Source organism: Mycobacteroides sp. H001, assembly GCF_001440005.1.
GTDB classification, from domain to species: Bacteria; Actinomycetota; Actinomycetes; order Mycobacteriales; family Mycobacteriaceae; genus Mycobacterium; species Mycobacterium gwanakae.
In genome coordinates this window covers 57,672-115,342 of record NZ_LJYH01000035.1, presented here as the reverse complement: position 1 = coordinate 115,342, position 57,671 = coordinate 57,672, and the positions used below count along the sequence as shown (strand labels likewise).

General features: G+C 63.9%; 47 protein-coding genes, 1 tRNA gene and 1 pseudogene (2 of these 49 cut by a window edge). 18 read left to right on the top strand and 31 right to left on the bottom strand.

Features of this window, described 5'->3' with window-relative positions; all coding sequences use genetic code 11:
• The 5 genes from AOT83_RS17750 to metH form a co-directional block, all read right to left on the bottom strand.
• Window positions 1-395, bottom strand: the 5' portion of a protein-coding gene (locus AOT83_RS17750) for a response regulator (RefSeq protein ID WP_057964710.1). The gene continues 1 nt to the left of window position 1, outside the view; the window shows 395 of its 396 coding nt (coding positions 1-395); the start codon lies at window positions 393-395; its stop codon straddles the left edge of the window (only 2 of its three bases are visible, at window positions 1-2).
• A 69-nt stretch (window positions 396-464) separates the two neighbouring features.
• Complete coding sequence (hisG, locus tag AOT83_RS17745) at window positions 465-1,343, bottom strand: ATP phosphoribosyltransferase (protein WP_030095571.1); 879 nt, start codon at window positions 1,341-1,343, stop codon at window positions 465-467.
• 1 nt (window position 1,344) lies between these two features.
• Window positions 1,345-1,626, bottom strand: coding sequence for a phosphoribosyl-ATP diphosphatase (locus AOT83_RS17740; protein WP_005061184.1), 282 nt, complete (start codon window positions 1,624-1,626; stop codon window positions 1,345-1,347).
• A 16-nt stretch (window positions 1,627-1,642) separates the two neighbouring features.
• Entirely contained in the window at window positions 1,643-2,326 is a 684-nt protein-coding gene (locus tag AOT83_RS17735; protein WP_057964709.1) for an HAD family phosphatase, read from the bottom strand.
• 46 nt (window positions 2,327-2,372) lie between these two features.
• Window positions 2,373-6,116, bottom strand: coding sequence for a methionine synthase (gene metH / locus AOT83_RS17730; RefSeq protein ID WP_030095569.1), 3,744 nt, complete (start codon window positions 6,114-6,116; stop codon window positions 2,373-2,375).
• A gap of 260 nt (window positions 6,117-6,376) precedes the next feature.
• On the opposite strand from metH, the gene AOT83_RS17725 reads away from it, so the two are divergent.
• From AOT83_RS17725 to AOT83_RS28215, 4 genes and pseudogenes are all read left to right on the top strand, one after another.
• Window positions 6,377-7,258 carry a PAC2 family protein gene (locus AOT83_RS17725; RefSeq protein WP_030095568.1) on the top strand — a complete coding sequence of 294 codons (882 nt, stop codon included), beginning with the start codon at window positions 6,377-6,379 and terminating at the stop codon, window positions 7,256-7,258.
• A gap of 120 nt (window positions 7,259-7,378) precedes the next feature.
• A complete protein-coding gene (locus AOT83_RS17720; RefSeq protein WP_057980035.1) occupies window positions 7,379-8,044 on the top strand; it encodes a trimeric intracellular cation channel family protein in 666 nt (221 codons plus the stop codon).
• A gap of 42 nt (window positions 8,045-8,086) precedes the next feature.
• Window positions 8,087-9,127 (top strand): annotated as a pseudogene (locus AOT83_RS28355) (amidohydrolase family protein); the annotation flags it as partial.
• Between the two features lie 28 nt (window positions 9,128-9,155).
• On the top strand, window positions 9,156-9,785 hold the full coding sequence (locus AOT83_RS28215) for an amidohydrolase family protein (RefSeq protein ID WP_234797619.1): 630 nt from the start codon (window positions 9,156-9,158) through the stop codon (window positions 9,783-9,785).
• Window positions 9,786-9,803: 18 nt separating this feature from the next.
• On the opposite strand, the gene AOT83_RS17710 is transcribed toward AOT83_RS28215, so the two are convergent.
• The 3 genes from AOT83_RS17710 to AOT83_RS17700 form a co-directional block, all read right to left on the bottom strand.
• A complete protein-coding gene (locus AOT83_RS17710; RefSeq protein ID WP_057964708.1) occupies window positions 9,804-10,355 on the bottom strand; it encodes a hypothetical protein in 552 nt (183 codons plus the stop codon).
• Window positions 10,352-10,873 carry a hypothetical protein gene (locus AOT83_RS17705; RefSeq protein WP_046255726.1) on the bottom strand — a complete coding sequence of 174 codons (522 nt, stop codon included), beginning with the start codon at window positions 10,871-10,873 and terminating at the stop codon, window positions 10,352-10,354. Before AOT83_RS17705 ends, AOT83_RS17710 begins: the two co-directional genes overlap by 4 nt.
• A 73-nt stretch (window positions 10,874-10,946) precedes the next feature.
• Complete coding sequence (locus AOT83_RS17700) at window positions 10,947-12,101, bottom strand: alpha-hydroxy-acid oxidizing protein (protein ID WP_057964706.1); 1,155 nt, start codon at window positions 12,099-12,101, stop codon at window positions 10,947-10,949.
• Window positions 12,102-12,376: 275 nt separating this feature from the next.
• On the opposite strand from AOT83_RS17700, the gene AOT83_RS17695 reads away from it, so the two are divergent.
• On the top strand, window positions 12,377-13,756 hold the full coding sequence (locus tag AOT83_RS17695) for a SagB family peptide dehydrogenase (protein ID WP_057964705.1): 1,380 nt from the start codon (window positions 12,377-12,379) through the stop codon (window positions 13,754-13,756).
• Between the two features lie 4 nt (window positions 13,757-13,760).
• On the opposite strand, the gene AOT83_RS17690 is transcribed toward AOT83_RS17695, so the two are convergent.
• The 3 genes from AOT83_RS17690 to AOT83_RS17680 are packed head-to-tail and all read right to left on the bottom strand — an operon-like array spanning window position 13,761 to window position 26,849.
• Complete coding sequence (locus AOT83_RS17690) at window positions 13,761-17,234, bottom strand: non-ribosomal peptide synthetase (RefSeq protein ID WP_057964704.1); 3,474 nt, start codon at window positions 17,232-17,234, stop codon at window positions 13,761-13,763.
• Between the two features lie 19 nt (window positions 17,235-17,253).
• Window positions 17,254-21,813 (bottom strand): non-ribosomal peptide synthetase, encoded by a 4,560-nt coding sequence (locus tag AOT83_RS17685; protein WP_057964703.1) that lies wholly within the window; start codon window positions 21,811-21,813, stop codon window positions 17,254-17,256.
• Complete coding sequence (locus AOT83_RS17680) at window positions 21,810-26,849, bottom strand: non-ribosomal peptide synthetase (RefSeq protein ID WP_057964702.1); 5,040 nt, start codon at window positions 26,847-26,849, stop codon at window positions 21,810-21,812. The genes AOT83_RS17685 and AOT83_RS17680 overlap by 4 nt, the downstream gene beginning before the upstream one ends.
• 229 nt (window positions 26,850-27,078) lie before the next feature.
• Here AOT83_RS17680 and AOT83_RS17675 point away from each other — a divergent pair, with 229 nt between their 5' ends.
• From AOT83_RS17675 to AOT83_RS26945, 5 genes are read left to right on the top strand one after another with little or no spacing between them, the layout of a single operon-like run.
• A complete protein-coding gene (locus tag AOT83_RS17675) occupies window positions 27,079-27,843 on the top strand; it encodes an alpha/beta fold hydrolase (protein WP_057964701.1) in 765 nt (254 codons plus the stop codon).
• Window positions 27,844-27,850: 7 nt separating this feature from the next.
• On the top strand, window positions 27,851-29,197 hold the full coding sequence (locus AOT83_RS17670) for a polyketide synthase (protein WP_256364559.1): 1,347 nt from the start codon (window positions 27,851-27,853) through the stop codon (window positions 29,195-29,197).
• Window positions 29,190-32,282 (top strand): nocobactin polyketide synthase NbtC, encoded by a 3,093-nt coding sequence (nbtC, locus tag AOT83_RS17665; RefSeq protein WP_157858386.1) that lies wholly within the window; start codon window positions 29,190-29,192, stop codon window positions 32,280-32,282. The genes AOT83_RS17670 and nbtC overlap by 8 nt, the downstream gene beginning before the upstream one ends.
• A 36-nt stretch (window positions 32,283-32,318) precedes the next feature.
• On the top strand, window positions 32,319-32,798 hold the full coding sequence (locus AOT83_RS17660) for an MbcA/ParS/Xre antitoxin family protein (protein ID WP_081343680.1): 480 nt from the start codon (window positions 32,319-32,321) through the stop codon (window positions 32,796-32,798).
• A complete protein-coding gene (locus AOT83_RS26945; protein WP_081343681.1) occupies window positions 32,799-33,356 on the top strand; it encodes an RES family NAD+ phosphorylase in 558 nt (185 codons plus the stop codon). It abuts the gene before it with no gap.
• A gap of 3 nt (window positions 33,357-33,359) precedes the next feature.
• Here the strand turns inward: AOT83_RS26945 and AOT83_RS17650 are convergent, their stop codons facing one another.
• The 7 genes from AOT83_RS17650 to mshC form a co-directional block, all read right to left on the bottom strand.
• A complete protein-coding gene (locus tag AOT83_RS17650; protein WP_057964755.1) occupies window positions 33,360-35,300 on the bottom strand; it encodes a heavy metal translocating P-type ATPase in 1,941 nt (646 codons plus the stop codon).
• A 220-nt stretch (window positions 35,301-35,520) separates the two neighbouring features.
• Complete coding sequence (locus tag AOT83_RS17645; RefSeq protein WP_057964699.1) at window positions 35,521-35,862, bottom strand: hypothetical protein; 342 nt, start codon at window positions 35,860-35,862, stop codon at window positions 35,521-35,523.
• Window positions 35,856-36,191: a hypothetical protein gene (locus tag AOT83_RS27885; RefSeq protein ID WP_057964698.1), complete on the bottom strand. Its 336-nt coding sequence runs from the start codon at window positions 36,189-36,191 to the stop codon at window positions 35,856-35,858. The genes AOT83_RS17645 and AOT83_RS27885 overlap by 7 nt, the downstream gene beginning before the upstream one ends.
• Before the next feature lie 8 nt (window positions 36,192-36,199).
• Window positions 36,200-36,544, bottom strand: a complete 345-nt coding sequence (locus AOT83_RS17635; protein WP_232785264.1) for a hypothetical protein — start codon at window positions 36,542-36,544, stop codon at window positions 36,200-36,202.
• A 132-nt stretch (window positions 36,545-36,676) separates the two neighbouring features.
• Entirely contained in the window at window positions 36,677-37,096 is a 420-nt protein-coding gene (locus tag AOT83_RS17630) for a hypothetical protein (RefSeq protein ID WP_057964696.1), read from the bottom strand.
• A gap of 54 nt (window positions 37,097-37,150) precedes the next feature.
• Window positions 37,151-38,032, bottom strand: a complete 882-nt coding sequence (locus tag AOT83_RS17625) for an SDR family oxidoreductase (RefSeq protein ID WP_057964695.1) — start codon at window positions 38,030-38,032, stop codon at window positions 37,151-37,153.
• Window positions 38,033-38,041: 9 nt separating this feature from the next.
• Window positions 38,042-39,292, bottom strand: a complete 1,251-nt coding sequence (mshC, locus tag AOT83_RS17620) for a cysteine--1-D-myo-inosityl 2-amino-2-deoxy-alpha-D-glucopyranoside ligase (protein ID WP_030095549.1) — start codon at window positions 39,290-39,292, stop codon at window positions 38,042-38,044.
• 144 nt (window positions 39,293-39,436) lie between these two features.
• Here mshC and AOT83_RS17615 point away from each other — a divergent pair, with 144 nt between their 5' ends.
• Together AOT83_RS17615 and AOT83_RS17610 are read left to right on the top strand one after the other, a co-directional pair.
• Window positions 39,437-41,155: an NAD(P)/FAD-dependent oxidoreductase gene (locus AOT83_RS17615; RefSeq protein ID WP_030095548.1), complete on the top strand. Its 1,719-nt coding sequence runs from the start codon at window positions 39,437-39,439 to the stop codon at window positions 41,153-41,155.
• 4 nt (window positions 41,156-41,159) lie between these two features.
• Complete coding sequence (locus tag AOT83_RS17610; protein WP_057964694.1) at window positions 41,160-41,558, top strand: DUF2834 domain-containing protein; 399 nt, start codon at window positions 41,160-41,162, stop codon at window positions 41,556-41,558.
• Here AOT83_RS17610 and AOT83_RS17605 read toward each other — a convergent pair.
• The gene (locus AOT83_RS17605) at window positions 41,555-42,319 is read right to left on the bottom strand and encodes a 3'(2'),5'-bisphosphate nucleotidase CysQ (RefSeq protein ID WP_030095546.1); all 765 of its coding nucleotides are present in this window, start codon (window positions 42,317-42,319) and stop codon (window positions 41,555-41,557) included. The two genes, AOT83_RS17610 and AOT83_RS17605, sit on opposite strands and share 4 nt — an antisense overlap.
• Window positions 42,320-42,386: 67 nt before the next feature.
• Here AOT83_RS17605 and AOT83_RS17600 point away from each other — a divergent pair, with 67 nt between their 5' ends.
• Entirely contained in the window at window positions 42,387-43,223 is an 837-nt protein-coding gene (locus AOT83_RS17600) for an LLM class flavin-dependent oxidoreductase (RefSeq protein ID WP_057964693.1), read from the top strand.
• Window positions 43,224-43,226: 3 nt separating this feature from the next.
• Here the strand turns inward: AOT83_RS17600 and AOT83_RS17595 are convergent, their stop codons facing one another.
• The 7 genes from AOT83_RS17595 to AOT83_RS17565 all read right to left on the bottom strand — a co-directional run bounded on the left by AOT83_RS17595 (window position 43,227) and on the right by AOT83_RS17565 (window position 47,962).
• Window positions 43,227-43,559: a DUF732 domain-containing protein gene (locus AOT83_RS17595; protein WP_046253444.1), complete on the bottom strand. Its 333-nt coding sequence runs from the start codon at window positions 43,557-43,559 to the stop codon at window positions 43,227-43,229.
• Window positions 43,560-43,651: 92 nt separating this feature from the next.
• Window positions 43,652-44,554, bottom strand: coding sequence for a hypothetical protein (locus AOT83_RS17590; protein ID WP_057964692.1), 903 nt, complete (start codon window positions 44,552-44,554; stop codon window positions 43,652-43,654).
• Between the two features lie 69 nt (window positions 44,555-44,623).
• Complete coding sequence (locus AOT83_RS17585; RefSeq protein WP_057964691.1) at window positions 44,624-45,454, bottom strand: SCO1664 family protein; 831 nt, start codon at window positions 45,452-45,454, stop codon at window positions 44,624-44,626.
• Window positions 45,438-46,025, bottom strand: coding sequence for a DUF3090 domain-containing protein (locus AOT83_RS17580; protein ID WP_057964690.1), 588 nt, complete (start codon window positions 46,023-46,025; stop codon window positions 45,438-45,440). Before AOT83_RS17580 ends, AOT83_RS17585 begins: the two co-directional genes overlap by 17 nt.
• Window positions 46,026-46,071: 46 nt before the next feature.
• Window positions 46,072-46,764, bottom strand: coding sequence for a histidine phosphatase family protein (locus AOT83_RS17575; protein ID WP_057964689.1), 693 nt, complete (start codon window positions 46,762-46,764; stop codon window positions 46,072-46,074).
• Window positions 46,761-47,591 (bottom strand): undecaprenyl-diphosphate phosphatase, encoded by an 831-nt coding sequence (locus tag AOT83_RS17570; protein ID WP_030095539.1) that lies wholly within the window; start codon window positions 47,589-47,591, stop codon window positions 46,761-46,763. The genes AOT83_RS17575 and AOT83_RS17570 overlap by 4 nt, the downstream gene beginning before the upstream one ends.
• A 56-nt stretch (window positions 47,592-47,647) precedes the next feature.
• Window positions 47,648-47,962 (bottom strand): hypothetical protein, encoded by a 315-nt coding sequence (locus AOT83_RS17565; RefSeq protein WP_057964688.1) that lies wholly within the window; start codon window positions 47,960-47,962, stop codon window positions 47,648-47,650.
• An 89-nt stretch (window positions 47,963-48,051) separates the two neighbouring features.
• Here AOT83_RS17565 and AOT83_RS17560 point away from each other — a divergent pair, with 89 nt between their 5' ends.
• From AOT83_RS17560 to AOT83_RS17550, 3 genes are read left to right on the top strand one after another with little or no spacing between them, the layout of a single operon-like run.
• Window positions 48,052-49,119 (top strand): hypothetical protein, encoded by a 1,068-nt coding sequence (locus tag AOT83_RS17560; RefSeq protein ID WP_057964687.1) that lies wholly within the window; start codon window positions 48,052-48,054, stop codon window positions 49,117-49,119.
• Window positions 49,116-49,376: a DUF5703 family protein gene (locus tag AOT83_RS17555; RefSeq protein ID WP_057964686.1), complete on the top strand. Its 261-nt coding sequence runs from the start codon at window positions 49,116-49,118 to the stop codon at window positions 49,374-49,376. Before AOT83_RS17560 ends, AOT83_RS17555 begins: the two co-directional genes overlap by 4 nt.
• Complete coding sequence (locus tag AOT83_RS17550) at window positions 49,376-50,437, top strand: quinone-dependent dihydroorotate dehydrogenase (RefSeq protein ID WP_057964685.1); 1,062 nt, start codon at window positions 49,376-49,378, stop codon at window positions 50,435-50,437. Before AOT83_RS17555 ends, AOT83_RS17550 begins: the two co-directional genes overlap by 1 nt.
• Before the next feature lie 18 nt (window positions 50,438-50,455).
• On the opposite strand, the gene AOT83_RS17545 is transcribed toward AOT83_RS17550, so the two are convergent.
• Window positions 50,456-50,977: a YbhB/YbcL family Raf kinase inhibitor-like protein gene (locus AOT83_RS17545; protein ID WP_057964684.1), complete on the bottom strand. Its 522-nt coding sequence runs from the start codon at window positions 50,975-50,977 to the stop codon at window positions 50,456-50,458.
• A gap of 26 nt (window positions 50,978-51,003) precedes the next feature.
• Complete coding sequence (locus AOT83_RS17540) at window positions 51,004-52,332, bottom strand: M20/M25/M40 family metallo-hydrolase (protein ID WP_196328318.1); 1,329 nt, start codon at window positions 52,330-52,332, stop codon at window positions 51,004-51,006.
• Window positions 52,333-52,510: 178 nt separating this feature from the next.
• On the opposite strand from AOT83_RS17540, the gene AOT83_RS17535 reads away from it, so the two are divergent.
• Both AOT83_RS17535 and AOT83_RS17530 read left to right on the top strand, forming a co-directional pair.
• Window positions 52,511-52,596: transfer RNA gene (locus tag AOT83_RS17535), tRNA-Leu, on the top strand.
• Between the two features lie 807 nt (window positions 52,597-53,403).
• The gene (locus AOT83_RS17530; RefSeq protein ID WP_199347705.1) at window positions 53,404-54,108 is read left to right on the top strand and encodes a glycosyltransferase family A protein; all 705 of its coding nucleotides are present in this window, start codon (window positions 53,404-53,406) and stop codon (window positions 54,106-54,108) included.
• Window positions 54,109-54,369: 261 nt separating this feature from the next.
• On the opposite strand, the gene AOT83_RS17525 is transcribed toward AOT83_RS17530, so the two are convergent.
• From AOT83_RS17525 to AOT83_RS17515, 3 genes are all read right to left on the bottom strand, one after another.
• The gene (locus tag AOT83_RS17525; RefSeq protein ID WP_057964681.1) at window positions 54,370-54,627 is read right to left on the bottom strand and encodes a hypothetical protein; all 258 of its coding nucleotides are present in this window, start codon (window positions 54,625-54,627) and stop codon (window positions 54,370-54,372) included.
• A 740-nt stretch (window positions 54,628-55,367) separates the two neighbouring features.
• Window positions 55,368-56,108 carry a glycosyltransferase gene (locus tag AOT83_RS17520; RefSeq protein ID WP_057964680.1) on the bottom strand — a complete coding sequence of 247 codons (741 nt, stop codon included), beginning with the start codon at window positions 56,106-56,108 and terminating at the stop codon, window positions 55,368-55,370.
• A 28-nt stretch (window positions 56,109-56,136) separates the two neighbouring features.
• Window positions 56,137-57,671, bottom strand: partial view of a PD40 domain-containing protein gene (locus AOT83_RS17515; RefSeq protein WP_070943077.1) — the 3' portion only. It continues 2,380 nt past the right edge of the window; only the last 1,535 of its 3,915 coding nucleotides appear in the window; the start codon falls outside the window, past its right edge — the gene reads right to left on this strand; the stop codon is at window positions 56,137-56,139.

Genomic DNA, 57,671 nt, shown 5'->3' with positions numbered 1-57,671 from the left:
CAGCGGCGGGTAGCGGCAGCCGAACCGAGCAGGTCGATCACCGTCGCCGTCAGTCGCATGGGATCGATCGGCCGCGGCACCACGCCCTCGGCTCGGGACCAGCTCGCCAGCCAGCTGTCTTGCGGACGACCGGTCAGAACGACGATCGGCGGCGGAGCGTCGACCTCATCTTTGACCTGCTTGGCCACACCCATCCCGCCGAAGGGCATCGCCTCACCATCCAGGATGGCCAAGTCGATACCGCCCGCGCCCAGGCGTTCGATGACCATGGGCCCGGTGGCCACCTCGACGAACTCCAGCGGCGGCAGGGCGGAATCGGGCCGGGTGCCGATTCCCTGAATTACCTTGCGCCGGACCGTGATGTCATCGCTATAGACGAGGACGTGCAGCGCCATGGGGCCATGCTAGGCCGAGCCGACGCCGCTTGCGATGGAATCCGGGAAAGCCCAGGAAACCCGGGAGAACTAGGCGCGGAAGAACCTGACCTCGGAGGCCAAGATGGCCTTCGCGCCGATCGAGGCGAGCGCATCCATGGTGGTGTTGACCCCCTTGCGTGGGGCCAGGGCACGGACCGCCACCCACTTCTCGTCGGCCAGCGGGGCCAGCGTCGGTGATTCCAGACCGGGCGTTACCTTGAGCGCCTCATCCAGAACATCGCGCGGGCAGTCGTAGTCGAGCATCAAGTACTGCTGGCCGAACACCACACCCTGGATGCGAGTGCTCAGCTGGGTGCGAGCGGTTTGCGTTGCCGGATCGGCGTTCTCCCGCTCGATCAGTACCGCTTCCGAATCGCACAGCGACTCCCCGAAGGGCGCCAGACCATGCTGACGCAAGGTGCGGCCGGTGCCGACGATGTCGGCGATCACATCGGCCACACCCAGCTGGATGGATATCTCGACAGCACCATCCAGGCGAATGACTTCGGCCTCGATCCCCTTGGCGGCCAGATCCTTTCGGACCAGGTTGGGATAGGCAGTGGCGATCCGCTTGCCTGCGATGTCGTAAATCGTCCAGTCTCTGTCGGCGGGCGCGGCGTAGCGGAAGGTCGAACCACCGAATCCCAGCGCCAGCCGCTCGAGCACCGGGGCATCGGAGTCCATCATCAGATCGCGACCGGTGATACCAAGATCAAGCTCGCCCGAGCCGACATAGATCGCTATGTCCTTGGGCCTCAAGAAGAAGAACTCGACGTCGTTCTGCGGGTCGAGCACGGTCAGATCCTTGGCGTCGCCACGCCGCCGATAGCCCGCCTCCGACAGGATCTCCGATGCCGCCTCGCTGAGCGCCCCCTTGTTGGGGACGGCGACGCGCAGAGCCCTGGGGACGCTGTTCGTACTGGTCATGTCAGAGCTTCCGGTAGACGTCGTCAAGAGTCAGACCGCGGGCGATGAGCAGCACCTGTGCCCAATAGAGCAGCTGGCTCACCTCTTCGGCAAGCGACTCGTCGCTCTCGTGTTCGGCGGCCAGCCACACTTCACCCGCCTCTTCGAGCAGTTTCTTGCCCAGGGTGTGCACCCCCGCATCGAGGGCGGCAACGGTGCCACTCCCCTCGGGCCGGGTCTTGGCGCGATCACTGAGCTCAGCGAACAGCTCGTCGAAGGTCTTCACGGGTGGCGATTCTGTCACGACCCCGCCTGGTGAGTCATATGGGTTTGCATGCGGTGGCGGTCAGCACATCCGCGTGGGCACGCCGCAGGTCGGCCGCGGACAGACCCGACAACGTGGCGGCGTGCCTGCGCCGGTCGCCGGCGGGCACCTCGACATGGTTGGGCACCACCAGCACCACACAACCCGCCGCCTCGGCCGCGGCGGCACCGGTCGCCGAGTCCTCGATGGCCAGGCAATCGGCCGGATCTATGTCCAGCAGCGCGGCAGCCCGCAAGTACGGGTCGGGGGCCGGTTTGGTGCGCGCCACCTCGTCGCCGCATACGGTTCCGGAAAACCACTGTGTGCCAATGGTCTTGAGCGCCTGGTTGGTGAGTGATCTGATGGTGTTGGTCACCAGTGCCATGGGTACCTGCTCGGCGGCGAGCTGCGCGAGCATGTCCTGGGCGCCATCGCACCAGGTGAGATTGGTTTCGAAGAGCTCGCCGGTGTACTCGTGCAGCCAGTCGTTCTCGCGGGCCATCAGCTCGGGGTCCGGCTCAAGCCCGAACGCTGCGAACATCATCTTCATGGTGGCCTCGGCGGATCCGCCAAGCAGCGCGGTACGCAGCTCGGGGGTCATCTCGCCGCCCAGCCTGCGGCACGTTTCGGCCATCGAGATATCCCAGAGCTTCTCCGAGTCGATGAGCGTGCCGTCCATGTCCCACAGCACCGCGCGCATGCGACCAATTCTGTCAGAGGTCGCCTGCTGCCCATGACGCCGGTGCTCAGTCCTCAGGGTTGTAGCCGAGGTTCGGGCCGAGCCAGCGCTCCGCTTCCTGCAGCGTCCAGCCCTTGCGCTTGGCATAGTCGGCGACCTGGTCCTGGGCCAACCGGCCGACCACGAAGTACTGCGACTGCGGGTGCGAGAAGTACCAGCCGCTGACCGCGGCGCCGGGCCACATCGCCATCGATTCGGTCAGCTCGATGCCGGTCCGCTTCGTGACGTCCATCAGGTCGAACAGCGTCGTCTTCTCGGTGTGTTCCGGGCAGGCCGGGTAACCGGGTGCCGGGCGGATTCCCCGGTACTTCTCGCCGATGAGTGCCTCGTTGTCCAGCTGCTCATCAGGCTGGAAGCCCCAGAACTCCTTGCGGACCCGCTGGTGCATCCGCTCGGCGAAAGCCTCGGCCAGCCGGTCGGCGACCGACTCCAGCAGGATCGCACTGTAGTCGTCCAGATCCGCCTTGAACTCCATGATCTTGTCCTGGCTGCCAAGCCCCGAGGTGACCGCGAAGGCGCCGACGTAGTCGGCCAGCCCGGTGTCCTTGGGCGCGATGTAGTCGCCCAGCGACCGGTTCGGGATGCCGTCGCGGTGCTCGCCCTGCTGGCGCAGGTTATGCAGCGTGGTCAGCACCTCAGTGCGAGTGTCGTCGGTGTAGACCTCGATGTCGTCACCCACCGCATTCGCGGGGAAGAAACCGATCACCCCATTGGCGGTCAGCCACTTCTCCTTGATCAGGGTGTCGAGCATCTGCTGGGCGTCGTCGTACAGCTTGCGCGCGGCCTCGCCCGTGGCCGGGTTGTTAAGGATGTCGGGGAACCGGCCCTTCATCTCCCAGGCGTTGAAGAACGGCTGCCAGTCGATGTACTCGCGCAGCTCGGCGATGTCGTAGTCCAGAAACTCCCGAACCCCAATCCCTATGACGGGCACGGGCGGCGTGTATCCCTCCCACTCGATCGGCGTCCGGTTGGCGCGGGCCTTCTCCAGTGTCAGCGTCGGCCGCTCGTTCTTCTGTGCATGCCGTTCGCGAAGCGACGCATAGTCCTTCTCGGTGGCCTCCAGCAGTCCTGGCCGCTGCTTGTCATCGAGGAGCGCGGCGGCAACCGGCACCGACCGGGACGCGTCCTTGACCCAGACCACCGGGCCCTTGCGACGCGGTGAAATCTTTACCGCGGTGTGGGCGCGCGAGGTGGTCGCGCCACCGATCAACAGCGGGATCTCCAGCCCTTCGCGTTCCATCTCGACGGCGAAGTTGGCCATTTCATCCAGCGACGGGGTGATCAGGCCGGACAACCCGATGATGTCGGCGTCGTGCTCCTTCGCTGCGTCCAGGATCTTCTGGGCGGGCACCATCACACCGAGGTCGATCACTTCGAAGTTGTTGCACTGCAAAACGACTCCGACGATATTCTTACCGATGTCGTGGACGTCGCCCTTCACGGTCGCCATGATGATGGTGCCGTTGGTGTCCTTGGATGCGGCGGCGCCGGACTCTTCTTTTTCCTTTTCGATGAACGGCAGCAGGTACGCAACGGCCTTCTTCATCACCCGGGCCGACTTCACCACCTGTGGCAGGAACATCTTTCCCGCACCGAAGAGGTCGCCGACGACGTTCATGCCATCCATCAGTGGACCCTCGATCACCTCGATCGGGCGCCCGCCCGCGGCGGCGATCTCAGCGCGCAACTCCTCGGTGTCGTCATCGACATGGGCGTCGATTCCCTTGACCAAAGCGTGCGTAATCCGTTCGCGCACCGGAAGACTGCGCCACTCTTGAACTGCTCGATCGTCTCCTCCGCCCGAGTTCTCCGTGCTGTTGAACCGTTCGGCGATCTCCAGGAGCCGTTCTGCCGCGTCCGCGCGACGGTTCAGGACGACGTCCTCGATGCGCTCCCGCAGCTCGGAGTCGATCGAGTCGTAGGGCACCAGTGCGCCGGCGTTGACGATGCCCATGTCCAGACCGGCCTTGATGGCGTGGAACAAAAACACCGCGTGGATAGCCTCGCGGACGGGATTGTTGCCGCGGAATGAGAACGACACGTTCGAGATACCGCCGGAGATGTGCACACCGGGCAGGTTCTCCTTGATCCAGGCACAGGCCTCGATGAAGTCGATCCCGTACGTCGCGTGTTCCTCGATCCCCGTCGCCAGCGCGAAGCAGTTCGGATCGAAGATGATGTCCTCAGCCGGGAAACCGACCTCTTCGGTCAGGATCCGGTAGGCGCGCCCGCAGATCTCCTTACGACGCTCCAGGTTGTCGGCCTGACCTGTTTCATCGAAGGCCATCACCACGACGGCGGCGCCGTACTTGCGGCACAGCTGCGCTTCGCGGACGAACTTCTCCTCGCCCTCCTTCATGGAGATCGAGTTGACGATCGGCTTGCCCTGCACGTTTTTCAGACCCGCCTCGATGACCTCCCACTTGGAGGAGTCGATCATCACCGGGACGCGGCTGATATCGGGCTCGGCCGCGATCAGCTTGGTGAACCGATCCATCGCGGCAACGCCGTCGATCATGCCCTCGTCCATGTTGATGTCGATGACCTGCGCACCGACCTCGACCTGCTGCAGGGCGACCGACAGCGCCGTGTCGTAGTCCTCGGCCTTGATCAGATTGCGGAACCGGGCGGAGCCGGTGATGTTGGTGCGCTCACCGATGTTCACGAACAGGGAGTCATCGGTGATGTTGAGCGGCTCCAGACCCGATAGCCGGGTAGCCACCGGCACGTGCGGCAGCTGCCTCGGCGTCATGCCCTCGACAACCTTGGCGATCTCAGCGATATGCGCAGGCGCCGTCCCGCAGCACCCACCGACCAGGTTGACCAGGCCGTCCTCGGCGAACTCGGCAAGATACCCGGCCTGGCGCTCGGGGGACTCGTCGTACTCGCCGAAGGCGTTGGGCAGACCCGCGTTCGGATAGCAGGAGACGAAGGTGTCGGCGATGCGCGACATCTCGGCGATATAGGGCCGCATCTCCGGGGCGCCCAGGGCGCAGTTGAGGCCCACCGCGATGGGCCTGGCGTGCCGGATCGCGTTCCAGAATGCCTCGGTGACCTGGCCGGACAACGTTCGCCCGGACGCGTCGGTGATGGTGCCCGAGATGATGATCGGCCAGCGACGCCCGCGCTGCTCAAACAGCGTCTCCACGGCGAACACCGCTGCCTTGGCGTTCAGCGAGTCGAAGATGGTCTCCACGAGGATGATGTCGGCACCGCCGTCGACCAGGCCGTTGGCTGCTTCAAGATAGGCGGCGACCAGCTGGTCGTAGGAGACGTTGCGGGCTCCGGGATCGTTGACGTCCGGCGAAATCGACGCGGTCCGGGTGGTCGGCCCCAGCGCCCCGGCGACGTAGCGCGGCTTCGCGGGGGTGCTGTAGTCGTCGGCGGCCGTCCGTGCCAGCGCGGCACCCGCATAGTTCAGCTCGTAGCTCAGCTCTTCCATGCCGTAATCGGACAGCGACACCGCGTTCGCGTTGAAGGTATTGGTCTCGAGGATGTCCGCACCCGCCTCGAGATACTCGCGGTGAATTCCCTCGATGATGTGCGGTTGCGTCAGAGTGAGCAGATCGTTATTGCCGATGAGGTCGCTCGGCCAGTCGGCGAACCGTACGCCGCGGTATCCGGCCTCGTCGGGCCTGTCGCGCTGGATCGCCGTACCCATCGCGCCGTCGATCACCAAGATCCGCTGTTCAAGAGCAGTGGTCAGCGCGTCCGTGCAGTCGGGTCGGACATTCGGCTGCAGATTGGTCACGTGCATTCCTTCCAGAGCGGAAGGCGTCCTTAACTCTGCCGAGCGTGGCGGTCACGGGCTGTGATCCGGAACCGTTGCAACGCCTCTCGACCGGATCGAGTCTACGTCGTCACTCGACGGTCGTGCGAACGCCTAGTTTGTCTGCGTGGTGTCGTGCGGGTTTTATTAGCGGCGGTCATATCAACAATGTGATCCGGCTATCCAATCCATTCTCCGCCAGCCGCAGCTCGTCCCCGTCACGCAGGGCTTACGCTGGCACCGTGACCGAGTCGGAGACCGCCCAGAACGGCCTACCCGTGCTGCGCGACCCGGTGGTGGTTGCCGCATTCGAGGGCTGGAACGACGCCGGAGATGCCGCCAGCGCTGCGTTGGAGCACCTGGACACCACCTGGCAAGCCACTCCGTTGATGACCATCGACGACGAGGATTACTACGACTACCAGGTCAATCGTCCCGTCGTACGGCTGGTCAAGGGTGTCACCCGCGAGTTGGAGTGGCCGGGCATGCACATCTCCTACTGTTCGCCACCCGGCTCGCAGCGCGACGTGGTTCTGATGCACGGTGCCGAACCGAACATGCGCTGGCGCACCTTCTGTAACCGCCTACTGGCCATCGCTGACCGTCTTAACGTCTCGACCGTGGTGATCCTGGGTGCACTATTGGCCGACACTCCACACACCCGGCCGGTGCCCGTGAGCGGTACCGCCTACTCTCCCGACGCCGCCAAATTCTTCGGCCTGGAGGAGACCCGATATGAGGGACCCACCGGTATCGCCGGGGTGTTCCAGGACGCGTGTGTGAACGCCGGCATACCGGCCGTAGCCTTCTGGGCCGCAGTACCGCACTACGTATCGCAACCCCCCAATCCAAAGGCGACGGTCGCGCTGCTGCAGCGCGTCGAAGACGTGCTGGATGTCGAGGTGCCGCTCGGAGATCTGCCCGAACAGGCCGAGGAGTGGGAGCAGGCCGTCTCCGAAATGACGACCGAGGACGAAGAGATTGCCGAGTACGTCCAGTCACTCGAGGAACGTGGCGACGCCGAGGTCGATACCACCGAGATTCTCAGCAAGATCGACGGCGACGCCCTGGCAGCCGAGTTCGAGCGATACCTGCGACGGCGAGGACCACGGTTCGGGGGCTAATTCCCAGCCGAGTTGACTTGTTAGTCATGGCATCTTGACCCGTTCTTTCGCACACGCACCGGAACGCCCCCGCACCGAATAGGATCTTGATCCGACTTCGCCTGGTGGAAGGAATCCGAGTTGACGACCGTGGCGCTGATGACGAACTCGGTCGAACTGCATTCGTTGGTGTCGATCAGCCATGTGGTCCTTGATTACCTGGGCACCTTGGCCTTTGCGATGTCGGCGGCTCTGGTCGCCGTCGAGAAGAAGTTTGACATCGTCGGGCTCGCGGTGCTTGCCATGGTGACGGCGATCGGCGGTGGGGGAATCCGTGACCTGATCATCGGACAACACCCGCCGGCGGCATTCACGAGTTTTTCCCATATCGGGATCGCGCTTGCCGCAGCGGGATTGGTTTTCCTGTGGCAGCCTCCGGCGAGGCTGACCGGCTGGCCCCTGCAAATCACCGACGCCCTGGGACTAGCGGTCTTCTGCGTGACAGGCACCGCCATCGCGGCCCATAGCGGGCTTTCCGCGCCCTCGGCCGCGCTCCTGGGTGCGCTAACCGCGATCGGAGGCGGAGTCATCCGCGACCTGCTCTCCGGCGAGACACCGATCCTGCTACGGCCGGACAGCGAGCTCTATGCCATCCCCGCCATGCTCGGCTCCAGCATCACCGCATTCCTGATCCATTTCGGTATTTACTCCGATCTCACCGGAATGGCTGCGGCGTTAGGTGCATTCGGGCTGCGCATGCTTGCCATCCGATTCCATTGGCACGCGCCACAGGCCCGGAGGCGATAATCCGTGCCGGACAACGAAGACCGCAAGGAACGAGGGAGTAACATGTCTGACATCATCCTGACGGCCGCCACCGTGATCACGATGGACGATGAGCGGCCCCGCGCCGAGGCCATCGCGGTATCGGGAAACCGCATCGTCGCGGTGGGATCGCTCGCGGAATGCACCTCGGCGCTCCCCGGCGCCCGTGTGATCAGCACCGGGGCAGGCGCCCTTTTACCTGGTTTCGTTGAGCCACACGGACATCCGTTCATGAGCGGTGTCATCACCGAAGCTCCCGTGCGCTCCATCGCCCCTTGGAAGGCCCAGAGCTGGGATGACGTCGTCGCCGCATTTCACGCGGCGCTCGCCGAGACCGATCCATCAGAACCATTGATTTTCAGCGGATTCGACGCACTCCTACACGAACACCCCGCGCCCGGTGCCCGTGAGCTGGACCAGATCTTCGGTGATCGCGTCGCCGCAATCACCGATAACTCCGGACATGGAATCTATTTCGGCACAGCACTCATGAAGCTGCACGGCTGGGACGGAGCCCCGCCTGCAGACCCGGTGGGCGGGCATTACCAGCGCAACACCGACGGCAGTCTCAACGGACGTGGATTCGAGGTTCCCGTACTCACCGAGGTACTGGCACCGCTGATCGCCGGAATGGGCAATCCGCTGCGTTCGGCCGCGCTGTTCTTCTCGGCGATGGCCCGCGCGGGATACACATCAGCCTCGGACATGTCCTACGACCGGCAGCTCAAGCCCGCCTACGAGGCACTCGCCGCAGCTCCTTCATGTCCACTTCGGGTCAGTCTGTGGGAGATGTCTACCACCGAAACTTATACCGAGTCAGAGGAATTCACGGTCGACGAGGATATGCTCCGTAAGACCGGCGTCAAGCTGTGGACCGACGGCGCGGTGTGGGTCGGGACGGGCGCGACGTCGTTCCCCTACGTCGACTCGGATGCGACCCGAAGGGCAGCCATCGACCCGACTACCGCAGGCGGAACACGTTCGTTGAACTACTCCCGCCAGCAGCTCGATGTCATCCTGGACAAGGCCGCGCCCCTGGGTTGGCAGATGGCATTCCATTCCAACGGTGACCTTGCCGTGGAGCTGGCACTCGATGCCTATGCAGCGACACGGCTTGCTCGGCACCGATCACCGGTGGCGGCTCGAACACGTCGGGGGCGCCACCCGCGCCCAGCTGGACCGTGCCGCCCGGCTGGGTGTACACGTCTCCATGTCGCCCTTCCAGTACTACTTCTGGGGAGATCTGTTGGACGGCCACATCTTCGACCACGAGCACGGCAGCCAGTGGCAGCCCTTCGCCGATGCGGTCGCCTCAGGGGCGTGCGTGTCGCTGCACAACGACGGATCCGTCTCACCGCCCTCTCCGTTGACAAACATCCAGACGGTGACGGCCCGGCGCACACGTGCAGGCAATGTCCATGGCGCCGAACAGGCCATCACCCTCGACGAGGCGCTGCGTGCGCAGACCATCAACGCGGCTCGCACACTGCAACGAGACCGCCTCATCGGTTCCATCGCTGTCGGCAAGCTCGCCGATTTCGTCGAACTGTCACACGATCCGTACGGAATTGATCCCGCACGACTCACCGAGGAAATCAGCATCAAGGGCACCTGGGTCGGTGGCCGACGGGTCGACCTCGATACGTTTCTCGGTGCATTCCTCGATGCCACCGACACTGACCACAGCTCCGCCCCGGTGGCCCCGATCAAGCACTGTTGCTAACTCGCTATTCGTTGGCAGCTAAACGTATTCGAGTCTGCTCGCGAGCCAGCGACCGTCAACCAGCTCCATGGTCACTTTCATTCGGGACTTGTCGATGCGTGGATCGGGAAGTTGGCTGTTGGTGATCGCCTGATCCACCATCAACAAAACGACCACCTTCTTCTCGGGCGTGTCGAGGGTGTCGGATTGCACCGCGGACGCGATCACCGTGCCGGTCGCGGTGGCGTGATTGTCAATCAGCAGCTGACGCAACTGCACGGAGCCCTTCGCGAACTGGTCCCTGAGCTCACCCGTGCTGAGTTCAAGGATTTTCGCGAAGCTCTCGTCCACGTTGCCCGAATCGATCGACGTCACCGTCACGGTCACCAGCTCGGCTGCCGTCCGGCCCTGCTCACGCAGCTCGTGAACACGGTGCTGGGTTGCCACAATGGGTCCGTCGTGGAACAACTTCCAGCCCAATAGGCCACACGCACACAACGCGACCACCGCCACGCCAACCATCACACTGGCGAATACGATCCGTAGCTGGCCACCGGGCGGCACGGCATAGGGCGCCGGATATTCGTTCACAGCAGGTCGATCTTGCTTGTCAACCAGCGACCGTCCACCTTCTCCATCGTCATCCGCACCCGGCTCCGGTCCAGACGAGGCTCCGACAATGCGACGTTGGTCACCGACTGGTCGATAAACAGCAACACGGTGACCTGTGTGGCGGATCCGGACTGGATCGCCGATTCGACCACCAAGCCGGTGGCCTTCGCCTTGTTCTGAACCATCGTTTGACGCAGATCGGCACTGGATTTGGCGTAGGCGTTCTTGAAGTCTCCGGTGGAATTCTCGAGTACCTGGGCTGTGCTTCGATCCAGTTCCCGGTAGTCGACGTTCGTCAACAACGTCGCAAACGCCCGAGCCGCCTCGAGTGCTTGGCTACCGGCGGTATGCACTTCCGCCGATTCGGAAGGCATTTCCCGTCGATCGCCCGCCAGCTTCCATCCCAGGAATCCGCACCCGCCCAGGGCAAGCAACGCGATCACGCCAGCCACGATGATCGTGACTGTCGCCCACCGACTCGGCGTGGGCGCAGGCACGGGATATCCCGGATACGGGATGGGCCCCTGAGGCCACTCCTGAATCACTAACCCCCCACTCAGCTACCGTGCATCAAGGAAGACGCTGCACCGCCAACTCGTTGAGCGAAAGATAGCAGTTCACCGCCATAGTGAGGTCGGCTTCTGCCAGTAGCGACTGGATCACGTGTTTGACGCCGTTGGTTCCATCCAGCGCCAGCCCGTACACGTACGGCCGGGCCACGCCCACCAGGCTGGCGCCGAGGGCGACAGCGCGCAAGACATCGATACCGTCACGGACGCCGGAGTCGAAGGTCACCGGAACCGGGCCGGCCGCTTCGACGGCCGCGGCCAGACCATCGATGGCCGGCACTCCCCCATTCGCCTGCCTCCCACCATGATTGGAGTAGGCAATGGCATCGATGCCGCGATCTACCGCCTGCCGAACGTCGTCGACGTCGCAGATGCCCTTCAGGATGATCGGCAGTTTGGTCAGTTCTCGATAGTGATCGATATCCGCCCAGGTGAGCCCGGGATGGCTGAACAGCGACGCCCACACCAGACCCGCGTGCATCGGCGTCAGTTCCCCTGCGGAACGCACGCCCGCGATCTCGAGAAATCGGGGATCGGAGGTGTAGTTGGCCAGGCAATGTCCGTGCAGCATCGGCAGATAACCGTGTTTGAGATCACGGGGACGCCATCCCAGCGTGCCGGTATCCAGGGTCACCGCCAGAGCGTCGTACCCCGCCGCCTCGGCACGCCGGACGAAGTTGTCGGTCAGCTCAGCATCCGATGACGGGTACAGCTGGAAGATTCCGTATGAATCGCCGCGCTCGGCCGCGACCTCTTCCAGGGTGGCCGACGAAAGCGTCGAGTACATGGCGGGCACATCGAGGTCCCGGGCCGCGGCCGCCGTGAGCAGATCTCCACGCTCGCGGACCGCACCCAGCACACCTACCGGGCAGATGAACAGTGGACTGGCGAGTGCGCGCCCCAGAAACGAGGTCGACATGTCTCTGGCCGTGCGATCTCGCAGCATCCGGGGCAACAGCCCGTACCGGCGGAACGCGGTGGCATTGGCGTCTTGGGTGTGCTCATCACCGGCGCCACCACGCACGTAGCCGAAGATTCCCTCGCCTAACGTCTGCTCCGCGCGGCTCTCCAGTTCGGCAAAGGTGAAGGGAAGGGTTGACACCTTTCCGAGCGCACCCGCGGCATAGAACTGGAGCTGGAAATCGCCGAAATTCATCGAGCACTCCTCATCGTTCGGACATTCGCTGGATACTCAGCGTACTGGGCACTTTCGGCTTCATCTAGAACCATCGGCCGGATGGCTGAGCATGCTTGTCCGTCAGGTCGCACATAAAGTCCGCGATGCAAGTAACTCACGCATCCAAGCCCCCGTCAGCTATCCGCCCACCCAGCAAAGGGAGCCCGAGTTAGGGATACCTTACCGGGGTTCCTTATGATCGTCGTGAAACGCATACGCATTCGGCGTCGGCATACGTTCCCGGAAGGCTTCCGTTGTCCGCTTTCACCTACCCCGCTGGGACCCGGTTCGCCTTACGTGACGGCGCAACGTGCCTCGTCACAGCTGCGGGCGGGATACTCCTGAACCCGCCGCGCAACGAAAAACTCACCGGGCTGTCGCAGCAACAGCGGCGCGTGCTGAAGACCCTCAACAGCGGGCAGGCGACGCTATCGGAACTGGTAACCGATTCCGATAGCGACGCTATCGAGGCACTCATCGGGCGGCTACTCGAAGGTGGATGGCTTTCGCTGACGGTCCGTGACGACACGCACGACCTCTATGCGATCCAGTGTTTCGGGGTCCCGGGCCCGCAACCCGAAGATGCCACACCGTCGGGCGTTCATCTGTCGAAATTCTCCGTGCTGCATCGTGATTCACGCGGATACGTACTCGAAAACCCGCGCGGTTGGTGCGATATCCGCATCCATGATCTGCGTCTGCTTCCCTTGCTCGACGGCCCCGCGGGTGCTCCCGCCGGCCTGGGCGAGGACCTCATCGCGCGGTTCCTGGCGGATTTGCGCTGGGGCGGATTCCTCGTCTCCAACCGTGACGAGGAGAACCACGAGTTCACCTCGATCAGTTGGAGCGCAGCGGACCTGTGGTTCCACCGACGCAGCACCCTGGGAGAACGCACCATCACCTGGGACCACTTCGGTCCCACGAAATGGGCGAAGGGCAAGTTCCCGCAGCCTGCAGCGCGCAAACCCAACTATCCGGGAACCCCGGTCGCGCTGCCCGCCCCGGATCTAGCGACCCTACGCACCCAAGACCCCACCCTCACCGCCGTCATCGAAGACCGGATCTCGGTGCGGGCCTTCGATGACGCCAACCCCATTACCCTCGAACAGCTTTCCGAGCTCCTGTATCGCACGGCCCGTACCCGTGGCGCCCGCTCGGAAAGCGAGGGCGAAGAACTGCTGTCGCGCCCCTATCCCTCGGGGGGCAGCGTGTACGAGCTGGAGCTGTACCCGGTGGTACGCAACGTCGCCGGACTGGCACCCGGCATGTACCACTACGACTCCTTCGAGCACGTTCTGCGGCCAGTGGCCGACGCCGGCTCCACCGCGGTCAAGCAGCTGCTGAAATCGACCTCCGCGACCCTTGAGGGCGGCGCCGAACCACAGGTGCTGCTGGTGATGGGCGCGCGTGCCGGCCGAGTGATGTGGACCTACGAACAGGTCGCCTACTCGGCCATCCTCAAGCACGTCGGTGTTCTCATGCAGACCATCTATCTGGCCGCCACGGCCATGGGCCTGGGTGCATGCGCCCAGGGCTTCGGCGATACCGCAGCATTCACCGCTGCCGCAGCCGTTCCGGAGCTGCAGGAGTGCAGTGTGGGCAGCATGGTGCTCGGTACCCCTGCGGCCTCCTGACCGGTCAGGTGGTGCCGGCCAGGATCTCCTCATCGGTCATCGCCGCGATCTCCAGGTAGTGCCCGGCGACTACGGCCAGGCGGTCAGGGGTGCCCAGTTCGATCTCGCGCTGCTTGAGCCTGTCGGCGAGTCCGGCGACGGTGCGGGTGGCAAAGAGGTCTCCGACGAGCGCATGCTCGACCGACAGCCAGTCACGCACGCGCGCAATGACTGTCGTGGCGAGCACCGAGTCGCCGCCCTGAGCGAAGAAGTCGTCGTACACCCCAATGGATTCCAGGCCAAGTACACCTGCCATCAGGTCGGCGAGGGCTGTATCGAGATCATCCCGGGGAGCCGAGTCGGTGGCGGTCGTGGCCGCTTCGTCGAGCAGAGCGGTCACCGCTCCCCGATCGATCTTCCCGTTCGGCGTCAACGGCATCTGATCGAGGAGCTCGACACGGGCCGGAACCATGTAGCTGGGGACCAGGTCAGCGAGCAGCGTCGCGTAATCCGCCGACCGGTCCGGGGTACCCGACACCGCGGCAACAAGGATCGGCGCATCGCCGCCGACGATGGCCGCAACGGCATGACGGACGCCGGGGACCATGCGCAAGGCGCTCTCCACCTCGCCCAGCTCCACGCGATATCCGCGGATCTGCACCTGATGGTCCGCACGGCCCAGAAACTCGATGGTTCCGTCCGGCCAGTACCTGGCCATGTCGCCCGTCCGATACCAGCGCAGTCCGTCGTACTCGACGAATCGCTCCGCGGTGCGTTCGGGGTCCTTGCGGTATCCGGCCGCGACATTGGCGCCGCCCACCCAGAACTCGCCGGGGACCCAGTCCGGGCAATCACGACCCGCGGGTGAGACCACCCGGCACCGGACGTTACGCAGCGGCACACCGAAAGGCACTGTCGCCCAGTGCGCGGGCGGGTCTCCCACCACTTCGCAGATGGTGTTGTGGATGGACGTCTCGGTGGCCCCGCCCAAGCCGGAGAACCTGCAGCCCGGCACCTGTTGAGCCAGACGCGTCGCCAGGTCAGCGCCCACCCAGTCACCGCCCAATGTGACAGCCCGCAGCGAGTCACCCAGGCCGTTACCGCCGATCTCCAAGATCATGTCCAGCATGCTCGGCACACAGTTGAGAATCGAAACCTTGTGGCGCCGCAACAGATCCACCCACGTGGTGGCCTCGGCACGCTGTGCGACGTCGACCGCCACCAATGATCCGCCGACCGAGAACATGCCGAAGATGTCGTACACGGAAGCATCGAACTCCAGCGCCGAGAGGGCCAGCACCCTGTCGGTGGGGCCGACATCGAACCACTCGTTGACGGCATCGATGGTGTTCATCGCCCCGCGGTGCGGTACGTCCACCCCCTTGGGAGTGCCGGTCGAGCCCGAGGTGAAGATGACATATGCGATCGCATCAGTCGCGGGAATGACCGGGGCGGCCAGCGGCTCACCGTGATTCCGGGCCTCATCGATGGACAGCGACGGCACCGGAATATCAGCGCCCGGAACGGTTATCGCCATCGCGACACCACCGGTCTCGAGGATGCTGGCCCGCCGGCGGGCCGGCTGGTCGAACCCGATTGGGATGTACGTCGCCCCGGCGGCAAGTACACCGAGCACGGCGAGAATCTGATCGCGCCCCTTGGGCAACTGCACCGCAACCGCGTCGCCGGGCCGAACGCCATGAGCCTGCAGCGCACCGGCCACTGCCAGGGCCTGCGCGGCCAGGTCGCCGTAGGTCCAGACCCCGTCCTCGTCGCCGAAGCCCCACACCACCGCGGATGCGCCGGGTTGGGTCTTCGCGAAATCGAAGAATCCTTCGTGCAGGCATCGGCCGCTCACCGGGCCGTCGGTCGCATTGACGGCGCGTCTGACCTCGGCCTGCGAGGCCGGAAGCCGCACGGCCGCATCGGCATTCCAGCCGTCATCACCGGTGCAGAGCGCGGCCACCGCATCGGTGTAACGCGCAAACATGGTGTCGACCATGCCCGCCGGGAAGGCCGACTCACGCACATCCCAGTTGAGCAGCAGTCCGCCGCGTACCTCGGTGACCTGCGCATCCAGCAGCACCTGCGGTCCTTGGGAAATAATCCAGACCGGTTCACCAAAGGTGTCCATGACCGGCTTGGCGAACAGCTCTCCCAAATTCAGCGCGCTGGTGTACACCACGGGTGCCAACACCGGCTCACCGCGATGCCTGCCCAGGTCCCGGAGCACATTGAGCCCCGGGTACGCCGAATGCGCTCCGCTCTCGTACATATTGCGCTGCAACGCGCGAGCGCGGTCGGCCACCGACATCTGGTCGGTGAGATCGACGTCGAGCATGATCGAGGAGGTGAAATCGCCGATCACCCTGTCGATATCGGGGTGTACCGATTCGCGATGGAACAGCGGCACATTCAGCAGGAACCGGCTTTGGGCCGACCACCCTCCGACGGTTTCGGCGAACACCGCGGCCATCGCCATCGCGGGGGTGATGCCGCGCTGATGTGCGGCCGCCAGCAGCTGCTGCTTGGCGTGCGGTTCAAGCCAGTAGTCGTAGCGCACGGTGCGGTGCGGTTCGGCCCGTTCACTCACCGGCACGGTGGGCAGCTCCGGCGCACCCGGCAGGTCGTCCAGCCGCTCGCTCCACCATTGACGGTCACGCTCGCGCGCCGACTCGTCGCCGCGCTGCTCGGTGCGATACCGCCGATAGGTGTACCCCAACTCCGGTTGTGCCGCACCGTGATACAGCGCCGCCAGATCGGACACCAGCACCCGGTAGCTCATCGCATCACCGGCCAGCATGTCCACATCCAGGTGTAGCCGGCTGTTCTCCTCGTCGCGCAGGGTCAGGGTGACATCGAGCACCTGGCCGTCCTCGATCGCCAAACGCTGATGCGTCTTGCGTTCACGGAGCTCGGTCAATGCCGCCTCGATCGCATCATCCGCGCGTCCACGCAGGTCCACCACGCTGAAGACATCACGCTCGGGGGCGGTCAGCGTCTGCTGGGTGCCGTCGGGCAAAAACCTGGTGCGCAACATCGGATGTGCCGCGACGAGCTGCTCAACTGCCCGTCGAAGCCGCTCGGGATCGATTGCTCCACCGTCGAATTCGACGTACAGGTGCGCGGCCACACCACCGAGCTCCTGATCCTCCGAACGGCCAATCCAGTAGGCGTGCTGCATGGTGGCCAACGGGAAGGGCTCATCCTCCACCGCGTCCTCCGGGGTGTCGGTGGACGTGACGCCGTCGCCAACCTCTGCGACCGGTGCCACACCCTCTCCCAACAGCGCATGCCAGGACTGGACCGACGGCTCGGCGGCGAGCTGCGCAAAGGTGATGCGGCTGCCGCGCTTACGCCATCCACCGGCCAGAGTCATCATGCGAATCGAGTCCAGCCCGAGCGTGATGAGGTCATCAACGTCCGAGATCTCCTGGGGGGCAATCCCGATGAGGTCCGCGACGGTCGCCTTGATCTCGTCCCTGCTGATTGATTCCATCCGTGCTGTCTTCCTGTCGCTATCCGTCGAGTGCCTGAGCCAGCGCGGCAACGCTTCGTTGCCACAGCCGCGCCAGCTGGTCGGCATCTTCCGAGGTGAAAAGGTTTGAACTCCACTGCCAGTTGGTGACCAACTGAGGCCCCTCGGCGGTCGTCATCACCGCAGCGCCGATGTTGATGCCGAATCGCAGGGGTAGATCCGGTTCGGAGTCCGGAGGCACAGCGAGGCTTCGCACATCCGTGATGAGGGACCACGGCTGGTCATCGATCCCGCTGATATCCATCCGGCCCACGTAATTGAACTGGATCTGCGGATCCCGTGCCGCGACCAGCTCAGCATTGCGCTCCGCATAGCGGAGCAAGCCATAGTCCAGTCCCTGATTCGGGATCTCGCCGAGACACGCGGCGACCGCCGCCAAGAGCCGCCCGGCCGCGTCGCGGTCGTTCTCCGCCCGGTCGATGTCTATCGCCGACTCGCCCGCGCCGACACGAACCGGGTAGATGGTAGTGAACCAGCCCACGGTGCCGCTGGTGTCGGTGTCCAACTCGGAGTCGGCCCTGCCGTGTCCCTCCAACGAGACCAAAGTGCCTGCGGCCGAGTCTTGTCCACGCTGTGCTCGCCAACTTGCCACCGTGACCGCCAGCGCCGCCAAGAGAAATCCATAAACACCTTCGGGCTTGTTCAGCGAGGCTAACAGGCGCGCGGTGGTATCCACAGGTGTCGGTACTGAAGTGGTTTGCAGGGTCCCCCAGGTGTCGCGCTCTGGATCTGCATGCCGTGATCCGAGTTCCGGATCCGGACCGGATATTTGTGTGATCCAGTAGTCACGTTGACGTGAGACGTCCTCGCTGGACGCCCGCTGCTGCATCAGCTGACTCCACCGGCGATACGAGGTGAATTCCATGGGAGCCTTGGGCACACCACCGGATGCCACCGCATGCCACGCGTCGGCGAGGTAACCCAACACAATGTGCCAGGACACGACGTCCATCGCCAGATGATGGACGGTCAACAGCAAGGCGTCACCCGATTCTGCATCCGCGAGCCAGGTTGCCCGAACCATGGCACCCGACCGCGGATCCAGGGCATCGAAAGCGTCCCGCGCGGCCGCGGTGATCGCGGCGTGAGCAGCTTCGCCTACAGGCAGTTCCACGCGGCTGAGCACGCTCTCGGCACGCACCGTCCCGGCTTCGCGGGTGACCACGCGCGGGCCGTCGGGGGTGTCCACCAGGGTCGACCGCAACATGGCAAATCCATCAAGAAGCAGTTGGAGCATCTGCTCTATCCGCCGACTGTCGATGCCCTCGGGCAGCCGGACAAGCACCGACAGCGAGAGCCGACGGTATGTTTCACTCTCGTACATCCAGGACACCACCGGCAACGGCGGAACTTCGCCATAATCGGGTTCTCCCGCAAGCGAATCAATGCCTTCAGAACGGTTGGACCGATCGGCTCGTTCGTCGATGAGGGCCGCAAGCTGTCGAATTGTTGGCGCGGCCAACACCATCCGCGGGGTAATCATCAGGTCGCGCTTACGCGCCTTGTTGACCAACGAGATCGCGACGATGCTGTCAACCCCGAGCGAGAAGAAGTCTTCATCGATACCCGGCGCCGTTCCGTCAAACAGTTCGGCACAGCAGTCACACAGCGCGCATTCGGTGGTGGTAGCGGGTTGTGCCCCGTCGCCCCCGGAGCCGCCTCCCGACAGTGCATCCAGCGCAAGCCGCTCAAGCACGTCACCGTCCAACTTGCCATTCACCGTGACGGGCAGCCGCTCAAGCACGACCAAACGCGATGGCATCATGTACGACGGCAGTCGATCGGCGAGCCTCATCGCAGTCCGAGTGGTATCGAACTGGGCCAGTTCCTGTTGGGGCACAATGAAACCCACAAGGCTCGCGCCGCCGGCGCGGCGCACCACGGCCACTGCGGCGGTCTGCACACCCGGCTGCAGACGCAGCGCCGATTCAATCTCGCCGACCTCGACCCGGTAACCGCGGATCTTCACCTGGGAATCGGCCCGGCCCAGATATGCGAAGCCGCCATGAGGTAAGCGGCGCACCAGATCACCCGTCCGGTACATGCGTTGCCCAGGCCGCTGGGGGTCGGCAACAAAGGCACTAGCCGTCACCGCCGGTTTTCCCGCATAGCCGCGCGCCAGCTGGGCCCCGGCAAGGTACAGCTCGCCCACGGCTCCATCCGGCACCGGCCTCAGCCGTGAATCCAGCACATAGCCGGCCATCCCCTGATTCGGCGTGCCGATGGTGGGCGCCGGATAGTCCTTCACCCCTGCGACAACCGCTTCGACTGTGGTTTCCGTTGGGCCATAGCAGTTGTAGACAGCGGTCTCGGTCAACGCGCTCAGACGGTCCCACAAGGCGGCCTCAATGGCCTCGCCACCCAGCGCCAGCACGGGAAGCTCCCGATCCAGCAGCCCGGCGGCGGACAACTGCGCCAGCATCGACGGCGTGGTATCGATCATGTCGATGCCGTGCTCGACCATGCCCTGCACCAGTCGGTGCGCGTCCCGCATGGCCTCGGCGTCGAACAGGTGCACGGAGTGCCCATCCAATAGACCGATCAACGGCTGCCATGAGGCATCGAAGCTCAGTGACCAGGCGTGGGCGATCCGAAGCTTGCGCCCCAATCGGGCGGTGGCCGGACGATAGACTCGATCACGATGGTCGGCAGCGTAATTCATCAGCGCACCGTGTGTGCCGATGACGCCCTTGGGCTCACCCGTGGATCCGGAGGTAAAGATGAGATAGGCGCTCTGGTCAGGGTGCCTGGAGATCGCAGGAGCCTCCGCAGGCTGATGTGAGATCCGCTCCGCGGTCACAGGATCGCCAAGCACTACCGCCGGGTGCTGCGCCCCCGCGAGGTCGCCATGCTCGGTAATGGTGATGACAAGTTTCGGATCAGATTGGCGCAGAATCGATTCGATACGTGCCGCAGGTAGCCCCATGTCGATGGGAACGTATGCCGCACCGGCGGCCAGTACCCCAAGGATGGCAATAATCGACTCGACGGAGCGCGGAAGTGCCAGCGCCACCGTCATTTCAGACCCCACGCCATGTTCGACGAGTTCATTCGCCAACCTGCACGCGGCGGCATGCAACTGTGCGTAGGTGTAGCTTTCTTTGGCCCCCGTCGTCAGGGCGACGGCATCGGGCTGACTCATCACTTGCCGCTCGAAGAGCTTCCACACCGAATCCACTGACGCATCTGCCGCGGATGCCGTGACGGCAATCTCCACCCGCTCGCCCGAGGTCAGGACATCAATGGCTCCTGGGGTCGCATCGCCGATATCCGGCAATTGACGTAACACAGAAACCAGCCGCTCGCCGACACTCGCTCCCGAAAAGTACTGCAGCGCTTCGGGAATCGCCTCGATCATCACCAACAGCGATTCGCCAAGCATATGCGAAACCACCGTTAGCGGATAGTGCGCCAAACTTTCCATCTCCACCGGGCGGAAGCGGGCACCGTCGGCCATCTCGACCTCTTGCACCGCGTCGCCGATCGGGGCGTTCTCGAAGACGAACAGGGTGTCGAACAACGCTGCACTACCCTCGGCCCGTTGCAGCGCAGAAAGGCTCAGATATCCGATATCACGCATCGCCGCCGCTTCGCGCTGCAACTGCGCACACTGTTCGATGACCGACATCGAGTAGTCGATGTGGTGCACCATCGGCACCGAGTTGATGAAAAGCCCGACCATCCGTTCGACATCGGGAAGTTCCTTGGGCCGCCCAGACACGATGGTGCCGAACACCACATCGGTGCGATCCGTCAGCCTGCCGAGCACCAGGGCCCAGGCGAAGGCCGTCACGGTGTTCAGGGTGAGCCCGTTAGCGGCCGACCACTGACGAAGACGCGCGGTTTCCGCTGGGGTCAAAAGGAATTGCGATTTCTCAGGCACACTCTCATGTGCGGCGACAACACCATCGGCCAGCATGAGTGGTCCGGACACGGTTCCGAGATAGCGCGTCCACCGCTCGGTCGCAGCGGTGGTGTCCTGCGCGTTGAGCCACGCGATGTAATCACGGTACGGGCGAACCTTCGGCAATCCGTCGACAGATCCGGCCGCCTGATACGCAGCGAGCAGCTCGGAGAAGAAGATGGCGATCGCCCAACCATCCATGAGTATGTGATGGGTGGTGACGATCATCCGGCGATGTACGCCACCGGGCACCGTGAGAAGCAGGATGCGTATCGCCGGACCCTTGCCCAGATCAAACGGGCGGCGGCGTTCCGCCAACGCGATGTCGTCGAAATCCGTCGTCCGTGCCTCACGCTCCTCCCACGGGATGTCCGCGTGGGAAGGCACGATCTGCACAGGCTTGGGCAACCCGCGATCCCAGAATGCGGCGCGCAGATTGGGATGCCGTGTCAGGAGCGCCTGCGCGCTGCGGTGCAGCAGATCGACGTCGAGCTCTCCCTCGATATCTGCAACGAACTGCATGCTGTACAGGTCGACGCTCTCATCGGCCAGCTGGGAAAGCGCAAAAAAGCCCTCCTGCAAGGGACTTAGCGCCAGCACGTCCTCGATCTGCGCTTGCTGGTCGGTACCGGTCACGACTGCGCCTGCCAGGATGCGGTGAGCTCAGCGAGCGCTTCGGCGCTCAGACCGGAAGCACTCATCGGAGCACTGTGCTCCATTTCGGCTTCGGAATTCGAATTCGTTTCTGCCGCAACATTGTCAGCAGCGTCGACGGCACCCGCGAGTTGAGAGATGGTCGCACATTCGAACACCATTTGCGGAGTCATCGCCAACCCACGTTCAGCGGCACGCGTCGACCATTGGATGGAGATGACACTGTCTCCACCAAGGGCGAAGAAGTTGTCCTCCGGGTCGATATCACTAATCTCCAGCAGCTCTTCCAGGATGCCGATAAGCGCGAGTTTGGTCTCCTCGGACCCCTCACTCACCGGTGCCGCGGCACGTTCGTGCGCGGCGGCAGGCGCCGCCAGCAGTCGTTCCAGCACATCGGCGGGCAGCAGCACAACCTCAGAAAGACGTACGTCCTGATCCGTGGCGAACGCATCGAACGCCGCGTCCAGCGCCCGCGCGATCAGTCCCGTCGTCTCGGGGTCGTATAGATCTGCGTTGGCCACCACCGAAACGTCGAGGCCGCCCGACGGGGTGACGTTCAGCGCGAAGTTCAGATCCAGATAGGAGACGTCCACCTCCATGGGCAGTGGTACCAATGAGGTCTCGCCAGAACCTGTCAGATCTCGCGCCTCCGTACCCCAATCCGCACCACGGAAATTCACCATGGTCTGGAACAACGGATTCCAAGACAGGGAACGCGGTGGATTGATGGCCTCTACGAGTTTCTCGATGGGCAGTTCCTGGTGTGCATGCGCGTTGAGGGTGGCATCACGGCTTCGCTGCAATACCTCGCCCAGTGTCGGGTCCTCGGACAAATCGTTTCGCAGCGCCACCATATTGGCGAACAAGCCCACAAGATTCGCGACATCGGGGTGCACCCGGGCCGCAACCGGGCTACCGATCACGATGTCCGTACCACCACCGAGGCGATGCAGGGTGGCGGCCAATGCCGCCTGGTAGACCATGAACTCGGTGACACCATGCAGCTCGGCCATCCGAGTCAGTGCCTGCCTACGCTCGGGCGCGACGGTGAACTTTTCAACCTCACCACGTTTTCCGAGAATCTGCGGCCGCGCACGATCATGTGCCACCGCGATCTCGACGGGTATCCCAGCCAGCAGCTCGCGCCAGTAAGTGACCTCGGCCTGACCGAACTCGCTCTCGGCACCGAACGCATCGCGCTGCCACAGGACATAGTCCGCGTACTGCACCGGTTGCGGATCCCACTGTGGTGCCTGGCCCGTCGCTCGGGCACGGTACGCGGCCACAAGATCATCGACGATCACGGTGAATGAGACATGGTCCACCACCAGGTGATGCACAGCCAGGGCAAGCACGTGCTGCTCGGCACTCAGCTCCACAATCGAAGGACGAAACAGCGGCTCGGATTCCAGCCCGAAAATATGGTGTCGCAGCTCGTCCAGGGTGTCCGTAAGGTTGTCCGGATCCGTCCGGAGGATCGGAACCGACAGCTCTCGCGACGGATGCACGATCTGATACGGCCCACCCTCATGAATCGCAAAATTGGTGCGTAGCATCTCGTGCCGGGCAACCACGTCGTTGAGGGCGGCGATCAGGGCCGGTGTCTGCAAGGGACCGTCGAAGCGCAATGCCAGCCACATGTTGCCGATATCGGTAACACCCTCCATCTGACACTCGAACCACATCGACAGCTGGGACGAGGACAGCGGGAGACGTTCCGGGCGGACAGCTTGGACGAGATCCGGACGACCGTCCTGGGGAGCGACCTCCATCTCTTCGGAGTCATCGAGATCCAGCTCGTCGAGCTCGATCTCGAACTCCTCGCGGAAGTACGTAACGAGCTCGGCAGCGAGCCCCGCCGGAGTAGGGCTGTCGAAGACCGTGCGCACGGTCAGGTCGATGCCGAACTGAGCACGGATCTGCGCGACGAGGCGCGCAGCCAACAGCGAGTGACCGCCCAGCTCGAAGAACGAGTCATCGGCGCTGATCTGCTCCCGCCCGAACAGATGCGAGAAGATCGCACACATCCGGCGTTCAGTAGGCGTGGCAGGAGCCAGAAACACCCTCTCCGCCATCGTTTCTGGGGCGGGTAGCGCCCGCTTATCAAGCTTGCCGCTGGTGGTCAGGGGAATCTCGGGAATGACCGCGAATGCGCTCGGCACCATGTAAGCCGGCAACGTTTCCTGAGCCCGGGCGCGCAATTCCTCCAGGTCAATTTCCCCGGCGGGACCATCGGACGCGGGCACGACATAGGCGGCCAGCATCGGCCCCACCTGCGCATCCTCCACCACCGTCACCACACAGCGACCGACCCGCGGATCAGCGCCGATGACACCCTCCACCTCGCCGAGCTCAATGCGGAATCCCCGCACCTTGACTTGCTCGTCAGCGCGGCCCACGAACTCAAGCTCACCAGATACGTTGCGCCGCACCAGGTCACCGGTGCGGTACAGCCGACCCCCGGAACTGAACGGGTCGGCCACGAACCTTTCCGCAGTGAGCACGGGCCTGCCACGATAACCCCGTGCCAGCTGCACACCTCCGAGATACAACTCACCGACAACGCCTGCGGGCACCAGCTGGAGCGCCTCATCCAAAACGTAGGCGTACACATTGCGATTGGGATGGCCTATCGGCACGATCGAATTGCCTTGGGGACCATCAACAGGCATGTATGTCGAACACACCACTGCCTCGGTAGGCCCGTAATGATTCCTCAGCTCAGCGTCGAACATGACGGCGAACTTGTCCGCCACCTCACCCGGAAGCGCTTCACCACCAACCGGAATGTGCCTCAGCCCGCGCAGCTCACGAGCCTCCGGCAACAACATCACCGAATTGAGCAGGGACGGCACCATGTGTAGCACCGTCACGCCTCGACGACGGACCAGGTCGATCACATACCCGATGTCGGAGAATGGATTCGGTTTGGGAAGGACAAGCTGCGCTCCCAAGGACAAGGGGCACAGGATGTCGGCCAACGAGGCATCGAAACTGACCGAGGTCGACTGCAGCATCCGATCCTCAGCAGTCATACTCCAGTCGACCATGAAGGACACCACATGCTCGGCAATCGCCTCATGCGCGACGGCAACCCCCTTGGGCCGTCCGGTGGACCCGGACGTGTAGATCACATAGGCCAGGCTCTCGGGCAGCAACGGGCGCAGCCGGTCCGTGTCGGCGACTTCGGTGTCGGAGAGATTGGCGGCCCTTTCCTCTGCGACCTGAAACTCGCTTGTACCCCACACAATCCGGGGATTCGCATCGGCGGTCAGGTACTCGATTCGATCCTCGGGAAGCGCGGGATCGATGGGCATGTACGCCGCGCCCGACTTGAGGACCGCGAACATCGCGACGATGAACTCGACCGACGTCGACATCTGGAGGGCAATCACATCCTCCGTACCAACCCCTTGGCCGATAAGCCATCGCGCGACACGATTCGCGCGACGATGCAGTGCCTCATAGGTGAGTTCCAACTCATCAGACACCACAGCTAGGGCATCCGGTGTTGTCCGAGCCGCTTCTTGAAGAACGTTCACGAGCGTCGTGCGCGGGACATCGGACAGCGCTCCGCGTGACTGCGCCAGCACCACCGAACGCTCTTCGTCGCTAAAGGGATCCAGCCGTGCGACTGGCTCCCCGGGGCGGGCTAGACCATCCTCAAGCAGCCGCCGATAATGTGCGAGGAGCTGATCCACAAGCCACTGCGGCAGCGCATCAGTCTGATACTCGATCTCCACCATGGTGCCCGACGAATCCGTCGCGATCGCCAGCGCGAGCGGCACTTGCGCGGCACCTCCGTCGAGATCAATTCTGCTGGTCTCCACGCCGGCCAATCGGTATCCGTTGGGATCCTTACGCATACTGAAACCGAGCCGCACCAGATCATCCAGCCCGTCACGGCCGGTCGAGCGACTCGGATTGACCTCGCGCACCACCTCGTCGATCCCAATGCTCTGGTGGCCAAACGCTCCCAGGCACGCCTCACGCACTGCGGCTACGTACGCGGCGAAACCCATACTCGGATCCACGGCAGCCCGCAGCAGCACAGTGTTGCCAAAATAGCCAATTGCCTTTTCCGCGTTGGCCTTGCGCTCCACTACGGGAATGGCGACCAAGAAGTCAGTTGCCCCGGTGTACCGATGAACAAGCGTTCCGAAGGCCGCCAACAGGACCATGAACGGTGTCGCCGAGTGGGCGCGGGCGAACTCCTCCATCCGCCCGGCGGTGTCGGAAGACAACGGGATTGCTCGCCGCCGCGCCCTTCGGGAGGCCGGGTTTGACGGCGAGGAGCCCGGAAGGTCCAGGGAATCCGGAAGGGGCGTCAGCGACTGACGCCAGTAGTCGATGCCGACATCCGACGTCTGGGACTCGACCGCACCCACCACCATGAATTGAGGGGCATCGCCCTCAACTGGGCGGGAGTTGTAGTAGTCGCTCAGCTCGGTGAAGAACACCTCCCAGGAATTGTCGTCGAAGCCGATGTGGTGCACCACCAACAGCAGCACGAACTCCTGTGCATCCATGCGGAGTAGCGTGATCCGTAGCGGCGGTTCGACGGTCAGGTCGAACGGGCGGCCAAGCTCACGCTCGGCCAGCGCCCGAAATTCCCGCTCCCGAGCACTGTCCTCAAGATTCCCTAAATCTATAGTGGTCCAGGGAAGTTCGACATCTTCGGTGAAGACCTGATACGGCTCTCCGGCGGCGTCAACACCATACGTAGTGCGCAAAATGTCGTGGCGCCGGATGATCGCCGCGAAGGCGCCGCGCAACCGAGTCTCATCGAGAGAACCGCGCATCCGATGCGCAACACCGACATTCAGCGACGTGTCAGCCTCATCCTTGACCTGCAGGAACCACATGCGTCGCTGTCCTGGCGCGAGTTCGCGCCGCTCGCCCGCTTGTACTCGCGGTGCCACATTGGTGGCGGCTTGCGCCGCAACGCCACTTTCGGCGAGCCGTTTGCGCAGCAGCTCCCGTCGGCGGTCCAGTGCGGACAACTGTTCGCCGCTCATCGGGCGTCACCGCCAAGGACGAAAGCCTGGAATCCGAACGACTCCGCGCGCATGAAACGAACCACCTCAATCTAGGAACTATGCCTAGCCTTACCTTAATGTCTGTCCGCAGCAGCGAGTGACGGCCCATGGGTGCTGTCAATCACCACGCTCGGAATGCGAGCTGCATACCCAACGGCGGGTTACGTTAGGCTAATCTAACTATCTGCAAGCTGGAAGGAAGCTCGACGTGGATCGCAAACTCGGATGGATCAGGCAGTTCCACAAGCCAGAGTCACCCGATGCACCATTGCTCCTGCTCTTTCCGCACGCAGGCGCTGGAGCTTCGGCATATCGCGCACTTTCGAAAGCCTCAACAGCAAATTTCAATGTCCTTATCTTCCAATACCCCGGGCGCCAAGATCGCGCGGGTGAGCCGGCCTTGCCGACGCTTCCCGATATAGCGGCGGGAGCCTTCGCCGAGTTCCAGTCGTCGGAGCACAATCGCGGCCTTCCGATCCATACGTTCGGCCACAGCATGGGCGCGGTGATCTCGTTCGAGTTCGTGAGGCTGGCCGAGTCCGCAGGGCTGGACGTGCACCACATGACCGTCTCCTCGGCGGTGGCGCCGTGCAATATCGCCGACAAGCCCGCCCTACCGACCGACGACGATTCGGTACTGGCACACATGGGAGCCCTCGACGGTACGAATTCCGCGATCATGGGCAATCTCGACGTCATGCGGATGGCGCTGCCGGTCATAAAGGGCGACTACCAGGCTTTCAATGGATACAGCTGTACAGAAGACGTCAAGGTGGCCGCGCCTATTCATTCGATCGGTGGCGACCAGGATCCCATGATCACCATGCGCGACCTGTATGGCTGGGGCAAACACAGCGACGAACTAGATGTGACGCTGTTCGACGGCGGACACTTCTTCCTGAATTCGCAGACCGAGGCCCTGGCTGAGCTGCTGAACGCTAACACCACCCGCGCGACTTCTCCGCAGGGATAGGGACACTGTGACATCAACTCCTCCAGTAACTTCTAGCGCCGAGTCCGATCCCGTCGTCATCTCTGGGATGGCGATTGAAGCCCCCGGCGGAGTCAACACTCCCGGGGCATTTTGGAATGCCCTCGCAGACGGTCGTGAGCTCATCGGCCCCTTCCCTCGCGATCGCGAGTGGCCCATCGATGAACTGCTGTCGCTGTCCACCCTCGAAGGTTGGGGCCGGGTCTCCGACGCCGGCGGATTCCTCACCGAAGCAAAGACTTTCGATCCGGCCTTCTATGGCTTTACGCAGCGCGAGGCCGTTGCAGTAGATCCACAACAGCGCGTTGGAATGCGGGTCGCTTGGCGGGCTCTGGAAAACGCTGGCCTCAATCCAAGCGATTTAGACGGCGCCGAAGCCGCGTGTTTCATCGGCGCCTCACCCAACGAATACGGCCCGCGTGTGGGTGAAATGAACGTCTACACGGGTCACCGCGCAGTCGGCGCAGGACAGCTGGGCGTCGCGGGCAGAATCTCGCATGGTCTGGGACTGGTCGGGCCGTCCATGTGTATTGACTCCGCGTGCGCATCGTCTTTGGCTGCACTACATCTCGCAGCCTCTTCAGTGCGTGCAGACGAATGCGAATGGGCTCTGGCGGGCGGGGTCTGCGTCATGGGTTCCCCGGGTGCGTTCTATGAGTTCTCCAGACTCCACGCACTCGATCCCGACGGACACTGCCGGGCATACTCCGATGAGGCCAATGGCACCCTCTGGGGTGAAGCCGTGGGAATGGTTGTGCTGGAGCGTGAATCGCGCGCACGAGCCATGGGACATCGGGTGTACGGACGCATCATGGCCATCCGCACCAACCACAACGGCCGGGGTAAGCCCATTCTGGTGCCGCGTGGACGCGCGCAAGCAAAGCTGGTCGCCGCGACCATCGCCGCATCCGGTGTCGACCCGGCGGATATCGGAATGCTCGAAGGACATGGCACCGGAACGCGCGCCGGGGACCCGCTTGAGATTTTTGCGCTGCAGAGCACCTACGGCGCCGGTGGGTCCAATGCGCTTCTCGGATCGGCGAAATCCAATGCCGGACACGCACAATCGGCCGCCGGAATGGTGGGCCTGATCAAGCTGCTGTTGGCCGGACAGCACGGCCACATCCCGCCGACATTGTTCGCTGACAACCCCACCACCAAGGTCGACTGGTCGATGACCGGGATCCGCCTGGCCACCAAGTTGCACCCGTGGGAGCCGAAGAACGGCATCCGTTACGGCGCGGTCTCGTCGTTCGGCGCCGGCGGCGCCAATGCACACGCCATCATCGCGATGCCCGCCAGCGACGCAGAGGGAGACGACGCCGACGATGTCTAGCCACCGTTTGCCCAACGGGACTGTTCCCGTGCTGCTCTCCGCGGACTCCCCCGATGTACTGCGCCGGGAGGCATCGGCCCTTCTTGCCTATGTCCTTGACCATCCGAAAGTCGCCCCGAATCGCATTGCGGGCATGCTCTTTCGGACCCGTACCGCGCGAAGGTACCGCGCACTGATCACCGTCCGAGACCACGACGAACTGGTGTCGGCCCTGCGGGCGGTCATCGCCGGCACGGACCATGCCCGGGTTGTCCGCAACACCGAGCCCGCGACCTCACGTCGGCGGGGATTCGTGTTCCCCGGACAGGGCGGACAACGGCCGGGCATGGGCCGACTCTTCTACGACACGTTCCCGCAGTTCCGCACCGTGGTCGACCACTACTCGGAACTGTTCGATACTCAATTCGGCCGTTCGCCACTGAACTATCTTCTCGACGAGAACTTCCCCACCGATGACTGCGCAAGTGTCGTCCAGCCCGCCCTGTTCACCCAGATGGTGGGCCTGGCAACGCTGTGGCGTTCGGTGGGTGTAGCCCCGAATGTCACCATCGGCCACAGTCAGGGCGAGATCGCCGCGGCGTGCGTTTCCGGCCTCATATCTCCTACCGACGCGGTAACCGTGGTGGGCACCCGATCCCGGATCGCCGACGAGTTCCCGGCCGATGATTACGCGATGGCGGTAATCGCGGCCGATCGTGATACTTGTGAGAATATCCTTGCGCGGCAATCGAGTTGGGCCGAGCTCTCGGTGATCAACTCCCCATCGATGGTGGGGATTTCCGGCCAGCGTGAGACCGTGCACCATATCGTCGAGCGTCTCACCGAGGACGGCGTCTTCGCACGGGTTATCCCGGTGCGCTATCCAGCCCATACCAGCATGATCGCCTCGATCGGTACCGAGATTCGCGAGGCGCTGGCTGAGCGGCTCGCGAATGTCGAGTTCGCGGCCTCCGAAATCGATTGCATCGGAGCCACCCTCGGTGCATCGATTACCGCAGAGCTACCAGTCCATCAGTACTGGTTCTGGAATCTGCGCAACACAGTCCGTTTCGATCGTGCCATCGCCGCCGCGACGGGGGCCCAGGTCGATACCTACATCGAATTGGCAGAGCACCCCACACTGCAGCTCGCTATCCGGGAGAACCTTGCTGCCCTGGACGCCGAGTGCACCGCCTGCGTGGTGGGCACGTCAACTCGGACCGCGACGGATCTGACCGAATTCACCGAAAATCTTGCGAATCTGGCCGTCCACGACCTCGACTATGACTGGGACGCGTTGCGGACCGACGCATCCGAGCCGATATCGCTGCCGCTGCGGGATTTTCCGAATGCTCAGAACGACAACATTGTCTTGTGGCTGTCGTACCGCGGCCCCGAGAGCGGGGTTTCAGCTCCTGCTCCTGCGCAACTCCCCGTAGGAAAAGAGCGCGTTCACCCGACCGCGGATATCTCGGCCCGCCCGCGGCTGCTGCGCGAGACGTGGACCAAGGTGGCCCGGCGCTCGATGATGCCGCCGCGGTCCTACGGATTCATCGATGCCACCGGCGACACCGGACCCCTGATCGAGGCCCTCTGCGAGGGCGCGCCGGACTTTGGATCGTCGGCCCGAATTCTCGACAATGCCGACGAATCCGGAAGCGGCGATGCGGATACCGTCGTGATTGTGCTCTCCCCTGTGGCGCAGCTGGACAACCACGAGACCGCCGATACGGTGGCACAATTCTTCGGCAACCGCACCTGGTGGCCAGAACTGTCCGGTTCAGTCACTGGATGCTGGCTTGTCACCGTGGGAGGTGAGCAGGCCACCGCAGAAGACTCTCCATCGCATCCCGTACCCGCCGCGATCGCCGCCGGTTTCCGCTGCATGGGAACAGAACATCCGGGCATCGCGTTTCGACACCTCGATCTCGGGGCCGACCTCGCGCACCCGGACAGTGCCGGAATCATCCTGGCCGCACTGCAATCGGCGGGTGAATCGGAGTTGGCGCTGCGCACAGACGGCATGTACGCCAAGCGGATCCTCGATATCGATCAAGAGCGCACCGAGGAAGCAGTCACCGCGGTACCGGAGCATGTCGTGATCACCGGCGGCACTGGAAAACTCGGTCAGGAGTTCTGCGAGCACTATGCCCGGCTGGGCACCCGGCAGATCACCCTGATCAGCCGTTCGGGCGAGACCGACACAGTGACCGGACGCCTTGAGGCCATCCGGCGCGGCACCGGTGCCGCGGTCCGTGCGCTGTCCTGCGATGTGACCGATGCGTCTTCCGTCGCCGGGCTCGCAGATCAGCTACGCGACGCACCGGCGAACCTGATCATCCATGCTGCCGTGGACTATTCGGATCTCGCACTCGCCGAAGTGACCACAGAGAAATTCCAACAGGCGTTGCGCGCCAAGGTCGGTGGCATCACAAATGTTCTCGACGCCCTGCCCCGCGCCGATTCCTGTCGCGTCATGTTGTGCTCGTCACTGGCGGCCACCATCGGCGGTAAGGGCCAACTGATGTATGCGGCGGGTAACCGGATGCTGGACGTGCTCGCAGACCACCAGCGTGACGCCGGCCTTGATTGCGTCTCGGTGCAGTGGGGCCAATGGACGGTGCACCTCGATCTCGATGACACGGGTATCGCCAAGTTGGCTGCCACTGGTGTCCATCCGATGCGTCCTGCCGACGCCCTTGCGGTCGGCATGGGAGGGCACATCGGTAACACCCTCGTCGCTGCATTCGACCTCACTCAAGCCCGCGCGATGCTCGACATGTTCGGGTACGGCCCATTGCTCTCCGAACTTGAGGACAACAGCGAGCCCACCGCACCCGACGAGGCCATTCGACGTCCCACGGTGGTGCCCGCGAATCGGTCCAGACACCTGGTGCAGCTGCTCGCCGAGGTGATCGGCGCCGACCACGCCGACTCCATCGACACCGCGATGCCCATGGTCGCGATGGGCCTGGATTCATTGCAGGCGGTGGAGTTTCGCCGGCGCGTGCAGGCTGAACTCAACTTCGAGCTGCCCGTACAGGATCTTCTCGGGGGCGCCTCCGTTGACCACGTGATCGAGACTCTCGCCACCCAGACACGCTGACCTTTACCCAACAAACTTGTTGGGTACACTGGTGGCATGGCAGCGACACGACGTGGCACCACCGGCAAGGCCGTTGTGGCGTCCGGGCCCGCGAAGAAGCGTGCGTCAACGACAAGCCGATCGGTGAGCACCCCCCAACGTGTGGTCGTCGGCAATCTGGCGATCGCCACACAGCCCGCGGACGATCCGCTCGCCCCGCTTCGGGTGTCATACCTGGTGGATGCCGTGGGGGGAGCCGCCCAGTTGGCCCGGATCATCGGAGTAAACCGATCGCAGCCATCACGATGGATCTCCGGTGAGGAACGACCTGGCGGCCGCACCGCCCCACTCATCATCGACCTCGAGCATGTGGTGTCCCGGGCCCGTCTGGTGTGGGGCGACCCGGCATCGACAACGTGGCTGGAGAGTGCGAACAGCTATCTCGGGGGCGCACGCCCCCTGGACGTATTGTTGAGCGAGGGGCCTGGTCGGGTCCTGGATGCGCTGGATGCGGTTACCGCAGGGTCCTTTTCATAGATGCTGGCATACCGGATCTTCCCGTATCTCGCCAACGCGAAGACGGGACAACCTGGGCATCCGCTGTATCAGCACCGGCCGCAACGCGGTGGTCGAATCGATCATCCCGACTACTACGTCTGGTATCTGGGAACACGACCCGAGGTGGCTTGCGGGGAGGTGTTCGGCGATCTACAGGTCTGGGACGACTCGATACTGGAGTTCCCCCTACTGGGTGCGCGCAGGGCCCTCGGGGTGTTCAGTCTGCCCGATGACCTCCGGGTGTGCGATCTCGATGATGCGAAACAACTTGTCAGGCTTGGACTTCGCCCCACTCAAGTAGTCGCGCGTAATCTCGCCATCACCCAGGCATGGGGACATCAGATCTGGTCGGAGACCATGGCCGACGGTGCGGATCAGCGATGGCAGGCCGTCCGATGGTGGTCATACCATCGCCCGTCGTGGCCGGTACTGGCGAGCTGGCTCCGTCCGAAACTGGAGCAGGTAGAACTCCTGGACCTCGACCACCCGGCCATCATCGACGCGGCGGCGGCGCTGACCCGTCCGATCGCCCGCTGACGTCTAGAGCCCCAGGATTCTTCGCACGGATTGTTCCGGACGAAGATCCAAGCGGCGCAGTAGCTGTGCGTTGAGCGCGACCACCACGGTGGATGCCGACATCAGGATGGCCCCCACACTCATCGGCAGCACGAATCCGATCGGCGCGAGCACACCCGCCGCCAACGGAACCGAGATCAGGTTGTATCCGGCTGCCCACCAAAGGTTTTGCTTCATCTTGCGGTAGCTGGCACGCGACAACTCGATAACCGAGAGCACCGATCGCGGATCGGAGCTGCCCAGGATGACGCCGGCCGATGCGATCGCGACATCGGTTCCAGCTCCGATCGCGATACCCACATCGGCTTGCGCCAACGCGGGAGCGTCGTTGACGCCGTCACCGACCATCGCGACGGTATGCCCTTCGGACTGCAGCTGAGCCACCGCCGACGCCTTGTCCTCCGGCCGCACCTCGGCGAAGACCCGGTCCACACCGAGTTCGGCCGCCACCGTGTTGGCCACGGCATGTGCGTCACCGGTGATCATGACCACCGATACACCCAGCCTGTGTAGCGCCTCGACGGTGTCACGGGACTCCGGCCGGATGTCATCGGCCAAGCGCAGCGCGCCGGCAACCTGCCCGTCGGTCAGCACATGCAGAATGATCGCACCTTCGGTACGCCATCTGTCGGCGATCGGTAGCTCTTGCGCACCATGCCTTTTCAGTAAAGCAGGGCCACCCACGGCGACCTGCACGCCTGCGACGTCCGCGGTGACCCCCAGGGCAGGCTCGGAGGAAAAGCCGCTCGCGGCAACGATCGGCAGTCCCCGTCTGCGAGCGGCCTCCACGATGGCGCGAGCCAGTGGATGCTCGCTGTCGGTCTCGGCCGCGGCCGCCAGCCCCAACACGGTGTCGGCATCGCGTCCGTCGGCAGGTTCGACACCCGTCACGGTGGGGGCACCCTTGGTCAGCGTTCCGGTCTTGTCGAACAGCACGACGTCCACGGTGCGCATCTGCTCCAGGGCCAGGCGGTCTTTCACCAATACCCCGCCCCGGGCCGCACGCTCGGTGGCGATGGAGACGACCAGAGGAATGGCCAGACCCAACGCATGCGGGCAGGCGATCACCAGCACCGTGATGACGCGGACCACTGCGGTGTCGGGCTCCCCCAGGATCGTCCAGGCCACGGCAGTCAGCGCGGCAGCACCCAGAGCGAACCAGAACAGCCATCCCGCAGCGGTATCGGCGATCCGTTGCGCGCGCGAGCTGGAGGCCTGCGCATCGGCGACCAGCCGCTGGATCCCGGCCAGCGTGGTGTCATCACCGACCGCGGTGACTTCCACCCGCAGGCCCGAATCGGTGGCCACGGTTCCGGCAACCACCTGATCGCCGATCTGACGGCGCACCGGATGCGACTCCCCCGTCACCATCGATTCGTCCAGATGGGCACTGCCCTCGGTGATTCGGCCGTCGGCGGGCACCGAGCCACCCGGACGCACGACAACGATGTCACCGACCCGAAGATCGGCCGGCGCGACGGGCACCACCGCATCCCCCTCGACGCGTTCGGCACTATCGGGCAGCAGTGCTGCCAGCGAGTCGAGCGCCGACGTAGTCTGCGCCAGCGACCGCATCTCGATCCAGTGCCCCAGCAGCATGATCACCACCAGCAGCGCCAGCTCCCACCAGAAATTGAGCTGGTGATCGATCAGGCCGAGACTGGCGCCCCACGATGCGACAAAGGCCACCGTGATCGCCAGGCCAATCAACAGCATCATTCCCGGCCTGCGTCCGCGCACCTCGGCGACCGCCCCGGTCAGGAAGGGCTTGCCGCCCCAGAAGTAAATAACGGTGCCGAGAATCGGCGATATCCACGGGATCCAGCCGGTGGTGGGCAGTCGGTAGCCGATGACCATCGCAAACATGTCGTTGAACGCGACCACCGGCACCGAGAGCCCCAACATGATCCAGAACAACCTGCGGAACTGCCCAACATGATCACCATGGCCGCCATGGTCATGATGCTGATGGCCGGTGTGATCCGAACCGGCCGCGCCGCCATGCCCGCCATGGTGATCCGAGTCGCATGTTGCGGCCGGCGCGTGAGACGACGGATGGTCAGGGTGATCCATATGCGGACTCATACCCCCGATTAAATACCCCCCAGGGGTATGCGTCAAGGGATTAGCACTGGATATCGACGTGGTACACGCTGTACAGCCATACCTGCCTGGTGGGCCCGGACGAGATGTTCGGGTAGATACGCGGGTTGCCGAAGACGTCGAGATCTTTGCGTACCCGCGTGGCCACACATTGCGACAGTGGCTTGTTGCCCGCCCTGGTGACGATGACCTTGTTGCCCTGAGCCTTGAGAGCATCGATGACTTGTTGGGCGTCGCCGAGCACACCCGGACCGGCTTGGGCGGCCGGAGCCGCCAGTAACGCCGCCGCAAAGGCAGCCGTGATCAGTGTCAATCTGGGCAGCAGACGCGCGGGAATGCGGGCCGCCCGGCGCGCGATCAGCATTGGACGTCGACGTACACGGTGCGGTATATCAGCTGTGTTCCTACCCCGTTGGCACGTTTCGCGCGGTTGGGGTCGGCGATGCGAGGCTGAGTCCACCAGTACTGGGACTCTCCTTCGCGCACCGATGTGACGGTGCACATCTGCAGCGGTTTGTTGCCCGTGCGCTGGACGACGACCTTGTCACCTTGGCGTTGCAACTGCGTGATGACTTGCAGCGCATCGGGTGACGCCGGACCGGCCGAGGCGGCTGCAGATGTGGAGACGGCCAGCCCCGCCACGAGGATTGCTGCCGCCAGGATGGACCGACAAGGAAAAATGTTGCGGTACATGATGTTCCCTAGCACTGCACGGTCACGTACATGACATGGGAGGCCAGCTGACGCTTGGCCGGGCCCTTGCGCTGCGGCACCTGGTCGTAAATGTGCCGGCCGACCCGTATCGAGGTTGCGGTGCATTGCGACAGCGGCTTGAGCGGCCCACTGCGGTTGATGATGACCTGATCTCCACGGAGTTTCAATGCGGCAATGAGGGCCTGGGCGTTACCCGGCGCCTGCGGCCCCGGTTGCGTCGGGCCCGCGGAAGCAGGCACTGCCAATGCGATGGCGGCGAATCCGGCCGCCAATGCCGATCCGCCGAGGCGACCGGCGACTGCGCGCGGCGCAGCCAAAGATGATGTAGCCACGACAATCGTGTCCTTATCTGAAAAGTGTTGGAGTCATGCATGATTGGCGAAATGCAGCGCGCCACAGCCCGCGGGGCAATGGGCGTGCTTTCGGGCGCTAGCGGTGGCCGCCGGCGGGGATGCGGAAAGCGCTCAGCACCGCATCACGCAAAAATGCAAGAGACGATCACTGCCGTCACTCAACAACAAATGGGGCTGCCCCCGCGGCGGACCGTGCGCTGTTGGGCGCCACATCGCGTACACCGCGAGTGCCACGACCGTGAGCGCGATGGCCCACCCCGAGAACACGCCCGACACCGCCGCGGTGACCGCGGGCAGCGGGTAACAGTCGTGATGGTCCTCGGCACCGGGCAGAGAGGCGAGCACGTACGGCACCTCGGCGAGATGAACAGATGCGGCCGGCGTGCCCGTGGTTCCAGCGGCGGTGTCTCGCGCCGCGGGACACTTCAGCACCGGCACCAGCACGACCGCGATGATCAGCAGGGCCCGCAGCATCACCGATACCATGCCGAAGCGCGCGCGCAGCGCTGCGCGTTCGCCGCCGGGTGCCATCACTTCACGGTACACCTACACCCCATACCCGTAGCGGGTATGAATCGATACGTGTCAGGCCTCTCCGACGTCACCACGGGCGGCGCGCTGCAGAGCGGCCACCTCGGCGTCCATGCGGGGCAGGATCTCGGGAATCATGCCCCGCATGGGCAGTTCGCCGAGCGGTGTCGACAACACCGGTTTGATCCAACGGGTTACCCCCACCCAGCCGGGGCAGTTGATGCGCCGGCGCCGCTTTTCGATGCCCTTGACGAAGGCCTTACCGCACGCTTCGACGGACGTCACGGTTCTCAATGGCGGTGGCAGACGAGTCAGCATCTCCGAGAACGCCGACAGGTTGGCCTTCTGGTCGTTCACCATCGAGGTGTCAATCCACGACATGTGTGCCGAACCCACGTCAACGCCTCGATGCGCCACCTCCAGACGCAACGCGTTCGCGAAGTGTTCGACGGCGGCCTTGGAGGCGTTGTACGCCGTGACCCCCGGTGCCGCCGCGTAGGCGGCCAGGGAAGACACGATGAGCACGTAGCCCTTGCGCTCGATCACCGAGGGCAATGCTGCGCGCACCGTGTGAAACACCCCGAGGACGTTGACATCGATCAGCTTCTTGAAGGCCGCCGGGTCCACCTGCAGCACCGAGCCGAACGTCAGCAGGCCCGCGTTCGCCAGCACCACATCGATGCCGCCGAATCGCCCGACCGCCTGGGCGACGGCCCCTTCCAGCGCTGCCAGATCGCACACGTCGGCGACCGCCACCAGTACTCGATCCCAGCCCAGATCGTCGGCAACGGCCGCAAGCTTTGTCTCGTCCAGATCGGTCAGCACAAGGTTGGCACCCTTGGCGTGCAATCTGTGTGCGACTTCCACACCGATGCCGCCAGCGCCGCCGGTGATCATGACCGTCTTGCCGGCAATGTTGTTCAGCATTGAACCCATGGCCCGACGCTACAGCTGCACTCCCAGTAGGGCATCCACCGCATGACGTACGTGCGCACCCGCCGCGGCATCGTGCCCGCCGTAGGCCAGCGCATCGGTCACCCAGTTATCCAGTGCGGCAAGCGCTTTTGGCGTATCGAGATCATCGGCGAGATAGCGCCGCACCCGAGACACCACATCGCGGGCGCTCGGCGCGGCGGGCAGTGCCACCGCATGGCGCCAGCGGGCCAACCGGGCCTGCGCGTCGGAGAGCACGGCATCACTCCAGGACCGGTCGGCGCGATAGTGGCCGGCCAACAGCCCGAGCCTGATCGCTGCCGGATCCACGCCGTCAGCCGTCAACACCGAAACCTTCACCAGGTTCCCCCGGCTCTTGGACATCTTGTGCCCGTCCCAGCCGATCATCCCGGCGTGCACATAGTGACGTGCGAAACGGCGTTGCGCCGTAACGGCTTCAGCGTGCGCGGCACTGTATTCGTGATGCGGGAAAATCAGATCGCTACCGCCGCCCTGGATGTCGATACCGGCACCGAGCTCACGCAGCACGATCGCCGAGCACTCGACATGCCAGCCCGGTCGGCCCGATCCGAACGAGGCCTCCCAGCTCGGCTCTCCCGGCCGTGCCGCGCGCCAGAGCAGAGCATCGAGTTCGTTGGCCTTGCCGGGCCGGTCCGGATCTCCGCCGCGTTCGGCGAACAGCCGCGACATGGTCTCGATGTCGTACCCCGACTCGTAGCCGAACTGCTCGGTGGCATCAACCCTGAAGTAGACGTCCGGATACTCGGGATCATCCACGACATACGCGGCGCCCGAAGCCAGCATCTTCTCGACCAGTTCGATGATGCAGGCAATCGACTCGGTGGCGCGCACATACTCCCGTGGTGCCAGCACCCGCAGTGCGGTCATGTCGCCCCGGAACAAATCGGTTTCCCGGTCCCCCAGCTCGCGCCAATCGATGCCATCCCGGTCGGCACGTTCGAAGAGCGGGTCGTCGATATCGGTGACGTTTTGTACGTAATGCACATCCAGGCCCGCGTCGAGCCATTGCCGGTAGATCAGGTCGAACGTGAGATACGTTGCGGCGTGGCCCAGATGGGTGGCGTCATAGGGCGTGATGCCACACACGTACATGGTCGCGCTGGAACCAGGACCGGACGATGGCGTCACCGGCCGCACCTGACGATCGGCGGTGTCGTACAGCCGCAGCTGCGGACCACGACCGTCGAGCTCAGGAACTGGCGGCGACGCCCACGACTGCATGCGCACAGCTTATTGGGCCGCCAGGTTGCCGCGGTGCGTGAGGTACTTGACCCCAGGTATATCGACTGGTCTACTTCCGGTAGACCGATCGGTTTTCCCCGTGCGGATCACCAGAAGCGCCACGCCATCACCCGAGGAGCCTCAATGCAGAAGGCAGCAGAAAAATGGGACGCGATCGTCATCGGGTCTGGTCTCGGTGGCATCTCTGCGGCCGCGCATCTCGCCGCGATCGGCCAGAAGGTGCTGGTCCTCGAGCAGTACGACGTTATCGGTGGCTCGTCCCATGTGTTCCGGCGTAAACGTGAGTGGGAATGGGACGTGGGCGTGCACCACATGGGCGACTGCGGCCCGGACGGCATACTTCCTGCGTTGTTCAAGAGTCTGGGCGGCGAAGGCCGTGTGGAATTTATCGAACTCGACCGCAAGGGCGTCGAGACGTACACGCTGCCAGGGCACACATTCACCACGCCGCGAGGATGGGACAACTACCTCGCCCGGCTGATCGATGCGTTTCCCGACGAGGAACGGAAGATCCGGCGGTTCGTCACGTTCGTTCGCCGCGCCGGCCGTGGACTAGACCGGGACCGTGGCCTGTCCAGTCTGGGCCGTACCGCAGCGGGAGTGCTGCGCTCGGGTATCGCTGCCCCGCTGCTGGGCCTGCCTATGTCGCGCGTCTTCCGGCTCTTCGGATTCTCCCCGGCCCTGCGGATCGTCCTGTCGCCGCCGTTCGGCAGCGTCGACGCACCCCCCAGCAGACTCCCCTTCGCCGTTTACGCGGTATTCCAAACCATGTTCATCGAGGGCGGAACCTGGTACCCGAAGGGCGGAGGCCAAGTACTCTCCGCACATCTGGCCGATGTCGTGCGGTCGGCGGGCGGCAAGGTGCTCACCAACGCATCGGTTTCCCGAATCATCATCGAGTCGGGCGCCGTCACCGGCGTACGCCTTGAGGACGGTCAACAATTCTCCGCGGCTGTCGTCGTCTCCAATGCCGATATCAAGAAGACGTACCGTGATCTTGTCGGGCACGAGCACGTGAAAAGTCGCACGGTGCGGCGCATCGAGAAATACCGCATGGCCCTGCCGTTCTTCAACGTGTACATCGGTTCCAGCCTCAATCTCGCCGAGACGACGCCACCCCGGGACGCGTTCGTTTTCCCGACACTGGTCGACTTCGACGAGTTGGAGCGCCGCATCAGTGCCCCGGGCCTGACGCCACAGGAATGGCTGGACCTGATCGGCGACCTTGCCCCGGCATACATCCATTGCTCGAACCTGAAAGATCCTCACGGCACCCGCTATGCGCCGCCCGGGCACTCCTCGATCGAGATCATGCTGCCCTTGCCGTACAACCCACGGCTGTGGCATATCGAACCAGGATCGGAGTCTTCATATCGCCGCGTGCCCGAGTACCAGCAGATGAAGGAGGACCTCACCGACATCCTCATCAAACGCGCCGCCACGGTGTTCCCCGGTTTCGAAGACTCGATCGTCTACCGCGAGGCCAGCACACCGCTGACCCAGGAGCGCTACACCCGATCCTCGGAGGGCTCCGCCTACGGAATCGAATTCAACACACGGCAGTTCGGTCCGCTACGGCCCGGTGTTCGCACCGAGATCGAGGGACTGTTCCTCGTGGGCTCAAGCACCTCGTGGGGCCCCGGCACAGAGGCGGCACTGCTCAGCGGGCGGTGGGCGGCCAGCGCGATCACGGGGCGTGATCTACAGCGCGAAGTACGCGGCGGAGCACGATTTGTGAATCCCAGTGATCTCACACCAATCGAAACTGGTTGGGATGCACTCGAATTCAGTAAAGCAGTCGCAACGCACAATCGCCCGCTGAGCGCCGCGGTAGTGGAGTGATTCGATGACCCACTCGACAGCCCGCACCAGCGGGCCTAAAACCCTTCAGCGCCAACGCACTCGCACGCTTGAGTGGGTCATGCTCGCGCTGGCCATCATCAGTTTCGTCGGGCTCAACGCCTCTGCCATCGGATTCTGCATCCAGCATGGCCCCGATGCGAAGCTCTTCTTCACATCCTGGTTTGCCAACTGGCCTTCCTCACAGCTTTTCGGCGATATCGGCGTGGTGCTGGTGGCGTTCTGGGTCTGGGCGATCGCCGACCACCGGCGCACCCGAACCCCTTACTGGTGGCTGTTGTTCCCGGTATCCATCCTCGTAGGAATCGGCTGCGGGATACCTCTCTACCTTTGGTTACGCGAGCGCCAGCTCCGCCTCGACGATGGCGTGGCGCCCAGCGGTTAGGCGCGCCCGGCGACCGCGTCCAGTAGCAACGGCGCCAAATCGGGCCTGCACATGATGAGATCCGGCAGATACGGATGTGGCTCGTTGTACCGCAGCGCGGACCCGTCGAGCCGGGAGGCGTGCAGACCGGCCGCCAGCACCACCCCGGCCGGGGCCGCGGAGTCCCATTCCCATTGACCGCCACCGTGCAGATAGGCATCGGCTTCGCCGCGTACCACCGCCATGGCTTTGGCCCCGGCCGACCCCATCGGAATGAGCTCCATGTTGAGCCGCTCGGCCATATCGGTGAGGAACTTCGGCGCCCGGCTGGCACTGACGACCACCCGGATCGGATCCGAGTCAGCGCGCGCTGAAAGGGTCACCCGGGTCTCGTCGGTACGGAACACGGTATCCAGTCCGGGCAGCGCCACCGCGGCGTCGGTGATCGACCCTCCGTGATCGTCGGCCTGCCACAGCGCGACATGCACCGCCCAGTCGTCGCGGCCCTCGATCCCGAACTCGCGGGTCCCGTCGAGCGGGTCGATGATCCAGACCCGCTGTGCGCCGAGGCGGGTCTTGTCGTCGACAGCCTCCTCGGAGAGCACCGAGTCCGCGGGCCTTTCGGCCGCCAACCGCTCCAGCAGCAGCGCGTTAGCACGTTTGTCGCCGGCCGCCCCGAGACCCTTCGGGTCGTCGAACCCAAGCTCGGCACGCACCTGCAAGAGCAGCTGTCCGGCTTCGTGGGCGAGTTCTGCGGCAAGCGCGGCATCGGAAAGAGTCACCCGGTCAGTATTACCCGATCCGGATTTGTCTGACCTCCTCGGCATACTCACGCGCATGCCTGCCGCTATGCAGTATGGAATCGTCCTGACGACGGGAGACGCCGGCGATGTCGCAGAGCTGGCCGTGCTGGCCGAGGAAGCGGGCTGGGACGCGATCTTCGGCTGGGAGCCGGTGTGGGGTGTCGACGCGTGGGTGGCATTGACCGCGGCGGCGATGCGCACCACCCGCATCAAGCTCGGCACCATGCTCACTCCGCTGCCACGCCGCAAGCCGTGGGATCTGGCGTCCACCACAGCGACGCTGGACCGGTTATCCGGAGGCCGCGTCATCCTCTCGGTGGGAATGGGTGCGCTGCATGACAATTGGCTGGCCTTCGAGCGCGATCAGGGCCGCAAGACCCGCGCCGAACTGCTGGACGAGGGCCTCGACGTGCTATTCGGTCTATGGGCGGGCCAACCGTTCGGTTACGAGGGCAGGCACTACCGGGTGACACCGACGACGCACATGGTCCCCGATCCCCCGGTACAAGTGCCCCGCATCACGACCTGGTGCGTGGGCGTGAACGGGGCACTCAGATCCATGTCCCGCGCTGCCCGCTGTGATGGCCTGTTGCCGAACATCACCACCGCCGATGGACAGTTCGACTTCAATCCGCCGTTGGCCGGCTGGCTGGATTCGGCACGCGAGATTCACTCGCTACGAGTCGAATTGGGGCGCACCGGCCCATATGACGTGGTGTACGAGACCACCACCGATTGGAAGGATCTCGACGCCACCCGAGAGAAGATCGAGACCCTGCACGACGGCGGCTACACGTGGTACCTGGACTCGGACTGGCACACCGAACACAACGATCCACTGGCCGCGCTGCGTGCACGCGTCAAGAACGGGCCCCCGCGCTAGACGTCAGTGCTTGACGTCGGGACATAAGGTCTTCGGAGCGATATCGACGATCGACGCCACTTCCCACCGAGGTTGGATGCCCGGAAACACTGTGGCGGCCGCGATCGCGTCCTCCTTCGAGGACCCCGCTCTCAACGCATCACAGGCGCGATATCCACTGGCAAGGTATCGAGCGGAAGCACCACCGAAAATCGCAGTGCCCGGCGTGGTGTCATTCAACATCTGCAGAAACTCGACCTCGCCATCAGCACGTGCGGGCGCGGCAAAGCCGACCGCTCCAACAAGTGAAGCAGCAAGAATTCCGGCAGCCCAAAACCGGCGAAAGTTTGTGATCATGATGTCCCCTCTGATGAGAAGACGATCCTATGATCTCGTTCGCCCTGGTGGAGTGCATTTTTCCTTAAGTCGATCGATCCCAGATTTCAAGATCACGGGGCGAATTCACTCGTACAGATCGCCATCGGCGGATCAGGGAACGCGAAGGAATGCACGACGCCGGGCTTGCCCTTGCATTGCGAGGACTCCTTCGTTCCGGGAATCACGAACAACACCATGAACGCCTTCGGCGCCTGGCAGGAATCCGCAGCGACGAACACGGTGCTTCCCATCACCACAGCCGTCTGATAACAGGAGCCGATACGCAGTTGCGGCGCAATGCAATACGAGAAATTACCGGCCGTGAACCCGGTATATGTCTGCCTGCACTTGCCGCCGGGGACGACCTCGATGACACGCCAGGCCGCCTTGGGATCCGTACAGGCAACCGCCTTGTAGTCCGACGGCGCGGCCAACGCGATGCAGTCGCCGACCACCGCGACCTGCCCCGGAGCCTTGGGCGCGCCCGTCGGCGCAGGGAGCGGCACAGGCATCTGGGGCGGCGCCATCGGCGTACGGGGCGGCTGCGCGGTCGGAGTCTGATAGGTGGGTTCACCACCTGCCGTGGGTGATTCGGGGTTCGCATAGGACACCGTGGTGCTCGGCGCACTGACCGACTGACGCGGATCACTGTCCCGGTTGAGAATCACGACCAGCACCACTGCGAGCACCACGACGACCGCCCCCGCGATCGAGGCAATCAGAATCCACGGTCTGGACTTCTTCTGCGATCCGAAGGGATCTTGCCCCGGAAGCCCGGGATACATCGGGGGAACCGCGTAGTTCTGCGGTACCCCGTCATAGAGGCGACGGATCGAATCGTCCGGGTAATCCGCCGGGGCATAACCGTACGGAGCCGTCGGCGGCGGAGCCTGCCAGTACCCCTGAGTCGAGCCCTCCGGCGCACCCCACTGCCCGGCCGGTCCCTGCTGATACGGGTCGCGCGGTCCCGTCACGTCAGCGCCCCCTTGTGCCTGTCCCTTCACGGAACATCATGCTTGCCGACCAGGCTAGACGATCGACAATCAAAAGGCGGGCCACGGTATGGGTCTGTTGCGATCGGGCATCGGCATCACCGGTTCATTCAGCATCATCACCGCGCGTAGGCGTACCGCGGTCACCTCGGCCGTGGTGATGTGGGTCGCGAGCGCGGCCCCCAGATCGCCGCGCAACGACTCCTCCAGCCGAGTCACATCGTCAAGCAACTCCGGCTCCACGGGCTTGCCCGCCCAACCCCACAGAACGGTCCGCAGCTTGTCCTCGCCGTGCAGACAGATCCCATGATCGACCCCGTAGACACCACCATCGGCACCTCGCAGAATGTGGCCGCCCTTGCGATCGGCGTTGTTCACCAAGGTGTCGAACACGGCCATCCGGCGCAGCAAGGCGTCATCAGCGTGCACCAGCACGATCTCGGCGCCATCGGCGTCCAGTGCACGCAGGATCGGCAAGTAGTCCTGCGGCACCGCCTGCGGCAGACAGATATCGACCAGATCGAGCGCCCCCTCGGCCAGCTCCGGCTCGTGGATCCATCGCTGTACCATGCCGACGCCCGCCGGACCATCTCGAAGAACCGTATACGGCACCACATTCCAGCCCAACGCGGCCGATATCAGGTACGTCGCCACCTCGCGACCAGCCAGGGTGCCGTCCGGGAAATCCCAGAGCGGCCGCTCACCCCGCACCGGTTTGTACACACAGTGCACGCTGTCACCCGACGTGCCCGGCACCTCGCACAGAAAGGTGGCATTGCTCGCCGAGCGAATGCGGCCGATGACGGTGAGTTCGCCATCGCAGATCGCGGCGTGATCCTCGGGACTAGCGCTGGGCCCCGCATCGTCAGGACTCGGCGTCATCTGCCGCCCCGGGCACCGTCCCCCGGCGATAGCCGTTGGTGCGGACGCAGATATGCCCGGCCGGGTCGAGCGGTTCCTCACACAGCGGACACGGTGGGCGGCCCGCGGAAACCACTCTGGTGGAGCGTGTCGCGAATTGGCGCGCCGCTTCCAGCGAGAGGAACACCCGAACGGCATCCGGACCGTCCTCGGAATCGTCGAGCACCACGGAGGCGTCGAATTCCTGCTCGCTCACCGCGAGCAGCTCGACAACCACCGAGTTGGCCTCGGCATCCCAGCCCAACCCCATCGTGCCGACCCGGAACTCCGCGTCCACGGGCATCACCAACGGGTTGAGATCCTCGACCACATCGGGCTCGGGCGGGATCTCCGTCCCGAACCGGCGATGAACCTCCGACAGCAGCGTTCCGATGCGCTCGGCCAGCACCGACACCTGCTGCTTCTCCAGCATCACGCTGACGATCCGGCTCTCGTGGACGGCCTGTAGATAAAACGTGCGATTCCCGGGCTCCCCAACCGTTCCGGCAACGAAACGGTCCGGGCTGCGGAATACATGAATCGATCGGGGCATGGTGTCTCCAAAACTACCGGTCGATGAACCCCTCGTGCGAAGGGTTCTAATCGGTTGTGCCGCCCACCGGGGCATCGGACGCCGCTCCGCCGGGCTTCGCGGGCGGCCCGGCGCTCAGGGCGCTGGACAGGTCGGGGCCGGTGTGGTTCATGTGCACGACAAAAGGCCGCAGCTCGGTGTAACGCACGACGCTCATCGACGCGGGATCGGCCACGATGCGCTGGAACGCATCCAGGTGGGTGCCGAGCGCATCGGCCAGCACCGACTTGATGACATCTCCGTGAGTGCATGCCACCCAGACGCAGTCACCGCCATGCTCCTCCGATAGCCGGCGGTCGTGCTCACGGACAGCTGCCACCGCCCGTGCCTGAACCTGGGCCAGCCCCTCGCCGCCCGGGAACCGCGCGGCGCTGGGCTGCTGCTGGACGACCTTCCACAAGGGTTCGGACAACAGCTCCTTGATCTCGCGGCCGGTCCAGTCGCCGTAATCCACCTCCACCAGCCGATCCTCGACCGTTGGCGTCAGATTCAGTGCCGCCGCCAGCGGCGCCACGGTCTGCTCGCACCGCAGCAGCGGTGAGGTGATGATCGCCTGAACCGTCACGGCGCCCAGTCGGTCGACCACGCCGCGCGCCTGGACCTGACCCTTCTCGTCGAGCTCGACCCCTGGGCTGCGGCCCGCGAGAGTGTGCGCGACGTTCGAGGTGGAACGCCCGTGGCGTAAGAGAATGACCGTCACGATGCGCTCACCACCCCGGCGGCCAGCAGACCCATCACGGTGAGGCCCACCACCACGCGATATCCGACGAACCAGTACATGCTGTGGTTACTGATGAAGCGCAGCAACCAGGCGACTGCCGCGTAACCGATGACAAACGCGATCAGGGTGGCGACCAGTAACTGCAGGCCCGTCGCACTCATGCCCTCGGTCACCGGATGGAAGGCGTCCGGTAGCGAGAACAGCCCGGAGGCCAGCACCGCAGGTATCGCCAGCAAGAATCCGAATCGAGCGGAGGCCGGCCTGTCCAGCCCGAGGAACAGCCCCGCACTGATCGTGGCGCCCGACCGGGAGACGCCGGGTATGAGCGCCAATGCCTGTGCGCTGCCGACGATCACGGCGTCTTTCATGGTCAATTGCTCGGTGTGGCGCACCTGACGCCCATAGTATTCGGCGGCGGCGATGACCAGCGCGAAGACGATGAGCGAAGCCGAGATAAGCCACAAATTCCTTGCACCGGAACGAATTTGATCCTTGAACGCCAGGCCCAGCACTCCGATGGGCATGGTGCCGACGATCACGTACCAGCCCATCCAGTAGTCAAAGGTTCTGTGCGCCTTGACGAACAGTCCGTCAAACCAGGCACGAAGGATGCGCCAGATATCTTTGGCAAAATAGAGCAAAACCGCCGCCTCGGTACCCAACTGGGTCACCGCGGTGAAGGACGCACCCGCATCGTCACTGAAAAACACTCGCGACACGATGGCCAGATGGCCCGACGATGAGATCGGCAGAAATTCGGTGAGTCCCTGGACCACCGCGAGCACGATCACTTGCAACCAGGACATTGCCGCCACTGCCGAATCCACGACAGCGACCGTACTGGACGCGCCGGCGAATCGCCCTAGCCGGCCAGCAGCCGGGCGAGGCGGCTGATGCTCAATGGCTGCGCGTCAGCGACCAGATCACGCACCGCCGCGATGATGCTGCGTTCATCGGTGACATCGATATCGGTGATCGGACGGGTTCCCACTGCCACCACATCACTGTCATCGGGAACCAGCTCGGTAAGGAAGGCCCGGTAGATTTCGACACGCAGCAACGAATCCTCGATGCGGAAAGCGAAGCTACGACCATCGCCCACCTCACCAAATCCATTCGCGTGCACGCCCGTCACGAGGACCTCGACGGTGAAGACCGGACTGTCGGCAAGCGTCATAGCCCTCACGATAGCCCCCAGCTACCGACTGCTAGCACCGAACGCGCCGAGAAAGTCATCTCCTGGCCGGCAACCCCAGGTCGATTGCGATGATGGACGCAATGAATCATCTACCGGGCCGCGCCATGCGCGGTATAAGGGGCACTGTCGCCGCGCTAACGGCCGTCATCACGGTGGTCACGGGTGCCGTATCGGGCTGCTCATCTGGCGATGATGCCGGCAATCCCGCCGATCCAGCCGTCATCACCCCGGCCTCCGCAGCACAGTCACCCCCCGTTGGCACGGCACCGGCCGGAACGGTGCACCGATTCACCGGCCGATCCCGCGCCGTGTTGTTCGACACGTCGACCAACACGGTGTCAGTTCTGACCGAAGACGGCCGGACAGTGACCTTGTTCACTCGAGACAACCTCGATGCACCCCGTCACACGGTCGCGCTGCCCTCGCCGGCAACCGCCGCCGTTGGCGATGACCACGGCACGCTGTACCTGGCCACCGCGGGCGGCTACTTCACCGTCAACATCGCCTCGGGACGCGTGGACAAGATCGACATCCCGGGCGACGGAGCGACCGAGTTCTCGGCCATCACCCGTCGTCCCGACGGCCGGATCGTGCTGGGCAGCACCAACGGCTCGGTCTACACCCTCGATGCCCAGAACCGGGTGGCCGCTCGCGCAAAGGGCTTCGCCCATATCGATTCCCTTGCCTACCAAGGCAACACCGTCGCCGTGCTAGACCGCGCGCAGAGCTCGGTAACCACCCTGACCCAAGCCGGGGACGGCACCGCGCATGCCCTCCGGGCAGGCGAGGGGGCGACAACAATGCTCGCCGACGACAAGGGGCGTCTGTTGGTGGCCGATACCCGCGGCGGCGCTCTGCTGGTGTTCGGGCTCGCCGATTCGCTCATCCTGCGCCAGCGCTACCCGGTTCCCGGCGCCCCCTACGGGCTGACCTACTCCCCCAAGCTCATCTGGGTGTCGCAGACGGCGTCCAACACGGTTATTGGCTACGATTTATCTACCGGCATCCCCGAGGAAAGGGCCCGATTCGCGACTGTGCGGCAACCTAATTCACTGGTCAGCGACGGATCCACGCTGTTTGTGGCATCCGGCGCGGGCGATGGGTTACAGGCGATCGATATCAGGAACGCGGCATGAGCCGCGCCGCGCGCAGCAGCTTTCCCTCGGGCTGGGAGAGTGAACCCGATGACGAGTACGACTACTACCCCCTGCGGCTGCCTCCGGAAATCACCAGGATCACCGCATCGCTCCGGCTCTCGATTCAGGCCGAGTTCGGCGGCTGGGAGCTGACCCGGGTGCGGCTCTATACCGACGGAAGTCGTCGAGTCCTATTGCGCCGCAAGAAGATACGCGACAACGTGGTTGGCGGACCGTTCACGGCCCCGGTGATGTGATGCTGTACTCCATCCTGTTGCGGCTGTTTTTCGTGGTGCCGCCCGAACGTGTACATACCCTGGTGTTCGCAGCGTTGCGTGCCGCGGCGGCCTTCGCTCCGACGCGCCGGCTGATGAACCGGCTGTGCGCGCCGTCCGATCCCATCCTGGCCAGCGAGGTGTTCGGGGTCCACTTCCCCGCCCCCTTGGGTTTGGCCGCGGGATTCGACAAGGACGGAGAGGGTCTCAAGGTGTGGGGTCCGCTCGGCTTCGGCTATGCCGAGGTGGGCACGGTGACCGCGATCGCCCAACCGGGCAATCCGAAGCCCCGGCTGTTCCGGCTCTCCGCCGACCGTGGCCTGCTCAATCGGATGGGCTTCAACAACCACGGTGCGGCGGCACTCGCGCCCCGGTTGGCGACGCGAAAGGCCTCGGTGCCCATCGGCGCCAACATCGGCAAATCGAAGATCGTGGAGGCCGCCTTCGCATCCTCGGACTACCGGGTCAGCGCACGATTGGTGGGGCCCGCCGCCGACTTCCTGGTGGTCAACGTGAGCTCCCCCAACACCCCTGGGCTACGCGACCTGCAAGCCATCGGCGAGCTGCGCAAGATCCTTTCGGCGGTGCTGGAGGAGACCACCACCCCGGTGCTCGTGAAGATCGCCCCCGATCTCTCCGATGCCGATATCGACGAGATCGCAGATCTAGCAGCGGAACTGGGCCTGGCCGGGATCGTCGCCACCAACACCACCATCAGCCGCGCAGGCTTGAAGACGCCGGGTGTCGAAGGCCTGGGCGCCGGCGGCGTTTCCGGGCCACCGGTGGCCACCCGATCCATCGAAGTGCTGCGACGGCTACACCGGCGAGTGGGAGACCGTCTGGTGCTGATCAGCGTCGGCGGCATCGAGGATGCCGACGACGCCTGGGCACGGATCACCGCCGGGGCCTCGCTACTGCAGGGTTACACCGGTTTCATCTACCGGGGTGGCTTCTACGCCAAGCGGATTCACGACGGGATCGCCCAACACCTGCGCGACGGCGGGTTCGGCAGCCTGCACGAGGCGGTTGGCTCCGCCTCCTAGCCGCACCCCGCGAAGCAGCTAGTGCTGCTCGTAGGTGCCGTGAATGACGGCGCGGGCGATCGCATGCCCAAACAGGTTGAAGCCGAGATACGCCGGGGTGGCACTCTCCGGCAGCTCCAGCTTCGGCACGCCCACGGCATGCACGGCGATGTAATACCGGTGCGGGCCATGACCGGCGGGCGGTGCCGCACCGATGTACCGCTTGAGGCTCGCGTCATTGGCCAACGTGATCGCATCCCCCGGCAAGTCGCTTCCGTTGCCCACGCCTGCGGGCAGCTGCGTCGTCGTGGCGGGCAGGTTCGCCACCGCCCAGTGCCAAAAACCTGAACCGGTGGGGGCGTCGGGGTCGTACACCGTGACGGCGAAGCTCTGCGTTTCCTCGGGGAATCCGGACCAGCTCAGCTCGGGCGAGACGTCCTGTCCCCCAGCGCCCATGATTCCGCTCACCTGCTCGATGCTGAGTGGCTGTCCATCGGTGACGCTGGCAGATGTCAGGGTGAAGGTCGGCAGCTGCGGCAAGGAGTCGTACGGAGAGGCCATCTGGGCGTCCTTTCAATCGGTCGTGATCAGTGGTTGAGCAGGAAGTGCTGAAGAACCTTGGTACCGAAAGTCAATGCGTCGACCGGCACGCGCTCGTCGACACCGTGGAACAACGAAGCGAAATCCAGTTCGGGCGGCAGCTTCAGCGGCGCGAAACCGAAGCATCGAATACCCAACCGGGCGAATGCCTTTGCATCAGTACCGCCGGAAAGCATGTACGGCACCGTGCGGGCCTCAGGATCGAATTCGAGCACTGCGGCATTCATCGCATCGACAAGGTCGCCGTCGAACGTCGTCTCATAGGCAGGAAGCAACTGCACCCATTCGCGTTCGACGTCGGGCCCGATGATCTCGTCGACCTCACGCTCGAAGGCCTCCAGCCGTCCGGGCAGCACCCGGCAATCGATGACGGCCTCGGCGGTCGCCGGAATGACATTCGCCTTGTAGCCGGCCTTGAGCATGGTCGGGTTGGCGGTATCACGCAGGGTCGCGCCGACAATCTTGCCGATCGAGCCCAGCTTGGCGACGGTACCCTCCAGATCCGGTGAGTCCGGGTCGAAGTCGTAACCGGTCTCCTCGGCGACCGCGGCAAGGAACTGCGTGACCGCTTCGGCCAACACCAGCGGGAACCGATGCCGACCAAGCTTGGCGACAGCTTCGGCGACTGCTGTAACGGCGTTGTCCTCATGCACCATGGAGCCGTGGCCGGCCCGCGCCTTGGCGGTCAACCTCATCCACGCGATGCCCTTCTCCGCTGTCTCCAGCAGGTACAGGCGCCGCTCACCACCTTCCTTGCGTGGCACGGTGAGCGAGAAGCCGCCCACCTCTCCGATGGCCTCGGTGACACCCTCGAACAGGTCGGGGCGATTGTCGACGAGCCATTGAGAGCCCCACTTGCCACCGTTCTCCTCATCCGAGACGAAGGCCCACACTAGGTCGCGCGGCGGAACCGTCCCGGATCGTTTGAAGTCGCGGGCGATGGCCACCATCATGCCGACCATGTCCTTCATGTCGACTGCGCCGCGTCCCCACACATAGCCGTCGGTCACCGCGCCGGAGAACGGGTGCACGCTCCAATCGGCAGCCTCGGCCGGAACCACGTCCAAATGACCGTGGATGAGCAGAGCGCCGCGCTCCCTGTCGGCCCCGGCCAGCCGCGCGAAGAGGTTTCCACGGCCGGGCGCGCCCGCCTCGACGTACTCACAGGTGTAGCCGACCTCTTCCAGCTGCTGCTGGATCCACCGCGCGCATTCGGCCTCGCCCTTGGTGGTCTCCAGCTCTCCGGTGTTGGAGGTGTCGAAACGGATCAGCGTGCTGACCAGTTCGACGACCTCGTCCTCGGGCGCCGGTTTCACAGAAGTCACAACTACCTTTCCTACCATCGTCGGACGCTGCACACCGGGCGTAGGCAACCGGTTTGGGCCTTGTGCAGGGTTTCCGCTAGCCTATGACGGCAACCACGGGCCATAGTGCCCGCACTTGGTTTGAGCACAGCGCGGAAATTCCGCCTACGTGCCCAAACTGGAGCAAGAGGTCCGAGTGGCGGAATGGCAGACGCGCTAGCTTGAGGTGCTAGTGCCCTATTAACGGGCGTGGGGGTTCAAGTCCCCCCTCGGACACGTCCGGCGACACGACTCAGGTCGGCAGTCGCCGTGGCTCGCTGGTTAGGCGAGTCGTAATCGAGTCGCAGGCCCAAGCTTTGCGTGCACCTCGGCGCGTTCTGCCCCGGTTGCCTCCCCAAGTACCGCCGCCAAGCTCCTCGACCATTTCGCCGTGAACACGGAGGTCGGCACGCAAGCGCTTCTTGGCGGGCAAAGGCACGTAATCGACGCGGTAGTCCAGGCGCGCCTTCAACTGGGCAGATTCAGGCGGTCCGGTCCCGCAATGGGGGGGGGATCGCGGGACCGGACCTATGGGGTTGATCAGCTCCCCACGTTGCTCACTGTAGCTGAACTGTTCGAAGAGATCCGGTTTGAAGAATGCCGAGATTGCTGTTGCTGGCCGACAAAGCTCCTGACCGGCGCACGCGGAGACGTGAATACCAAGCTACACACCGAATACCTCGGTATTTCATCGCTGATCGCCTCCACAAACCCCTACCTGGCTCAGCGCGACAATCCGCCACTGGCTCGTGCGTATCGCATTCAAGTTCCGTCCCCCTGCCGCACAAGCGTTGACCAAGACCCCGCCCGTAAGCATCTGTGGTTCTTAAGGTTCCGAACGGTCCCACGGTTTCTCACTTCGAACCTTTGCCCGAAGCAGATACCAAGTCGGTGCAGTCATATTTATAGATAGACTCGGCCAACAACGTTGCCAAGCCTCTGCTCCAGGTAGCAGCCGAGAAGGACAGAGCCTAAACAGTAGGACTGGTCATGTCCCTGATCTCCATCATCACCGCGGTCTATAGGCCCGAGGCAGAGTTCCTGATGGCCGCGTACGACTCAGTGCGAACACAAGTTGTCCCAGCTGGCTGGAGCTTGGAATGGATCGTCCAAGAAGACGGCGACACCGGTATTGCGGAGAAAATCCTGCCTGGCGAGGACTGGATCAAATTCGGCACTGGGCGTCACAACGGTGTCGCGATCACCCGCAACCTCGGGCTAGGGCGATCACGCGGGGCCTTCATCAAGGACCTCGATCAGGACGACGTTCTCACCGCGGGAGTGGTCGAGCGCGATATTCGAGTGCTGATGGCTAACCGCGATATCGGATGGACCACGTCGAGAGTGCTTGACCTACTTTCAGACGGTTCCACGGCCGGATTCGATAACGATCCTCCGGCCGGACGTATAGCGCCGGGCAGCGTTCTCGAACACTGGCGATCGCACAACTACCGTCTGCCCGTACACCCTGCGACCATGTGCGTTCGCCGGGAGCTTGTGACCGCACTCGGCGGATGGATGGCGGTGCCGGGGTCAGACGACACCGGAATGCTAATTGCCGCAAGTGTGGTGAGCGCTGGCTACTTTCACCCGGAAGTCGGGCTCCTCTACAGAAAATGGCCGGGCCAAGAAAGCGCGAAGGCACCCCATTACGAGCAGATTGAATGGCAAACACGCATGAGCCTGATCAGCGAGCGGGCCGACGCGATCAAAACCACAATCCTTCCCATACGCCTACAGAAAACATGAGCTGCAGGTCTCTGACTGTCTTGTAGCAGCTCTCGCGACTCCAGCCTCTCGCGACCCCAAGCCAAGATCAACAAGGTCATCTTCGGAAGCTGTTGGGATTACGAGTTTGTGGTTAATCCATTGAGTTTGGTCATCGGTGCCCCGTCGACGTTGGCGTCGCTGGCGCAGATGGGGATTCACTGCTTGCCACTTCCCGCAGATGATTTCCTCACGAGTGGTGGTTGGCAGTGAAGGCGCCCACGTTGGCAGCGCGCACGGCCATCACGCGATCAGTCGCCGTACCAGGAATGTGACCGAGTTCTTTTTCAGCTGATACTCCGGTGGGACGATCACCTTCCACCATTTCGGCGGTACTGCTTCGGAGTTGGCGACGGTGTGCGCCGCTTCTATACATGCAGTGCAGAATCGGTCATGATTGACAGTCTCGAGGATGATGTCCGCGAAGTTGGAGCATCCGAGAACGTCACACTCATCAAGGCCGATGACAGTGATCGTCTTTTCCTTAGCTGGATTTCTCATAATGTCGGAGCCCGCGATCAGCGTCTCTGGTCAAAAGATCGGATACCCTCTGCGAACCGGTAGTTAACTGGAGTGCTGATTTCACGGGAGGAGTCTGGGGGCCCGGCCGATTTGAGCTCCGCGCGCAACATCCAGCGCAGGCGATCTGGCCGGGCGCCGAAGTACGTGTGGTTACGGTGACCGACCCCTCGACGATCACCGTAACCACCTCCCCCGTTTTCGGCGCCAGGTTCGGAGCCTGAAACAGCGACCATCGGCTGCCCTCGCAGTGACCGACAATCACGCTGCCGATCCTGATGTCCAGCGTTGGCAGCCGTGAGTAGCACCCATGGAGTACTCCGCCATCGAAACGCCGATGGCACGAGAAGATGCATACAGCAATGCAATCAGCGGCAACAGGGCCAAAGCAACCAGAATGGGGCCGAGTTGCACCATATTTCGATGCCAGAAGGCACAGATCGGTTTTCCGCGCGCGGATAATCTGAGTGCTGAGCTATGGCACCAGACTTCTTAATCTGCGCGCGTTAGGCACTGGTAGGGGTCTGCGACCAGGTGCGCTTCACGGCGGTGTTGGTAACTTTTTGCCTTGTTCATTTCGACCAGCCAAGGCCTTACTTACACGGGTCGTGGCGCACCGTCCCAGCCCCGATCCGCCGCTCCGATATGGGCTGGGCAGGTATTGGGCGCGCATCTACACCGGTTGGCACGGACACCGTAACCAGCAGGTTGGCCGGGCTGTTTTAGCGGAGATTGACGCCGAGTTCGCGGATCGCCGTGATGCGTTGGATGGCGACTTGGCGGCTGACTTCGTCCCAGTCAAGCGTCGCGGTTACTTGTCCAGGATGTTTGCGGTAAAGCCAGGTTACGACGGATGGCACGTATCCTGTGGTGAGTTCCACGAGTGCGGCCAGCAGGTAGACATCAGCGCCGCGCGGGTAACCGCCCCAGCCTCCGAGAGCGCGTGCAGTAGCGGTTCGGACGGTCAGTCCTGCGGTGTGTATCGGTAGGAAGGAGTCGGGGTGGTTGTGGCAGAGGTAGTTGCCGACCATGCCCGGTTGGACGAGCCCGATTTCGATGGGCAGCTGGAACGACACCCGGCTCCCATCAGCGAGCAAGTCGTCACCTTGAGCCGCGACCCAGTGGATCTGCGGGTACTGGCCGAACGCGTTGATTGCGGTGGCCATCGCGTCCGGCAGCAGCAGATCATCAGAGTCTAGAACGTGGACAAGTTCACCTAAAGCCCGGGTCAGGGCCAGATTACGGGTCTGACCTTCTCCGAGCTGCTGGTTATTGGGCTCATATCGGGCGAACGGAAACGCAGCGACCTCATCGCCAAGGCCCGGTTGTTCACCGTCTTCTTGCACTACCCATTCCAGGGTCCACCCGTCGGGAAGAAGCTGGGCGGCAATGCTGTGACCGGCTTCGATAACAAACGAGCGCCGCACGTTCTGCGCAGGGGTCAAGATCGAGATGGTGGGCATACATTTCCTAATAGAGGCAGTGATGCCGCTACAGCGGACACGGCGGCTCATACGGTAATGAGGGTAGGGTTTGTTTCCAGCGCTGCTCATTGAGCGCGCCTCGTGTGCTTTCGCAGATTCGACGGGCCGCGTTGTCGGCGTTGAGGTTCCACAATCGCAGAGCGCCGTCGCGGCTTGCGACGTACAGGCGTGTGTCGGGGGCGAATGTCACTCGCGATCGGGATGCGCCTTGTTCTGGGGTCAGTGAGTCGCCGATCAGGGTAGGTCTGGATCTGTTGGTAACGTCCCAGAGTAAGACGGTGCCGTTGTCTGTACCACTTGCCAAGGTGTTTCCGGCGGCACTGAAAGATGCCTGGGCGCCGCTACTGCCGGTGGGGAGCGGATCTCCTAGGGGTGCCGGGCGCAAGGGGTTGGCGATGTCCCAGAGTCGCAGGGTTTGGTCTTGGCCGCCACTAACGAGTGTTTTGCCGTCGGGGCTGATGTTGAGAGACTCGACTGCGGCGGTGTGTCCTGTGAGCGCGGTTTGTGAGGCAACGGGTCGGCGCGGGTCGCTGATGCTCCAGGTTCGGATGGTTCGGTCGGTGCCGCCTGCGATCAGATATGCACCATCTGAGGTGAAGGTGATGGCGTTGACGATGCCGGCGAATCCGCGTAGTGGCTCCGAAAGGCGTTGCGGTTGTCTGGGGTTGGCGATGTCCCAGAGTTGAACTGTGTCGTCGGTGGCGGCGGTGGCCATTGTGCGCCGATCTGGGCTAAACGCGACGACGTTGGTGTACTTGGTGGCGTTAGGTAATTCGGCGAGCTTGATGGGATGCGCGATGTCGCTGATGTCCCACAGTGTCGTTGGCGCGGAGCTTAATTCGGTGGCCAATAGTCGGCCGCCGGGGTGAATTTCGGCTTGATATTCGTAGCCGCCGGCGCTGTTGTCGGGTAGGTGCAGCATGCCGGCCCGGGTCAGGTGGCCATTGTTGTTCCACAGTTGGACGAGGTTTTCGGAGGCGGTGACCATGACGGCACCGTCAGCACTCAACGATGGCGCGTTCACGCGCCCGAAGCGGTTCGGGATCAGTCCGGTTGGCAGCGTCCATAATTGGGGTATTCCGGATGTTCCCGAGGTCGCTAGGTGGTGGCCGTCGGGGCTGAAGGCGACTGACGTCAATCCCCCGCCGTCTACCAACGGTTGCCCTAGCAGCACTGGGTGCGCGGGGTCCAGTACGTTCCACAACTTGGCGGTGCCGTCATATCCGGCCGATGCCAGCATCGCTCCGTCGGTGCTGAATTGCAGCGACCATGATGCTTCGGTGTGTGCGGGCAGTGGGTCACCGAGGGCTTGTGGGTGTGCGGGGTCTGCCACGTTCCACATGCGTAGAACACCGTCTTCGCCGCTGGCGGCCAGCACGGTACTGGCGGGGTTGAACGCGACAGCGTGGGCGATATTGGTGAATCCGCCCAGCGGCGGCCCCGCTGGTACTGGCCGTGCCGGATCGGTGACGTCCCACAGGCGAACGGTCTTATCGTTACTGGCCGAGGCGAGGAGTTTCCCGTCGGCGCTAAACGTGACAG

What these genes read in the sequence shown, in the direction of transcription:
- AOT83_RS17580 (WP_057964690.1), bottom strand. Translation starts at nt 46,025, where the DNA reads ATGCCCCGATCGATTCATGTATTCCGCAGCCCGGACCGTTTCGTTGCC.
- AOT83_RS17680 (WP_057964702.1), bottom strand. Translation starts at nt 26,849, where the DNA reads ATGAGCGGCGAACAGTTGTCCGCACTGGACCGCCGACGGGAGCTGCTG.
- AOT83_RS26945 (WP_081343681.1), top strand. Translation starts at nt 32,799, where the DNA reads ATGCTGGCATACCGGATCTTCCCGTATCTCGCCAACGCGAAGACGGGA.
- AOT83_RS17615 (WP_030095548.1), top strand. Translation starts at nt 39,437, where the DNA reads ATGCAGAAGGCAGCAGAAAAATGGGACGCGATCGTCATCGGGTCTGGT.
- AOT83_RS17645 (WP_057964699.1), bottom strand. Translation starts at nt 35,862, where the DNA reads ATGCTGATCGCGCGCCGGGCGGCCCGCATTCCCGCGCGTCTGCTGCCC.
- AOT83_RS17650 (WP_057964755.1), bottom strand. Translation starts at nt 35,300, where the DNA reads ATGTTGGGGCTCTCGGTGCCGGTGGTCGCGTTCAACGACATGTTTGCG.
- AOT83_RS17600 (WP_057964693.1), top strand. Translation starts at nt 42,387, where the DNA reads ATGCAGTATGGAATCGTCCTGACGACGGGAGACGCCGGCGATGTCGCA.
- AOT83_RS17565 (WP_057964688.1), bottom strand. Translation starts at nt 47,962, where the DNA reads ATGACGCTTGCCGACAGTCCGGTCTTCACCGTCGAGGTCCTCGTGACG.
- AOT83_RS17530 (WP_199347705.1), top strand. Translation starts at nt 53,404, where the DNA reads ATGGCCGCGTACGACTCAGTGCGAACACAAGTTGTCCCAGCTGGCTGG.
- nbtC (WP_157858386.1), top strand. Translation starts at nt 29,190, where the DNA reads ATGTCTAGCCACCGTTTGCCCAACGGGACTGTTCCCGTGCTGCTCTCC.
- hisG (WP_030095571.1), bottom strand. Translation starts at nt 1,343, where the DNA reads ATGACCAGTACGAACAGCGTCCCCAGGGCTCTGCGCGTCGCCGTCCCC.
- AOT83_RS17660 (WP_081343680.1), top strand. Translation starts at nt 32,319, where the DNA reads ATGGCAGCGACACGACGTGGCACCACCGGCAAGGCCGTTGTGGCGTCC.
- AOT83_RS17560 (WP_057964687.1), top strand. Translation starts at nt 48,052, where the DNA reads ATGATGGACGCAATGAATCATCTACCGGGCCGCGCCATGCGCGGTATA.
- AOT83_RS27885 (WP_057964698.1), bottom strand. Translation starts at nt 36,191, where the DNA reads ATGTACCGCAACATTTTTCCTTGTCGGTCCATCCTGGCGGCAGCAATC.
- AOT83_RS17545 (WP_057964684.1), bottom strand. Translation starts at nt 50,977, where the DNA reads ATGGCCTCTCCGTACGACTCCTTGCCGCAGCTGCCGACCTTCACCCTG.
- AOT83_RS17700 (WP_057964706.1), bottom strand. Translation starts at nt 12,101, where the DNA reads ATGAATTTCGGCGATTTCCAGCTCCAGTTCTATGCCGCGGGTGCGCTC.
- AOT83_RS17570 (WP_030095539.1), bottom strand. Translation starts at nt 47,591, where the DNA reads ATGTCCTGGTTGCAAGTGATCGTGCTCGCGGTGGTCCAGGGACTCACC.
- AOT83_RS17555 (WP_057964686.1), top strand. Translation starts at nt 49,116, where the DNA reads ATGAGCCGCGCCGCGCGCAGCAGCTTTCCCTCGGGCTGGGAGAGTGAA.
- AOT83_RS17625 (WP_057964695.1), bottom strand. Translation starts at nt 38,032, where the DNA reads ATGGGTTCAATGCTGAACAACATTGCCGGCAAGACGGTCATGATCACC.
- AOT83_RS17550 (WP_057964685.1), top strand. Translation starts at nt 49,376, where the DNA reads ATGCTGTACTCCATCCTGTTGCGGCTGTTTTTCGTGGTGCCGCCCGAA.
- AOT83_RS28215 (WP_234797619.1), top strand. Translation starts at nt 9,156, where the DNA reads ATGCCTATGCAGCGACACGGCTTGCTCGGCACCGATCACCGGTGGCGG.
- AOT83_RS17735 (WP_057964709.1), bottom strand. Translation starts at nt 2,326, where the DNA reads ATGCGCGCGGTGCTGTGGGACATGGACGGCACGCTCATCGACTCGGAG.
- AOT83_RS17585 (WP_057964691.1), bottom strand. Translation starts at nt 45,454, where the DNA reads ATGACGCCGAGTCCTGACGATGCGGGGCCCAGCGCTAGTCCCGAGGAT.
- AOT83_RS17520 (WP_057964680.1), bottom strand. Translation starts at nt 56,108, where the DNA reads ATGCCCACCATCTCGATCTTGACCCCTGCGCAGAACGTGCGGCGCTCG.
- AOT83_RS17610 (WP_057964694.1), top strand. Translation starts at nt 41,160, where the DNA reads ATGACCCACTCGACAGCCCGCACCAGCGGGCCTAAAACCCTTCAGCGC.
- mshC (WP_030095549.1), bottom strand. Translation starts at nt 39,292, where the DNA reads ATGCAGTCGTGGGCGTCGCCGCCAGTTCCTGAGCTCGACGGTCGTGGT.
- AOT83_RS17630 (WP_057964696.1), bottom strand. Translation starts at nt 37,096, where the DNA reads ATGGCACCCGGCGGCGAACGCGCAGCGCTGCGCGCGCGCTTCGGCATG.
- AOT83_RS17690 (WP_057964704.1), bottom strand. Translation starts at nt 17,234, where the DNA reads ATGGAATCAATCAGCAGGGACGAGATCAAGGCGACCGTCGCGGACCTC.
- AOT83_RS17525 (WP_057964681.1), bottom strand. Translation starts at nt 54,627, where the DNA reads ATGAGAAATCCAGCTAAGGAAAAGACGATCACTGTCATCGGCCTTGAT.
- AOT83_RS17595 (WP_046253444.1), bottom strand. Translation starts at nt 43,559, where the DNA reads ATGATCACAAACTTTCGCCGGTTTTGGGCTGCCGGAATTCTTGCTGCT.